This is a genomic window from Stenotrophomonas sp. 1L-E-5-B-C3 (assembly GCF_057292075.1).
Window position 1 is genome coordinate 1 of record NZ_JBXAWS010000011.1, and the last position, 55,731, is coordinate 55,731.

49 protein-coding genes, 1 tRNA gene and 1 pseudogene (1 of these 51 only partly in view) are annotated in these 55,731 nt (G+C 67.6%); 24 read left to right on the forward strand and 27 right to left on the reverse strand.

The annotated features are described in order from the left end of the window. Positions 1-100 (forward strand): annotated as a pseudogene (locus AC0Z6F_RS14420) (IS481 family transposase); the annotation flags it as partial. A 46-nt stretch (positions 101-146) separates the two neighbouring features. Here the strand turns inward: AC0Z6F_RS14420 and AC0Z6F_RS14425 are convergent. The 3 genes from AC0Z6F_RS14425 to AC0Z6F_RS14435 all read right to left on the reverse strand — a co-directional run bounded on the left by AC0Z6F_RS14425 (position 147) and on the right by AC0Z6F_RS14435 (position 3,773). Then, positions 147-662: a cytochrome c oxidase assembly factor Coa1 family protein gene (locus tag AC0Z6F_RS14425; protein ID WP_485617483.1), complete on the reverse strand. Its 516-nt coding sequence runs from the start codon at positions 660-662 to the stop codon at positions 147-149. Positions 663-687: 25 nt separating this feature from the next. Beyond that, on the reverse strand, positions 688-2,913 hold the full coding sequence (locus AC0Z6F_RS14430; protein ID WP_006400853.1) for a S9 family peptidase: 2,226 nt from the start codon (positions 2,911-2,913) through the stop codon (positions 688-690). Positions 2,914-3,083: 170 nt separating this feature from the next. Beyond that, positions 3,084-3,773: a glutathione binding-like protein gene (locus tag AC0Z6F_RS14435; RefSeq protein WP_012512428.1), complete on the reverse strand. Its 690-nt coding sequence runs from the start codon at positions 3,771-3,773 to the stop codon at positions 3,084-3,086. 112 nt (positions 3,774-3,885) lie between these two features. Between AC0Z6F_RS14435 and AC0Z6F_RS14440 the strand changes: the two genes are divergently transcribed. Then, on the forward strand, positions 3,886-4,506 hold the full coding sequence (locus AC0Z6F_RS14440; protein WP_006400856.1) for a TIGR00645 family protein: 621 nt from the start codon (positions 3,886-3,888) through the stop codon (positions 4,504-4,506). A gap of 200 nt (positions 4,507-4,706) precedes the next feature. After that, a complete protein-coding gene (locus AC0Z6F_RS14445; protein ID WP_012512429.1) occupies positions 4,707-5,711 on the forward strand; it encodes an energy transducer TonB in 1,005 nt (334 codons plus the stop codon). A gap of 83 nt (positions 5,712-5,794) precedes the next feature. Here AC0Z6F_RS14445 and AC0Z6F_RS14450 read toward each other — a convergent pair whose 3' ends face one another. Beyond that, positions 5,795-6,049, reverse strand: a complete 255-nt coding sequence (locus AC0Z6F_RS14450) for a hypothetical protein (protein ID WP_012512430.1) — start codon at positions 6,047-6,049, stop codon at positions 5,795-5,797. Positions 6,050-6,126: 77 nt separating this feature from the next. Between AC0Z6F_RS14450 and AC0Z6F_RS14455 the strand changes: the two genes are divergently transcribed. Both AC0Z6F_RS14455 and AC0Z6F_RS14460 read left to right on the forward strand, forming a co-directional pair. After that, positions 6,127-6,924, forward strand: a complete 798-nt coding sequence (locus AC0Z6F_RS14455; RefSeq protein ID WP_012512431.1) for an AraC family transcriptional regulator — start codon at positions 6,127-6,129, stop codon at positions 6,922-6,924. A 100-nt stretch (positions 6,925-7,024) separates the two neighbouring features. Continuing rightward, positions 7,025-7,735, forward strand: coding sequence for a transposase (locus AC0Z6F_RS14460; RefSeq protein ID WP_485617486.1), 711 nt, complete (start codon positions 7,025-7,027; stop codon positions 7,733-7,735). Between the two features lie 23 nt (positions 7,736-7,758). Here the strand turns inward: AC0Z6F_RS14460 and AC0Z6F_RS14465 are convergent, their stop codons facing one another. The 4 genes from AC0Z6F_RS14465 to AC0Z6F_RS14480 all read right to left on the reverse strand — a co-directional run bounded on the left by AC0Z6F_RS14465 (position 7,759) and on the right by AC0Z6F_RS14480 (position 12,480). After that, a complete protein-coding gene (locus tag AC0Z6F_RS14465; protein WP_180889707.1) occupies positions 7,759-8,943 on the reverse strand; it encodes an ABC transporter permease in 1,185 nt (394 codons plus the stop codon). Next, positions 8,940-9,686 (reverse strand): ABC transporter ATP-binding protein, encoded by a 747-nt coding sequence (locus tag AC0Z6F_RS14470; protein WP_100435431.1) that lies wholly within the window; start codon positions 9,684-9,686, stop codon positions 8,940-8,942. Before AC0Z6F_RS14470 ends, AC0Z6F_RS14465 begins: the two co-directional genes overlap by 4 nt. Continuing rightward, positions 9,683-11,209, reverse strand: coding sequence for an alpha/beta hydrolase (locus tag AC0Z6F_RS14475; RefSeq protein ID WP_485617488.1), 1,527 nt, complete (start codon positions 11,207-11,209; stop codon positions 9,683-9,685). Before AC0Z6F_RS14475 ends, AC0Z6F_RS14470 begins: the two co-directional genes overlap by 4 nt. A 68-nt stretch (positions 11,210-11,277) precedes the next feature. Beyond that, positions 11,278-12,480: a GGDEF domain-containing protein gene (locus AC0Z6F_RS14480; protein ID WP_012512435.1), complete on the reverse strand. Its 1,203-nt coding sequence runs from the start codon at positions 12,478-12,480 to the stop codon at positions 11,278-11,280. A 155-nt stretch (positions 12,481-12,635) separates the two neighbouring features. Between AC0Z6F_RS14480 and AC0Z6F_RS14485 the strand changes: the two genes are divergently transcribed. The 3 genes from AC0Z6F_RS14485 to AC0Z6F_RS14495 all read left to right on the forward strand — a co-directional run bounded on the left by AC0Z6F_RS14485 (position 12,636) and on the right by AC0Z6F_RS14495 (position 15,881). Continuing rightward, complete coding sequence (locus AC0Z6F_RS14485; RefSeq protein WP_012512436.1) at positions 12,636-13,163, forward strand: DUF1203 domain-containing protein; 528 nt, start codon at positions 12,636-12,638, stop codon at positions 13,161-13,163. A 191-nt stretch (positions 13,164-13,354) separates the two neighbouring features. Continuing rightward, positions 13,355-14,527, forward strand: a complete 1,173-nt coding sequence (locus AC0Z6F_RS14490; RefSeq protein ID WP_012512437.1) for a lytic polysaccharide monooxygenase — start codon at positions 13,355-13,357, stop codon at positions 14,525-14,527. 178 nt (positions 14,528-14,705) lie between these two features. After that, positions 14,706-15,881, forward strand: coding sequence for a lytic polysaccharide monooxygenase (locus tag AC0Z6F_RS14495; protein WP_006401059.1), 1,176 nt, complete (start codon positions 14,706-14,708; stop codon positions 15,879-15,881). Between the two features lie 90 nt (positions 15,882-15,971). Here the strand turns inward: AC0Z6F_RS14495 and AC0Z6F_RS14500 are convergent, their stop codons facing one another. Further along, positions 15,972-16,721 (reverse strand): ferredoxin--NADP reductase, encoded by a 750-nt coding sequence (locus AC0Z6F_RS14500; protein ID WP_006401061.1) that lies wholly within the window; start codon positions 16,719-16,721, stop codon positions 15,972-15,974. Between the two features lie 84 nt (positions 16,722-16,805). On the opposite strand from AC0Z6F_RS14500, the gene AC0Z6F_RS14505 reads away from it, so the two are divergent. From AC0Z6F_RS14505 to AC0Z6F_RS14525, 5 genes are all read left to right on the forward strand, one after another. Continuing rightward, positions 16,806-17,774 (forward strand): ABC transporter ATP-binding protein, encoded by a 969-nt coding sequence (locus AC0Z6F_RS14505; protein WP_006401063.1) that lies wholly within the window; start codon positions 16,806-16,808, stop codon positions 17,772-17,774. Further along, positions 17,771-18,562 (forward strand): ABC transporter permease, encoded by a 792-nt coding sequence (locus tag AC0Z6F_RS14510; protein WP_006401065.1) that lies wholly within the window; start codon positions 17,771-17,773, stop codon positions 18,560-18,562. The genes AC0Z6F_RS14505 and AC0Z6F_RS14510 overlap by 4 nt, the downstream gene beginning before the upstream one ends. 359 nt (positions 18,563-18,921) lie before the next feature. Next, positions 18,922-19,689, forward strand: a complete 768-nt coding sequence (locus tag AC0Z6F_RS14515) for a hypothetical protein (protein ID WP_154354870.1) — start codon at positions 18,922-18,924, stop codon at positions 19,687-19,689. 292 nt (positions 19,690-19,981) lie between these two features. Beyond that, a complete protein-coding gene (gene panE / locus AC0Z6F_RS14520; protein ID WP_012512439.1) occupies positions 19,982-20,920 on the forward strand; it encodes a 2-dehydropantoate 2-reductase in 939 nt (312 codons plus the stop codon). Positions 20,921-20,955: 35 nt separating this feature from the next. Beyond that, the gene (locus tag AC0Z6F_RS14525) at positions 20,956-21,819 is read left to right on the forward strand and encodes an NAD-dependent epimerase/dehydratase family protein (RefSeq protein ID WP_198283160.1); all 864 of its coding nucleotides are present in this window, start codon (positions 20,956-20,958) and stop codon (positions 21,817-21,819) included. Positions 21,820-21,885: 66 nt separating this feature from the next. Here AC0Z6F_RS14525 and AC0Z6F_RS14530 read toward each other — a convergent pair whose 3' ends face one another. After that, positions 21,886-22,683 (reverse strand): TatD family hydrolase, encoded by a 798-nt coding sequence (locus tag AC0Z6F_RS14530; RefSeq protein WP_032973737.1) that lies wholly within the window; start codon positions 22,681-22,683, stop codon positions 21,886-21,888. Between the two features lie 67 nt (positions 22,684-22,750). Between AC0Z6F_RS14530 and hrpB the strand changes: the two genes are divergently transcribed. Further along, positions 22,751-25,255, forward strand: coding sequence for an ATP-dependent helicase HrpB (hrpB, locus tag AC0Z6F_RS14535; protein WP_485617493.1), 2,505 nt, complete (start codon positions 22,751-22,753; stop codon positions 25,253-25,255). 201 nt (positions 25,256-25,456) lie between these two features. Next, positions 25,457-25,831, forward strand: coding sequence for a hypothetical protein (locus tag AC0Z6F_RS14540; RefSeq protein ID WP_006401326.1), 375 nt, complete (start codon positions 25,457-25,459; stop codon positions 25,829-25,831). 148 nt (positions 25,832-25,979) lie between these two features. Here the strand turns inward: AC0Z6F_RS14540 and AC0Z6F_RS14545 are convergent, their stop codons facing one another. The 3 genes from AC0Z6F_RS14545 to AC0Z6F_RS14555 all read right to left on the reverse strand — a co-directional run bounded on the left by AC0Z6F_RS14545 (position 25,980) and on the right by AC0Z6F_RS14555 (position 27,808). Then, on the reverse strand, positions 25,980-26,519 hold the full coding sequence (locus AC0Z6F_RS14545; RefSeq protein WP_485617567.1) for a pseudouridine synthase: 540 nt from the start codon (positions 26,517-26,519) through the stop codon (positions 25,980-25,982). A 68-nt stretch (positions 26,520-26,587) separates the two neighbouring features. Further along, positions 26,588-26,839, reverse strand: a complete 252-nt coding sequence (locus AC0Z6F_RS14550) for a hypothetical protein (RefSeq protein WP_229298234.1) — start codon at positions 26,837-26,839, stop codon at positions 26,588-26,590. Positions 26,840-26,950: 111 nt separating this feature from the next. After that, the gene (locus AC0Z6F_RS14555; RefSeq protein WP_448123561.1) at positions 26,951-27,808 is read right to left on the reverse strand and encodes a class I SAM-dependent methyltransferase; all 858 of its coding nucleotides are present in this window, start codon (positions 27,806-27,808) and stop codon (positions 26,951-26,953) included. Positions 27,809-27,977: 169 nt separating this feature from the next. Between AC0Z6F_RS14555 and AC0Z6F_RS14560 the strand changes: the two genes are divergently transcribed. The 4 genes from AC0Z6F_RS14560 (at position 27,978) to AC0Z6F_RS14575 (ending at position 32,410) form a co-directional block, all read left to right on the forward strand. After that, positions 27,978-28,934 (forward strand): aldo/keto reductase, encoded by a 957-nt coding sequence (locus AC0Z6F_RS14560; RefSeq protein WP_485617496.1) that lies wholly within the window; start codon positions 27,978-27,980, stop codon positions 28,932-28,934. 644 nt (positions 28,935-29,578) lie between these two features. Further along, positions 29,579-29,652 (forward strand) — tRNA-Arg (locus AC0Z6F_RS14565). A gap of 357 nt (positions 29,653-30,009) precedes the next feature. Beyond that, positions 30,010-31,134 carry a slipin family protein gene (locus tag AC0Z6F_RS14570; protein ID WP_197585277.1) on the forward strand — a complete coding sequence of 375 codons (1,125 nt, stop codon included), beginning with the start codon at positions 30,010-30,012 and terminating at the stop codon, positions 31,132-31,134. 55 nt (positions 31,135-31,189) lie between these two features. Beyond that, entirely contained in the window at positions 31,190-32,410 is a 1,221-nt protein-coding gene (locus AC0Z6F_RS14575; RefSeq protein WP_012512447.1) for an RtcB family protein, read from the forward strand. A gap of 151 nt (positions 32,411-32,561) precedes the next feature. Here the strand turns inward: AC0Z6F_RS14575 and AC0Z6F_RS14580 are convergent, their stop codons facing one another. Together AC0Z6F_RS14580 and AC0Z6F_RS14585 are read right to left on the reverse strand one after the other, a co-directional pair. Further along, positions 32,562-33,467 (reverse strand): NAD(P)/FAD-dependent oxidoreductase, encoded by a 906-nt coding sequence (locus AC0Z6F_RS14580; RefSeq protein ID WP_100469904.1) that lies wholly within the window; start codon positions 33,465-33,467, stop codon positions 32,562-32,564. Beyond that, a complete protein-coding gene (locus AC0Z6F_RS14585; RefSeq protein WP_100469907.1) occupies positions 33,457-33,912 on the reverse strand; it encodes an Rrf2 family transcriptional regulator in 456 nt (151 codons plus the stop codon). The genes AC0Z6F_RS14580 and AC0Z6F_RS14585 overlap by 11 nt, the downstream gene beginning before the upstream one ends. Positions 33,913-34,095: 183 nt before the next feature. Between AC0Z6F_RS14585 and AC0Z6F_RS14590 the strand changes: the two genes are divergently transcribed. Further along, a complete protein-coding gene (locus AC0Z6F_RS14590; protein WP_485617499.1) occupies positions 34,096-36,216 on the forward strand; it encodes a methyl-accepting chemotaxis protein in 2,121 nt (706 codons plus the stop codon). A gap of 197 nt (positions 36,217-36,413) precedes the next feature. Here the strand turns inward: AC0Z6F_RS14590 and AC0Z6F_RS14595 are convergent, their stop codons facing one another. Then, positions 36,414-37,316 (reverse strand): LysR family transcriptional regulator, encoded by a 903-nt coding sequence (locus AC0Z6F_RS14595; protein ID WP_065723699.1) that lies wholly within the window; start codon positions 37,314-37,316, stop codon positions 36,414-36,416. Positions 37,317-37,423: 107 nt separating this feature from the next. Between AC0Z6F_RS14595 and AC0Z6F_RS14600 the strand changes: the two genes are divergently transcribed. Next, positions 37,424-38,638 (forward strand): MFS transporter, encoded by a 1,215-nt coding sequence (locus AC0Z6F_RS14600; RefSeq protein ID WP_012512451.1) that lies wholly within the window; start codon positions 37,424-37,426, stop codon positions 38,636-38,638. A gap of 88 nt (positions 38,639-38,726) precedes the next feature. Further along, a complete protein-coding gene (gene dkgB / locus AC0Z6F_RS14605) occupies positions 38,727-39,536 on the forward strand; it encodes a 2,5-didehydrogluconate reductase DkgB (protein WP_100469916.1) in 810 nt (269 codons plus the stop codon). A gap of 114 nt (positions 39,537-39,650) precedes the next feature. Here the strand turns inward: dkgB and AC0Z6F_RS14610 are convergent, their stop codons facing one another. Continuing rightward, positions 39,651-40,358, reverse strand: coding sequence for an alpha/beta fold hydrolase (locus tag AC0Z6F_RS14610; RefSeq protein WP_012512453.1), 708 nt, complete (start codon positions 40,356-40,358; stop codon positions 39,651-39,653). A gap of 138 nt (positions 40,359-40,496) precedes the next feature. On the opposite strand from AC0Z6F_RS14610, the gene AC0Z6F_RS14615 reads away from it, so the two are divergent. Further along, positions 40,497-40,877 (forward strand): YbjQ family protein, encoded by a 381-nt coding sequence (locus AC0Z6F_RS14615; RefSeq protein WP_485617503.1) that lies wholly within the window; start codon positions 40,497-40,499, stop codon positions 40,875-40,877. A 48-nt stretch (positions 40,878-40,925) separates the two neighbouring features. On the opposite strand, the gene AC0Z6F_RS14620 is transcribed toward AC0Z6F_RS14615, so the two are convergent. Further along, complete coding sequence (locus AC0Z6F_RS14620) at positions 40,926-43,652, reverse strand: bifunctional acetate--CoA ligase family protein/GNAT family N-acetyltransferase (RefSeq protein WP_485617505.1); 2,727 nt, start codon at positions 43,650-43,652, stop codon at positions 40,926-40,928. Between the two features lie 84 nt (positions 43,653-43,736). After that, positions 43,737-45,107: a magnesium transporter gene (gene mgtE, locus AC0Z6F_RS14625; protein ID WP_012512456.1), complete on the reverse strand. Its 1,371-nt coding sequence runs from the start codon at positions 45,105-45,107 to the stop codon at positions 43,737-43,739. A 340-nt stretch (positions 45,108-45,447) separates the two neighbouring features. On the opposite strand from mgtE, the gene AC0Z6F_RS14630 reads away from it, so the two are divergent. Continuing rightward, positions 45,448-47,235 (forward strand): monovalent cation:proton antiporter-2 (CPA2) family protein, encoded by a 1,788-nt coding sequence (locus tag AC0Z6F_RS14630; RefSeq protein WP_012512457.1) that lies wholly within the window; start codon positions 45,448-45,450, stop codon positions 47,233-47,235. A gap of 204 nt (positions 47,236-47,439) precedes the next feature. On the opposite strand, the gene AC0Z6F_RS14635 is transcribed toward AC0Z6F_RS14630, so the two are convergent. From AC0Z6F_RS14635 to AC0Z6F_RS14670, 8 genes are all read right to left on the reverse strand, one after another. Then, positions 47,440-50,778, reverse strand: a complete 3,339-nt coding sequence (locus tag AC0Z6F_RS14635; RefSeq protein WP_197581999.1) for an ankyrin repeat domain-containing protein — start codon at positions 50,776-50,778, stop codon at positions 47,440-47,442. Further along, the gene (locus AC0Z6F_RS14640) at positions 50,771-51,031 is read right to left on the reverse strand and encodes a YcgL domain-containing protein (RefSeq protein WP_010482302.1); all 261 of its coding nucleotides are present in this window, start codon (positions 51,029-51,031) and stop codon (positions 50,771-50,773) included. The genes AC0Z6F_RS14635 and AC0Z6F_RS14640 overlap by 8 nt, the downstream gene beginning before the upstream one ends. A gap of 160 nt (positions 51,032-51,191) precedes the next feature. Continuing rightward, positions 51,192-51,632, reverse strand: a complete 441-nt coding sequence (locus AC0Z6F_RS14645) for a hypothetical protein (RefSeq protein WP_010482305.1) — start codon at positions 51,630-51,632, stop codon at positions 51,192-51,194. Positions 51,633-51,694: 62 nt separating this feature from the next. Beyond that, a complete protein-coding gene (locus AC0Z6F_RS14650) occupies positions 51,695-52,933 on the reverse strand; it encodes a beta-ketoacyl-ACP synthase (RefSeq protein ID WP_485617508.1) in 1,239 nt (412 codons plus the stop codon). Beyond that, positions 52,933-53,664, reverse strand: coding sequence for a 3-ketoacyl-ACP reductase FabG2 (locus AC0Z6F_RS14655; RefSeq protein ID WP_057497835.1), 732 nt, complete (start codon positions 53,662-53,664; stop codon positions 52,933-52,935). Before AC0Z6F_RS14655 ends, AC0Z6F_RS14650 begins: the two co-directional genes overlap by 1 nt. Further along, positions 53,661-54,116, reverse strand: coding sequence for a hotdog family protein (locus AC0Z6F_RS14660; protein ID WP_032129169.1), 456 nt, complete (start codon positions 54,114-54,116; stop codon positions 53,661-53,663). The genes AC0Z6F_RS14655 and AC0Z6F_RS14660 overlap by 4 nt, the downstream gene beginning before the upstream one ends. Continuing rightward, on the reverse strand, positions 54,113-55,297 hold the full coding sequence (locus AC0Z6F_RS14665) for a beta-ketoacyl-ACP synthase (protein WP_012512463.1): 1,185 nt from the start codon (positions 55,295-55,297) through the stop codon (positions 54,113-54,115). The genes AC0Z6F_RS14660 and AC0Z6F_RS14665 overlap by 4 nt, the downstream gene beginning before the upstream one ends. After that, positions 55,294-55,731 carry the 3' portion of a DUF3261 domain-containing protein gene (locus AC0Z6F_RS14670; protein ID WP_012512464.1) on the reverse strand. It continues 120 nt past the right edge of the window, so 438 of the gene's 558 nt are visible here — the last part of the coding sequence; the start codon falls outside the window, past its right edge — the gene reads right to left on this strand; its stop codon occupies positions 55,294-55,296. The genes AC0Z6F_RS14665 and AC0Z6F_RS14670 overlap by 4 nt, the downstream gene beginning before the upstream one ends.

Below are 55,731 nucleotides of genomic sequence, written 5' to 3' on the forward strand. Positions count from 1 at the left end.
GCTGCACCACTACAACTGGCACCGTCCCCATATGGCGATCGGCGGCCAGCCACCTATCTCAAGAGTACGGCTGAACAACGTAGTGGGTTTACACAACTAACAGTCGACTCTACATGGTCGCCCTTACCCGGTCGCGTGACCGAAGGTCACAGCACGGCAGTGAGTGGGCAGTCGCCACGCTCGCGGCAGGCCTGCAGTTCGCACTCCTGTGCGGCCTCGTCGTCATCAAGCGCGGTCAGGTCGAAGGTCTGCTTGTCTTCCCCCAGCACGTACATCACCGGGTAATCCCATACGTCATCGCTGCGGGTGCCCTTCACGAACAACCGACCATGCGCATGCGGTCCTTCAAGGGCCACGGTCAGGCCAACATCACGCTGGCCGTTGATCGCGGTCTGCATGCTGCCCAGTGGCATCGATCCGGTGCGCAGCGGCTCGCCGAAGGCTTCCACCAGTTCGATGCTGCAACCGGCGCGGCGCAGTGCTTCGCGCATCGGTGGGCTCTCGCGTGCCGCCTCGCTCCAGCGCAGCACGCTCCAGGTCACCACGCCCCCCACCGCGCCCAGCACCAGCACCACCATCAACGGCATCGCCCAGCGCCAGTGTCGGCACCACCAGCTGGCAGGCCTCTGGCCATGGGCGGGAATCGGCGGTGGCAGGGTCATCGGCGGGCTCCTTCCCGGCTGGCAATCAAGGCTTCAGGCAACGTCCCAGGAAGGCTTCGGCGACGCGGTAGCGATGCAGCGCATCGGCACCGGACAGGCCATGCTTGGCGCCCGGATAGGTCATCAGTTCGAACGGCTGTGCACGCTTCTGCAGCGCACTCATCAGGCTGGTCGAGTTGGTGAACAGTACGTTGTCATCGGCCATGCCGTGGATCAGCAGCAGCGGCGAGCGCAGGCCTTCGATATGGGTCAGCACGCGCGCTTCGCGGTAACCCGCTTCGTTGCGCGCCGGCAGGTCCATGTAGCGTTCGGTGTAGTGGCTGTCGTACAGGCCCCAGTCGGTCACCGGCGCACCGGCCACGCCACAGGCGTACTGGTTCGAGGCCTTGGCCAGCAGCATCAGGGTCATGTAGCCACCGTTGGACCAACCCTGCACGCCGATGCGCGCCGGGTCCACCCACGATTGCTGCTTCAGCCAGGTCACGCCGCGCAGCTGGTCGGTCACTTCCACCGTGCCCTGCTTGCCGTACAACGCGCCCCCGAAGTCACGGCCACGGCGCGGGGTGCCGCGGTTGTCCAGCGAGAACACCACGTAGCCCTGCTGGGCCAGGTACTGGTTGAACAGGTGGTCACCACGGCCGGGCCAGCTGTCGGTGACGGTCTGGCTGGCCGGGCCACCGTAGACGTACACCGCCACCGGGTAGCGCTTGTTCGGATCGAAGCCGGCCGGCTTGATCAGGCTGTAGTTGAGCGGGGTCTTGCCGTCGGCCGCGGTCAGCGTGCCGAACTCGATCGGGCGCTGTGCATCGCGGTAACGCGCATAGGGATGCTTCGGGTCCGCCAGATCGTTCTCGAGCAGGGTGGCTATCTTCTCGCCATTGGCGCGGAACAGCTCGATCTGCGGCGGCGTGGTGCTGTTGGACCAGCTGTCGACATAGACGCTGGCATTGCGGGCGAAGCTGGCGCTGTGCATGCCCGGCGCCTTGGACAGGCGCTGCGGCTCACCGCCCTGCAGCGACACCGCATAGATCTGGCTTTCGCGCGAGGTCTCGATGCCGGCGCGGAAGTAGGCCTTGCCGGCCTTCTCATCGACCGCCAGCAGTTCGTCCACCGGCCAGTTGCCGTGGGTCAGCGCAGTGGCCTTGCCCTTGCTGTCGATGCGGTACAGATGCTGGAAACCGGTGCGCTCGGACGACCACAGCACGCTGCCGTCATCGAGGAAACGCAGGCTGTTGTGCAGCGGCACCCAGGTCGGGCTGGTCTCGTGGGCGAGCACGCGCTGGCGGTTGGAATCGAGCGCCACTTCCACCAGGTCCAGCTGCCTCTGGTCGCGCGACTGGCGCTGGAAGCTCAGGTGCTGCGCATCGCGCCAATCGACACGAGCCAGATAGATGTCCTGTTCCTTGCCCAGGTCGACCCAGCGCGGCTGCGCATCGGCGGCCGGTGCGATCACGCCCAGCTGCACGCGCACGTTGGCGTCGCCCGCGGCCGGGTAACGCTGCTCGATCACGTCGGTGCGGTCGGCGTAGACCTCGTAGCGCTTCTGCACCGGCACCGGTGCCTCGTCGATGCGGGCGAAGGCGATGGCCGAATCGTCCGGCGCCCACCAGTAACCGGTGTGGCGGTCCATCTCCTCGTCGGCGACGAACTCGGCCACGCCGTTGCCGATGGTGGTGCTGCCGTCGCGGGTCAGCTGCAGCTGCTTGCCACTGGCCAGGTCGATCACCCACAGGTTGCGGCCGCGGATGAAGCTGACGAAACCGCCCTTGGGCGACAGCTTGGCGTCGGTGGCGAAACCTTCACCGTGGGTCAGCTGACGTACCGCCGCCTGGCCCTGCTGCTTGAGGTCGTACAGGTACAGCTCGCCGCCGAGCGGAAACAGCAGGCGCTGCGCGTCGGGCGACCACTGGTAATCGACGATGCCGGTCATCGCGGCGATGCGCTGGCGCTCGCGGCGGGCCTTTTCCTCGTCGCTGAGGGTCTCGGTGCCGGGCAACACCACCTTCGAATCCACCAGCAGGCGGGTCTGGCCGCTGCCGATGTCGTAGGTCCACAGGTCCAGCTGGTTGCGGTCGCTGTCCTTGCCGCGCAGGAAGCTGACCTGCGAACCGTCGGGAGCGACCTTCGGCTTCATCAGGGTCGGGCCGGACAACGGCAGCGGGCCGGTGATGGCTTCCAGGGTCAGCTTTTCAGCGTGGGCGGCAGTACTGGTGGCGAGCATGAGGGCGAGCGAAGCGAACAGGTGGCGCATGAAGGGTCCCGGCAAACGGCAGGTCCGCCCCCGGTGGGTGCAGGGCGGTCGTCCCCCATCCTAACCAAGCCCGTGCGGGAAGACAGCATGACCTTCTGCCCATGCTGCGGTGCTGGGGTCAGAGCCCTTTGCGCTGCAAAGGGATCCGACCCCTGGACCACCGTCCTGGGTCAACGCTGGCCGAACAGGTGCTTGCGCTCTTCGTCGCTGAGCGGCTTGCCGGCGTTGGGGTTCACCTGCTCACGCAGGGCATAGGCGCGCTGGGTCGCCGGGCGTGCGGCAATCGCTTCATGCCAGCGCTTGAGGTTCGGGAACGCGGCGAAATCCACCGGCAGCTTGTCGTAGGCGCCGATCCACGGGTAGCTGGCCATGTCGGCAATGGTGTACTCGTCGCCGGCCAGGAAGGCGTGCTGGGCCAGGCGCTTGTCCATCACCCCGTGCAGGCGGCGTACTTCGTTGTCGTAGCGCTCGACCGCGTAGGGGATCTTTTCCGGCGCGTACACATTGAAGTGGCCCATCTGGCCGCTCATCGGGCCCAGGCCAGCCATCTGCCAGAACAGCCATTCCAGGGTGGTGACGCGGCCGCGCGGGTCGCTGGGCAGGAACCGGCCGGTCTTCTCGGCCAGGTACAGCAGGATCGCGCCGGACTCGAACACGCTCTGCGGGGTGCCGCCATCGGCCGGGGCATGGTCGACGATGGCCGGCATCTTGTTGTTGGGCGAGATGGCGAGGAATTCCGGCTTGAACTGGTCGCCCGAGCCGATGTTGACCGGGTGGATGCGGTATTCCAGGCCGGCTTCTTCCAGCAGCAGGGTCACTTTGTGGCCGTTCGGGGTGGGCCAGTAATACAGGTCGATCATGGCGGCGGCTCGGGGTGCGGAAAGGAACCCGAAGTCTAGTGCGAGAGTTGGGTTGGCACCGTCACGGCGGGCCGGTAACCTCGCCTCTCCCCCGCAACGCAGCATCCTCCGCATGAGTGCAAACCGCCCGCCGCTCTCCCCGCTGTCCACGCTGATCTTCGCCTCGCGCTGGCTGCAGCTGCCGCTGTACCTGGGCCTGATCGTGGCGCAGTGCGTCTATGTGTTCCTGTTCGGCAAGGAACTGTGGCACCTGATCTCGCATTCGGCCTCCATGGGTGAACAGCAGATCATGCTGATCGTGCTGGGCCTGATCGACGTGGTGATGATCTCCAACCTGCTGGTGATGGTGATCGTGGGTGGCTACGAGACCTTCGTCTCGCGCCTGCGCCTGGAAGGCCACCCGGACCAGCCGGAATGGCTGAGCCACGTCAACGCCAGCGTGCTGAAGGTGAAGCTGGCGATGGCGATCATCGGCATCTCCTCGATCCACCTGTTGAAGACCTTCATCGCCAGTGGTGCGCTGGGTGGCATTCCGCTGTGCACGCCGGAGCAGATGAGCGTGGCCGCCGCCAACATCGGTGTCGCCCGCTGCTCGATGCTGACCCCGGACGGCGTGCTGTGGCAGACCATCATCCACTGCGTGTTCATCCTGTCGGCGATCGGCATCGCCTGGACCGACAAGCTGATGTCCAACAGCCACAGCAAGGCGCACGACAAGGCGCACGACCACTGATGTAACGGCCACCAGCGACGCATTGCCGCTGCCCTGTTCCGGCCATCGCCCTTGTACGCGGCGGTGGCCGGGATGCTAGATTGCTCCCTCGCCGTTGCCGGCGGTGGCGTCGGGAAACGTCACCCTGCCGCGCCCGGACCGCTGGTCCCGGCCATGCATATCAATGATTTACGTCACGTCGTCTTCTAGAGGGGAGCAGGATGTCGCACGTCTCAACGATCACCGCCGCGCGCCGGTGGCTGCCGGTTGCCCTGGCACTGGCACTGGCCGCCTGCTCGGGCAAGGAAGAAACCCCGGCGCCCGCACCCGCCACGACGCCCGCCGCGGCTACATCGACAGCACCGGTGGTCGCCGCCAAGGTGCAGTCGATGGGCACCGAACAGCTGCGCGAATCGGCCAGCCAGGCGCTGCGCGAGAACCGCATGTATGCACCGGCCGGCGACAACGCCATCGAGTACTACCTGGCGCTGCGCGACAAGACGCCGGACGACGCCTCGGTGAAGAGCGCGCTGACCGATCTGCTGCCCTACACCCTGATCGCCGCCGAGCAGCACCTCGGCCGTGAGGACTACCCCGAAGCGCAGCGCCTGGTGGCGCTGATCGAAAAGGTGGACGCCTCCGCCCCCGCCCTGCCGCGCCTGAAGGAAGGCCTGGCCAAGGGCGTGGAGAACGCGGCCAAGCGCACCGAGACTGAAGCCGAGAAGGCAAAGAAGGACGCCGAAGACCGGACCAAGCAGCAGGCCGAACAGCAGCGCCTGACCGAGCAACGCGCCAAGGAAGCCGATGCGGCCAAGCAGATCGCCGCGCAACAGGACGCCGCGCGCCGCGACAGCGAGCGCCAGGAAGCCGAGCGCCAGGCCACCGCCCGCCGCGAGGCCGAGCAGAAGCAGCAGCAAGCGGCCGCCCAGCAGGCCAGTGCCGCACGCCAGGCCACGGCAGCGGCGGCACCGAGCCTGCGCCCGGTCAGTACGCCGGCACCGCGCTATCCGGCCGAGGCGCTGCGCGCAGGCACTTCCGGCGAAGTGCTGGTGGAGATCACCGTCGGCACCGACGGCTCGGTAGTCAACGCCCGAGTGCTGCGCGCGACACCCGGCCGCGTCTTCGACCGCGAAGCCCTGAACGCGGTCAAGCGCTGGCGCTTCGAGCCGGTCAACGCACCGGTCACCACCCGCCGCACCCTGGTGTTCGCACCGGGCGGCGGCTGACCGCCAAAAGGGGACGGAGGGGATTAAGTCGTTTCCGCCCCCTCCATGACGCCAAGGCCCGGTCCGTCCGGGCCTTGTCCGTTTCAGCAGACGCTGTCGATCAGGCGTTGCAGCGCCGGATCACGCGCGGCCAGCACCTGGAACAGGCCCAGCGCATGCAGACCCGGCAACAGTGCGCGCAGGTCGGCCTCGGCGGTGGTGCGGAGGGTGGGATCACTGGCCGGGTCCTGCCAGTCGCGGACACTGGCCAGGAACGCGCCAACGCTGCCCTTGCGTACGGTGAGGCCGTTCACCTGCACGTCGTTCTGGTGATCGGGGAGGATGTCCTGTGGCTGCATAGGGAAGCGCTCCGTTGAAGTTGGCTTCAGTGTCGGGGCCCGGACGCGACGTTTCTGCCGTATAACTGCCAATCGATATGGCAGATCAGACAACCACCGTATTACTCGACCCCGCGTTGGCCGATGCCGCCGACGGACCGGTGGTGCTGGCGGCCCGGCTGCGCCAGCACGGTATGCGTCGCACGGCCCGCCACCAGCATGCACGCGGCCAGCTGCTGGGTGCACAGCAGGGGCTGCTGCGGATCGCCGCCGACGACCTACACTGGCTGCTGCCCGCAGGTCACGTCGCCTGGATACCGCCCTTGCTGCCTCACGCGCTGCTGAGCGCAGACGGGTTCGATGGCTGGAGCCTGTACTTCAACGCCGAGGCCTGCCTGGGTCTGCCCTCCACACCGCGCATTTTCCAGCCCAATGCACTGCTGCAGGCGGCGACAATACGTGCGCTGCGATGGCCCCATCGGCCGCTGGATGCTGCGCAGGCACGACTGGCCGGTGTGATCGCCGATGAGATTGCCGCCAGCACGCCTCTGCCGCTTGCCCTGCCACAACCACGTGACCGGCGACTGCAGAAGATCGCCGCCGCACTGGCGCGCGCACCGCACGACAACCGCAGCATCGAGGACTGGGCCACCCGCAGCGGTCTGTCCAGCCGCAGCCTGGCGCGCCATTGGCTGGCCGAGACCCACATGACGCTGAGTCAATGGCGGCAACGCCTGCGGGTGCTGCTGGCACTGCCACGCCTGCTGTCCGGCGAGCCGGTGATCAGCGTCGCGCTGTCCATGGGCTACGACACACCCAGTGCCTTCATCGCCGTGTTCAAGCGCGAGATGGGGGTGACGCCTGCAAGGTATGGAAAAGGGGACGGAGGGGATTAAGTCGCTTCTGCCCTACCCCACACCATCTCGCGGCATCGCCTGATGCCCTCCGCAGTTACAGCCGCGGCACGCTGGTTGCTCCTCGGACCCGTGAGCTCCCATGCCTCGACGAGCACGCCTGATGCTGGCCGGCCAGCCTTACCATGTAACCCAGCGCGGAGTGAACAAGGGGGCGATCTTCGTTGACGATATAGACCGCCAGTTGTTTCTGCATCTGTTGCACGGCGCCTTCCTGAAACACCATGTCGCGCTGCACGCATACGTACTGATGGGCAATCACGTCCATCTATTGGCCACACCCTCCACTCAGGTCGGCTTGGCCAACGCGATGCGGATGCAGGGCAACAACTATGTCCAGGCGTTCAATCAGCGGCATGAGCGCAGCGGACCTCTCTGGCAGGGCCGATTCCATTCTTCGATGGTGGACAGTGATGCCTACTTGCTCAGCGTCTATCGCTACATCGAACTCAATCCCGTTCGCGCAGGCATGGCAGCCCATGCGGAAGATCACCCATGGTCGAGCGTGCATGGAAACCTGCAGCGCCGCGATGATCCGATGCTGACGGAACATCCCGCCTTTCAGGCACTGGCCCCGACCAAGCGACAGCGGACGACGCTCTATGCGCAGTTCCTGCGGGATCTGAATGCGTCCGCCGACCTGCCTGCAATCCGCGCCCACAGTACTGCGCAACATCCATTGGGAAATGCGACGTACTTGCAAATGGTGGAAGAAACACTGGGGCGACCGGTGGTGCTGCGCAAGCGGGGACGCCCCCGAAAGGCGGGGATGGGAGAGGCAGAAACGACTTAATCCCCTCCGTCCCCTTTTTCCGGTCAGCCGGAGATCGCCAGGCGCTCGTTGTGGTAACGGCGCACGGCGGCGAACCACAGCAGTGCGGCCAGGCCGAGGCTGGCACCGAGATAGATGGCCCACACCGCCGGCGTGATCGTCTCATGGCGGATCACCTTCAACAGCATCTGGTTCTGCGACAGGAACGGCACGGCGTACTGCCACAGCTCGCTCTTCAGCGGGTACGCCACCAGTGCGTAGCCAGGCATCATCGGCAGCAGCATCAGCCAGGTCATATGGCTCTGCGCTTCCTTCATGCTCTTTGCCGCGGCCGACAGGAAGGTCAGCAGCGAGGTGCCGATCATCAGCATCGGCAGCATCACCAGCAGCATCTGCAGCATCGAGGCAACGTTCATGTTGAACTGGCGGCCGATGTTGCCAGGCGCGATCTGCGCGCTCACCTTGAACGCCACCAGGGTCAGCAGCAACGACACGAAGCCGACCACGCAGGCAGCCGCGATCTTGCCGCTGACGATCGCGCTGCGCGAGCCGGGCGTGGCCAGCAGCGGTTCCAGTGACTGCCGCTCGCGCTCGCCGGCGGTGGCATCCATCACCAGATAGGCGCCGCCGATGAACGAGGTCAGCGTGAGCAGCACCGGCAGCAGCATCGACAGGATCATGCCGCGCTTGGCCTCGGCACTGGCCAGGTCCTGGCGTGCCACGTCCAGCGGCCGCGCCACCTGCGCGTCGATGCCACGCGCCATCAGGCGCAGCGCGCCGACCTGGCCGTTGTAGGTGACCAGTGCCGCCTCCAGACGTGCGCTGGGCACTTCGGCGGCACGACGGGTACTGTCCTTGATCACCTCCACCAGCGCCGGCTTGCCATCGGCCCAGTCCTTGCCGAAGTCATCGCTGATGCGTAGCGCCACGTCGATCTCCTGGCTGCGGATGGCCTCGGCCAGGTCCTTCGGCGCCGGTGCGGTATTGAGCCCCTGCGCGGCGAGGAAACGCACCAGATTGGGGGCGTTGTCCGCACCGATGGTGGGAATCTGCAGCGGTTGCTCGATCTGGGTGCGTACCCGGCTCTCGGCCAGCTTGCCCATGCCCAGCAGCAGCACCGGGTACAGCAGCGGCCCAAACAGCAGGGTCAGCAGCAGCGTGCGGCGATCACGGGAAAGATCGCGCAGTTCCTTGCGCATCACCGTCATCAGGGTCGACATCATGCTCATGCGTGCAGGCCCTCTTCGCTGCCGATCAGTTTCACGAACGCGTCTTCCAGGTTGGGTTCGCCGGCCTGCGCGCGCAGTTCATCGGCGCTGCCGTCCGCCATCACCGTGCCTTTGGCGATGATCACGATGTGGTCGCACAGCGCGGCGACCTCCTGCATGATGTGGCTGGACAGGATCACGCAGCGGCCCTCTTCGCGCAGGCCCAGCAGGAAACGGCGCAGCGCGCGCGTGGTCATCACGTCCAGGCCGTTGGTGGGTTCATCAAGAATGACGTTGCGCGGGTCGTGCACCAGCGCGCGGGCGATCGCGGTCTTGGTACGCTGGCCCTGCGAGAAGCCATCGGTCTGGCGGTCGAGGATGTCACCCATGTCCAGTGCATGCGACAGCACTTCGATGCGTTCGCGGATGCGCTCGGCCGACAGGCCATGCAGCTCGCCGAAGTAGGCGATGTTCTCGCGCGCGGTCAGGCGCTTGTAGACGCCGCGCGCATCGGGCAGCACGCCAAGGTGGCGGCGTACTTCCACTGGATTGCGCGCCGCGTCGATGCCATCGACGCTGATGCTGCCCTGGTCGGGGGTCATCAGCGTGTACAGCATGCGCATGGTGGTGGTCTTGCCGGCACCATTGGGGCCCAGCAGGCCGGTGATGCGGCCATCCTCGGCGCGGAAGCCGACGTTGGACACCGCCTGGATGCGGCCGGTACGGGTGTCGAAGGCCTTGTGCAGGTTGTCGGCGACGATCATGGTTCCCATCCGTTGAACGAGGTGAACGCCGGCACATAGCTCAGCGTGTCCAGGCAGCCGGCATCCAGCGCCTTGGCATCGGTCTTGTCGATGAACTGGCCGAGCAGGCGCGGCATGCAGCCGGCACTCAGCGTGCCGTGGCCCTGGCCGCGGGCGACCAGTGCACGGCCATTGGGCAGGCCCTTGAGGACCTGCTCGGCGTAGCGCGGCGGTGTCACCGGGTCGAGTTCACCGGACAGCAGCAGCGCCGGTACGTCACTGCGCAGCGGCATGGCATTGGCGGCTGGCGCCGGCTGGTGCGGCCATACCGGGCAGGCCGCGAAGAAGGCACTGGCCACGTCGTTGCCGAACAGTCGCTCCGGGTCCTCGGCAGGCGCCTTATAGCGCGGCGCATCCTCGCTGCAGATCACCGACCACTGCATGCCACGATTGATCTGGAAATCCATGCTGCGGTTCGCACCGCGTGCCAGCGACGCCAGCGGTGCGTAGCGGCCGTGCGCGGCTTCATCGAGAACCAGCGGCAGCAGCGAGGAATACTGCGGCACATAGGAGAAGGCGAACGCCAGGCCGATCACGCTGTCCGGACTCAACACATCCTGTCGGGTCTGGTTGGTGCCGGGGTCGCGATACTCCACCGAGACCGGCGCACGGCGCAGGGTCTCGACCACGCTGCGCAGCTGCGCGCGGGTGTCGGTCGGGAAGCGTTTGCTGCAGGCGGCATCCTTGCGGCACTGCGCCGACTGCAGGGCGATCGCATCCTCGAACGTCGTGGCGAAGTCACCGCCCACCACCAGTTCATTGGGCACTACGCCATCGATGACGATGCTGCGGGTGTGTTGCGGGTAGGCGCCGGCATAGCGCTGGGCCACGCGGGTACCGTAGGAGCCGCCGACCAGGTTGAGCTGGTTCACACCGAGCGCCGCACGCACTGCATCCAGATCAGCAATCGCCTCGGTGGTGGTGTAGAAGCGCGCATCGGCGCGCCCCTGCAGCGAAGCGGCGCAGCGCTCGGCGTAGGCGCGCAGCGACGCTTCAGTGGGTGCGGCATCCTCGTCCATGGCCAGTTCCTTGCCATCCGCGCCAAGGCAGCTGAGGGGGTTGGAGCCGCCGGTGCCGCGCTGGTCGATCAGGAACACATCACGCTGCTTGCGCACCTGGCGCAGCGCGGTATCGACGATGACCGCCACTTCGCTGGCCGCCTGGCCGGGGCCACCGGCCAGGAAGAACACCGGGTCGGGCTGGCTGGAGCCGCTGCTGCCCGATTCCAGCCAGGCAATGCGCAGGCCGATACGTCGGCCATCGGGCTGGGCCCGGTCCTCCGGCACCTGCAGGGTGGCGCACTGCGCTTCCACGTTGGCGCTGGCGCCTTCTGTAGACAGCGTGCAGGGCTGGAAGTCGATCGTGCCGAAATGGCGGCTGGGTGCATCGCTGGCGCCTTCGGCGCCGGGTGATGGTGACTGGCTGCAACCGGCAAGCATCAGGCTGGCTAACGCTGCGGCCAACGCGAGGTGGTGTCTGTGCATCGTGCTCGTTTCCCCTGGAGGACGTTCCTGGCAACCACGACGGGCTGCCGCGGAAGATGTGACTCAACTTACACGGGCACGGCGTCGTCGGCGATGGGCAGACGCGAAATCTCCGCCGGCGTGGCGCAGACCAGGCGATCGCGGCCCGCGGCCTTGGCCCGGTACAACGCGGCATCAGCCGCTGCCAGCAACGTCGACAGGTCACCCTGGCCCTCGTCCATGGCCAGGCCGATGCTGGCGGTGACGCTCACCGGCCCACTGGCCAGCAATGCAGGGTACTGCTGCAGGCGGGTGCGGATTGCCACTGCCCGCTCCATCGCAGCGCGTTGCGTGCGTCCCTGCAGTACCAGCACGAACTCTTCGCCTCCATAGCGGCCCAGCAGGTGATCGTGGCCCTGCACGCAGTGCTGCAGCAGGTCAGCGAAGTGGCGCAGTACCTGGTCTCCGGCCAGGTGGCCGCAGCGGTCATTGACCTGCTTGAAGTGGTCGACGTCGACCAGCAGCAGGGCCAGCGGACGGCCCTGCCGGCGCGACCGCTGCAACTGCACCTGGCCATCGGCCAGCACCGCGCTGCGGTTGAGCAGGCCGGTCAGGCCATCGGTGCGCGCGGCATGCCGCAGATCGACCAGCATGCGCTCGACCAGCAGCAGCACCATCGCGAAGCAGCGCGCCAGTTCCAGCATCACCCCGGCAATGTAGGTGACGAACATCGGCGAGCCGGTACGCATGATGTCCTCGCCCGCATCGGGTGCCACCGGCAGGAACAGGCGCACGGCGTACAGCGCAGCCTCGGCCAGGAACACCGCCGCCGCGAGCCGGCAGCTGGTGCGCTGCTGCGCCGGTGCATGTCGCAGCAGCAGCCATGCGATCCAGCCATCGACGATCAGCGCGAACACACTGAACACCTGCAGGCGCAGGTGCAGGTTCGGCCAGAGCACCAGGAAGGCGAAGATGCAGGCCATGAACGCAGCTGCCATCAACAACGGCCGCCACAGCGGCAGCGGCTGTTCCAGATGCAGCGCCACGCCGCGCAGCATCAACACCGCGCAACCGGCCATCGCCGCATTCCCGGCCAGTATGGCCGGCGCCAACGGCAGGTAGGGTCGCAGCGCCAGCAGGGTCACGCCCAGGGTCAGCAGCCATAGACTTGCGGTCCACAGGCGCAGCACTGGTTGCCCGCGCAGCACCACCAGCAGCAATGAGAACCCCACGGCGATGCCGATGCAGAGCAGGAAGCCAAGCACGGTGATGGTGGGGAAATCCAGGGACATGCGGCGCTCGTCGACCGGGGCGGCGCGCGCATCTTAGCGCCTTGTGGTGCAGTCCCCATGGCGCTGTCCGGTCCGGGGGTGATGCGGGGTCGGAGAACGGCGAGCAGGTCCGGCGACGCATGCGCAGACTCCGTAGGAAATCCAAGGAGACCTCCATGCACACCTGGTACCTCGGTGGCCTCGACCACCGCCCCTTCCAGCACCTGTTCGAGAAAAGTGAGCGCGAACTCGCAGCGCTGGGCATCCAGCGTCGCTGGGCCGGCGAGAGCGGCGGCCATCCCTGCCGGATCAGCCTGAGCGATCCACCCAGTGGCAGCGAACTGCTGCTGTTGTCGCATGTCCATCTGCCCCTGCACTCTCCCTATCACGCCTCCGGTCCGATCTTCGTGCAGCGCGGGGTGACCCGTTGCGTGCTGCCAGCGGGCGAGGTACCTCCCTATGTGCAACGGCGGATGATCTCGCTGCGCGCCTATGACCACGCTGCGCTGATGCTGGCTGCGCAGGTCTGCGCCGGCACCGACGTCGCCACGCAGCTGGACACCCTGTTCGCCGACCCAGCGGTGGCCTTCGTCCAGTTGCACAACGCGGCACATGGCTGCTTTTCATGCCAGGCCGATCGGATCGACCGCGAGATTGCCCAGCAGGTTCTCCACGACGTGATCGATGCCACGCCTGTCGCGTGACCGCCAACGCATACGTTCAGCCCCACGTGAAGCTGGCGGGAAGGGCTTCACACCCACAGTCACGGATCGGCGCTTCCGTGGTTCCTCAGCCTGCATCGCGACTCGATACTCGCCGTGGTGCCGCCGAAAGTCCGCCGTGCAGCGCAGCTCCTGCGGTCACCGTTCTCTTTCGACGACCACAAGGAAGCGCCATGTCATTCCGATCCACACCGCTGTTGCTGGCCACCTCGTTCGCCGCTGCGGGCCTCTGCCTGGCAGGCAGCGCGTTCGCCCACGGTACCATGACCACGCCGATCAGCCGCGTCTATGCCTGTTTCCAGGGCAACCCGGAGAATCCGACCAACCCCGCGTGCGCCGCCGCCAAGGCCGTCGGTGGTTCGCAGGCGTTCTACGACTGGAACGGCATCAATCAGGCCAACGCCAACGGCAACCACCAGGCCGTAGTGCCCGACGGCAAGCTGTGCAGCGGCAACAACCCGACCTTCCGCGGGCTGGATGTGAACCGCAGCGACTGGCAGACCACTCCGATCCAGGCAGACGCCAACGGCAAGTTCACCTTCGTATTCAAGGCAACCGCACCACATGCCACGCGCGACTGGCGCTTCTTCGTCACCCGCGACGGCTGGCAACCGGGCAGCCCATTGCGTTGGGCCGACCTGCAGGAATTCTGCACGCTGGGCAACACGCCGCTGTCGGCCGATGGCACCTACAAGCTGCAGTGCACGCTGCCGCAGCGCAGTGGCCAGCATGTGATCTACAACACGTGGCAGCGCTCGGATTCGACCGAAGCGTTCTACACCTGCATGGACGTGCGCTTTGAAGGAAGCGGCGGCAGCACCCCGCCGGCAGCGCAGTGGCAGGACGCCGGCCCGGTCACCGCGCGCGGCGAGCTGCCGGTTGGCACGACCCTGGCGCTGCGCGTGTTCAATGCCAACGGCAATGATGTCGAACGCGTGGAAGCGATCCTGGCCAACGGCCAGACCGCGGCCGCGCAATGGCCGTTGGCGCTGGCCCGCAAGGTCAATGCCAGTGCCCAGCATGCGCGCGTGGGCGTGCTCAACAACGGCGTGATCACGCCCTCCGCTTCGGCCACCGACAATCGCGTGTACCTGAAGAACGGCAACCGCTTCCAGCTCGACACCAAGGTGCCGGACCCGGGCACGCCGTCACCGGGCGGCGATTTCGACCACGTATACCCCGCCGGCATCGGCAGTTACGTGCCGGGCCAGACCGTGGTGAAGGGCAGCGATGGCAAGCTGTACGCCTGCCGCCCGTTCCCGGAAGGTGCATGGTGCAACGTCAACGCCGAAGCCTATCGGCCGGGTGCAGGCGCGGCCTGGCGTGATGCGTGGATCGCGTACTGAGGCAGTGATGCGGGAGGCGGTGCACAGTGCACCGCCTTTCGCCCGGATGGCGGCACAGTGAGCACCGTGTTGCAGATCGATCACGGCCTTCATCGATTTCAAACTTGTCCGATGTTGCCGACGGCCCTGCATGTGAAGACTGCGCGAGGTTTCCAACACTTCGCAAAGGAGTTCCTGCATGCACCTGTCCCACCGGGCAGTCCTCGCTCTGTCCGTCGTTGCCGGCCTGGCCTTGTCCGGCAGCGCCCTCGCCCACGGCACCATGTCCAAGCCGCTCAGCCGCGTGAAGCAGTGCCACGAAGGCAATCCGGAAAACCCGACCAACCCGGCCTGTGCCGCGGCCAAGGCCATCGGCGGCGCGCAGCCGTTCTATGACTGGAGCGCGATCGCGCATGGCAACGCCAATGGCAACCACCGCGACCTGGTGCGCGATGGCGAGCTGTGCAGCGCCAGCATCCCCAAGTACCGCGGCCTCGATCTGAATCGCAGCGACTGGCCGACCACGCCGGTGCGCGCCGATTCGCGTGGCCGCTACACCTTCGAGTTCCTGGCGCCGGCGCCGCACGCCACCCGAGAGTGGAAGTTCTACGTGACCCGTGACGGCTGGCAGCCGGGCAGCCCGCTGCGCTGGGCCGACCTGCAGGAATTCTGCACCCTGGGCAACGTGCCGCTGTCCGAAGGCGGTGTCTACAAGCTGGACTGCCCGCTGCCCAAGCGCAGTGGCCAGCACATCATCTACAACACCTGGCAGCGCTCGGATTCGCAGGAAGCGTTCTACACCTGCATGGACGTGCGCTTCGAAGGTGGCGGTGGCGTGGTTCCGCCGCCGCAGTGGCAGGATGCCGGCGCGGTGACCGCCAATGGCGCACTGGACGTGGACAGCACCGTGACCCTGCGTGTGTTCAATGCCAACGGCAACGACCTGGAGCGCGTGGAAACCAAGCTGGCCGCTGGCCAGACCAGCCCGACGCAGTGGCCGCTGGCCCTGGCCCGCAAGGTCAACGCCAGCGCACAGCACGCGCGCGTGGGTGTGATGAAGAACGGCGTGATCACGCCGGTCGCCTCGGCCACCGACAACCGCGTGTACCTGAAGCCGGGCAACCGCTTCCAGCTGGAAACCCAGGTACCCGGTCCGGGCCCGATCGATCCGGTCGATCCGCCGGGCGGCGACTTCGACTTCGTGTATCCGGCCGGCCTCGGCAGCTACAAGCCGGGCGAGACCGTGGTGAAGGGCACCGACGGCAAGCTGTATGCCTGCCGCCCGTTCCCGGAAGGTGCATGGTGCAACATCAACGCCGATGCCTACCGCCCGGGTACCGGCTTTGCCTGGCGCGACGCCTGGATCGCGTACTGAGGCAGGGCACCGGGGGCGGCGTGATGCCGCCTCCGGTGAGCATTTCAAGGCGCCATGGGGTTGCCGGCCAGCGGCCGGCACTACCCTGGCTTACTTGCTGCTGACGTACTTCTCGCGGCGGATCTGCGGGTTGCCCAGGCCCGCGGCCTTGAGCAGCTCGGCACAGGCATCGACCATGTCCGGGTTGCCGCACAGATAGGCGATGTCAGTGGCCGGGTCCGGGGTGAAGCCGGACAGCGCCTGCTGGACGTAGCCGTGCTGCACGTCCGGGTGCGGATCGGCCGGCAGTTCGCGCGACAGGCACGGCACATAGCGGAAGTTCGGATGCTTTTCGGCGAAGCTGTAGAAGTCTTCGCTGTACAGCAGCTCACCCGGGCTGCGCGCGCCCTGCAGCAGCACGATCTGCACACCGCGCTCGGCCATGGCCTTTTCCAGCAGCGGTAGCATGGAGCGGTACGGGGTGACGCCGGTACCGGTGGCAATCAGCAGGTAACGGGCGTTGTGGTCACCGGGATTCAGGCAGAAGCGGCCGTAGGGGCCGGACGCGCTGATCTGGCCGCCCTGCTGCAGTGCCTCGAACAGGGCCGTGGCGGCGCCGCCGGGTACGAAACTGACCGCGATATCCACCGCCTCGCCCGGGCCCAGCGCGTGGTCGTGGATGGTCGCCAGCGAGTAGCTGCGCTTGGTTTCGGTGCCGTCGGCGTAGCTGAAATGGACCTGGATGAACTGGCCGGGCTGGAAATCCAGCGGCTGCCCATCGTCACGCACGAACTGGTAGTGGCCGACGGTCGGGGCCAGCATGCGGCAGCCGACCAGCTTGAGGGGGAATTGAACAGGCACGACTTTTCGGGACAGTGTGTAGCCGGGGCAAGCCCTCGGGGTCTTCTATAATAGCCCCTCCCCGCCCCTCTCCAGCGCCAGCCCATGGGCGCGAAGGCTTCGAGCTTGGCTTCCCTGAACGATACGGCGCCCGCCCTGCGCGTGCGCGACCTGCGCAAGACCTATGACAACGGCACCCAGGCCCTGAAGGGGGTTTCCCTGGAAGTGGCCCCGGGCGACTTCTTCGCCCTGCTCGGCCCCAACGGTGCCGGCAAGTCCACCCTGATCGGCATCATCAGCTCCCTGGTCAACCTCAGCGAGGGCCAGGTGGAAGTGTTCGGCAGCGACCTGGTGCGCAACCGCAGCGCCACCATGCGCCTGATCGGGCTGGTGCCGCAGGAAATCAACTTCAACCTGTTCGAAAAGCCCTTCGACATCCTGGTGAACTACGCCGGTTTCTATGGCGTGCCGCGCGAGGAAGCCGAGCAGCGTGCCGAAGAGGAACTCAAGCGCGCCCACCTGTGGGAAAAGGCGCAGGTGATGAGCCGCACGCTGTCCGGCGGCATGAAGCGCCGGCTGATGATCGCCCGCGCGATGATGACCCGCCCGCGCCTGCTGATCCTGGACGAGCCGACCGCCGGCGTGGACATCGAGATCCGCCGCGACATGTGGCGCGTGCTGAAGGAGATCAATGCCGCCGGCACCACGATCATCCTCACCACGCACTATCTGGAAGAAGCCGAGTACCTGTGCCGCCACCTGGCGATCATCAACCACGGCCAGATCGTCGAGCAGGGGCCGATGCGCACCCTGCTGGCCAAGCTGGACGTGGAAGGCTTCCTGCTGGACATCGACGGTGACCTGCCGGCGCAGCTGCCGGTGATCGAGGGCGCGACGCTGACCGCGCCGGACCCGCACACGCTGGACATCGACATGCCGCGCGCGATGGACCTCAACCGCGTGTTCGCCACGCTCAACGAGGCCGGTATCCGCGTGCGTTCGATGCGTACCAAGAGCAACCGCCTGGAGGAGCTGTTCGTGCGCCTCACCGGCAACCTGGAGAAACCCGCATGAGCACCACCGAGCTGACCGACGGCCAGCGCAACCGCGTCGCACTGATGACCATCGTGCGCCGCGAAGTCGCCCGCATCATGCGCATCTGGGGCCAGACCCTGGTACCGCCTGCGATCACCATGACCCTGTACTTCCTGATCTTCGGCGGCCTGATCGGCTCGCGCGTGGGTGACATGGGCGGCTACAGCTACATGCAGTTCATCGTGCCGGGCCTGGTGATGATGAGCGTGATCCAGAACAGCTACGGCAACATCAGCTCCTCGTTCTTCGGCGCCAAGTTCGGCCGCCACGTGGAAGAGCTGCTGGTCAGCCCGATGCCGAACTGGGTGATCCTGTGGGGCTATGTGGCCGGTGCGGTGCTGCGAGGCCTGATGGTGGGCGTGATCGTGCTGATCATCGCGATGTTCTTCACCCCGGTGCGCATTCCGCATCCGCTGGTGACGCTGACCACGGTGATCCTGGGTGCGACGATCTTCTCGCTGGCCGGCTTCATCAATGCGGTGTACGCGAAGAAGTTCGATGACGTGGCGATCGTGCCGACCTTCATCCTGACCCCGCTGACCTATCTGGGTGGCGTGTTCTATTCGGTGAAGCTGCTGCCGGGCTGGGCCGAGGCGGCGACGCATGCGAATCCGATCTTCTACATGGTCAATGCGTTCCGCTATGGCCTGCTGGGCAGCAGCGATGTGCCGGTGGTGGTGGCGTATGCGCTGATGATCGGCTTCGTGGTGGTGCTGACGGCGCTGGCGCTGTGGCTGCTGCGTCGCGGCGTGGGCATGCGCAGCTGAGGGTTGCCTGCAGGGCCTGCGGCCCTGCACCCGCCGAATCAACGTCAACGTCAACTTCTACGGCAACGTCAAAAGCTGGCATTCCGTGGGTTGGCGGGGTGGATCCGGTTGCGGGGGACGCTGCAAGTACGTCCATGTAAGCTCGGTCGCCGCATCCATGCGGCTCACGCCCCCGCAACCGGACCCACCCCGCCTTCGACAGGTTTCTGCGATCTGTCGGGACAGCGTTCTCCGCTGCTGCTGGTAGGTGTCGACCTTGGTCGACACGGTAGATCCACGCCATGCGTGGATGAAGCGTTCCTGTAGAGCCAAGCCGATGCTTGGCTCTTTTCGTTTCGGATTACGGCTAGGCTGTGGCGATGAAGATCACTTCCATTCCGTTGGACAAGGCCGTGTCGGATGGTCCGATCGATGCGTTCAGCCACGTCCTGCTGAGCGATTCGCCTACGCTGGATGAGGTGCTCGGTTGCCTGGCCTCGCTGCAGGCGGCTGATCCCCTTCATCGTTATCTATGCACGCTCGACGATGTCGGCCAGTGCCGCTACACCAGCATGCACGCGTCCGATGACGAACGCATCGCGCTGTACGAGGACGAAGACCCGGCGACGCCGGAAGATGCGTTGGCGGCACGCGGGCGGTTGCTGGCGCACGTCGTCGCGCAGCTTGAGCATTCCACGCATCGGCTGCAGTGGACAGCGCTGGCGGGTACGTTGATGTGCAGCGACGAAGACATCGAGGCGCTGGTCGCCGCCAATGCGAAGCCGGATCTCATCATCGATGACGTGGTCTGCGTGCAGCAGGTACCCGTGGCCCGCGATGACCTGCTGATTGCCGCCCTGCCCAACGGCTACTTCAGCGCGGACTGGGACCTCTTCCAGAACCACGCCCTGATCCGGCACCTTCAGCAGCGATACGGCTACCGCCTGTTCGGACTCGGTGCGTCGTGGCTCGGCTTCCAGCGCGACCGCGCACCGTCGCCTGCAGAGGCGAGCGCGTTGGTCGCGGACCTGCAGCGCGTCTACGCGGCCGGAACGCACGACACGTGGTCACAACTGGCTGCAACGCTGGCCAACCGCACCACACTGCTATTGGGCTACACCGAAGACTTCAGCGAACAACTGCCCTGAGCACCGCTCCACACGAGCGAGCGCAGCGAGCGACCCGCTTTCGCTCCTGATCTGTCTTCCGTGGTGGCCGCACCCGGAAACTGTCAGGGGTCGGGCGGTCCGGGTGCGCGGGGGTGTCCGCCGCATGGATACGGCGGCCAAGCCTACACGGACGTACTTGCGGCGTCCCCCGCGCACCCGGACCGCCCGACCAGGCACGGCTTGTGCTTCTTCCACCACGAGGGGCTCCGCCGTTGGCCGCAATCTCCGGCACAATCGCACTCCTGATTCCCCAGAAAACGGTGAACGTGCAATGCGCATCCTGATCCTCGGCGCCGGCGGTACCGGCGGTTACTTCGGCGGTCGCCTGGCTCAGGCTGGCGTGGACGTGACCTTCCTGGTGCGCCCCGCACGCGCCGCCCAGCTGGACCGCGACGGCCTGGTCATCCGCAGTCCGCTCGGCGACGCCAGCTTCCCGGTGCAGCACGTCACCGCCGACGCCCTGCCCGCGCTTGCCGCACAGAAGCCGTTCGATCTGGTCATCCTCAGCTGCAAGGCCTACGACCTGGACAGCTCGATCGATGCCATCGCGCCGGCAGTCGGTGCGAACACCACCGTGCTGCCGATCCTCAACGGCCTGCATCACTACAACGCGCTGGACCTGCGCTTCGGCCGCGACGCCGTGCTCGGCGGCCTGTGCTTCATCAGTGCCACCAAGGCCCCCGACGGCGCCGTGCTGCACTTGGGCAAGCCGGCCAAGCTCACCTTCGGCGAACGCGATGGCGGTGCGATCTCCACGCGCGTGCGTGCCTTCGCCGCCGCCTGTGCGCAGGCCAACCTCGATCACCTGGCCAGCGAGCATATCGGCCAGGAACAGTGGATCAAGTACACCTTCCTGACCGCGCTGGCCGCCGCCACCTGCCTGCTGCGCGCGGATATCGGCAGCATCGTCGCCACCGATGATGGCGAGGCGATCGTGCGTGGCCTGTACGACGAGTGCCTGGCCGTGGCCGAAGCCGCCGGTGAGCCGATTCCCGATGCCGCGCAGGACACCGCCCGCGGCACCCTGACCCAGGCCGGTTCGGCGTTGAAGGCCTCGATGCTGCGTGATCTGGAAGCCGGCCAGCAGGTGGAAGCCGCGCAGATCGTCGGCGACATGCTGGCGCGCGCGCGCAAGGCCGACCAGGAAGGCCTGTTGCTGCAGGTCGCCTACAGCAGCCTGCAGGCCTACCAGGCACTGCGCGCCGCGTGAGCGACACGATGCAGGCCAGCGCCCTGCCCACACGGATGTTGATCCTCGGCATGGGCTGGAGCGGATGCGTGCTGGCCACGCATCTGCAGGCGTTGGGCGTACGTGTGGTCGGCACGGTGCGCGACCCCGCGTCGGCACCGCACGATGGGCTGCTGCGCCATCAGCTACGCGCCGACGCCACGCCATCGACGGCCCTGCTTGATGAGATCGCGCAGGCCGAGGCCGTGCTGTGCAGCGTGCCGCCCGACGCCGAGGGTGACCCGGCGCTGAGTCTGCTGCTGCCGGCACTGCAGGAAAGTCCGGCACTTCGCTGGGTGGGCTATCTGTCATCCACGTCGGTCTATGCCGATCGGGCCGGCGGCTGGATCAACGAAACCAGCGTGGCCGATGCCACTGAAACGACCGGCATGCAACGCAGACGCGCCGAGGACCAGTGGCGTGCGCTGGCGGAGCAGCGCGGTATCGCCTCGGCAGTATTCCGCCTGCCCGGACTGTATGGACCGGGGCGCAATGCGCTGCTGCAGCTGGCGCAGGGACGTGCGCGCCACGTAGTGCGTCCTGGGCTGGTATTCAACCGCCTGCACGTGCAGGATCTGGCGGCGGTGATCATCGCCGCGATGCGGCGACCCGCCTTGAATGGCCTGTACCTGCCCAGCGACGACGAACCCGCACCGCCGCAGGATGTGCTCGCATATGCCGCGCAGCTGGGCGGCTTCGCGATGCCGCCTGCAATGGCGTGGGATGACCCGGCAGTAAGCCCGACGCTGCGGCGCTTCTACGAGAGCAGCAAGCGCATCGACAGCACCGGTACGCGCGGGGCACTGGGCTGGGAGCCGAGCTTCCCGACGTATCGGGAAGGGCTGCGGGCGCTGGCCGCTTCGCAACCTTGCGGCATCTGATGCGGTAGTGCCGGCCGCTGGCCGGCAATCAAGATGTGCTGCCGGCCAGCGGCCGGCACTACCCGATCAACCCGCGTCGGGCAGGTGGAAGAACGTACGCGTCGCCGCAGTCGCATTGGCTGCGGTTACCGCCACGTCTTCGCCCCGATCGCGCGCCAGTTCCTCGACGATGTGCGAGAGGAACATCGGTTCGTTGCGGCGGTCCTTCGGCATCGGCTTCAACGTGCGCGGCAGCAGGTACGGTGCGTCGGTCTCGATCATCAACCTGTTGGCCGGGATGTTCTTCACCAGTTCGCGCAGGTGCGCGCCACGGCGTTCGTCGCACAACCAGCCGGTGATACCGATGTACCAATCCTGGTCCAGGTAGTCGAACAGCTCGTCGCGTTCGCCGGTGAAGCAGTGCACCACCGCAGGGCCGATGCGACCCTCGAAGTTCTTCATCTGTGCCATGAAGTCGGCATGCGCGTCTCGCTGGTGCAGGAACAGGGGCTTGCCATTGTCCGCGGCCAGCTGCAGCTGGCGCTCGAACGCACGGTGCTGGGCCGGGCGCGGCGAGAAGTCACGGAAGTAGTCCAGCCCGCACTCGCCCACCGCCACCACTTCCGGGTGCGCATGCAGCGCGCGCATCTCGGCATCGCATTCCTCGGTGTATTCCACAGCGTGGTGCGGGTGCACGCCGGCGGTGGCATACAGGAAACCCGGGTGCTGCTGCGCCAGCTGCACGGCCAGCGGCGAGTGCTCGCGGCTGGCGCCGGTAATGACCATCTGCACCACGCCGGCCTGCCGTGCGCGGTCCAGCACGGCGTCGCGGTCACGGTCGAAGGAGTCGTGGGTCAGGTTGGCGCCGATATCGATCAGGTGCATGGTCATCGCGGGGGAAAAGTGCCCGCGCATTGTACCTGCGGCTGCCGTGGCCCTTTATCCTTTGCACATGAACGCCCCGCTCTTCCCGATTTCCCCGCTGTTGCCGCAGATCCAGCAGCACCTGGCCACGCAGCCGCGGCTGGTGCTGGAGGCCCCGCCCGGCGCCGGCAAGACCACCCAGGTGCCACTGGCGCTGCTCGATGCGCCGTGGCTGCAGGACCGGAGGATCATCATGCTGGAACCGCGCCGGGTGGCAGCGCGCAGCGCCGCACTGTTCATGGCGCGGCAGCTGGGCGAAGAGGTGGGCGGCACCGTCGGTTACCGCATCCGCTTCGAGAACAAGGTCTCCGCGCGTACGCGGATTGAAGTCGTCACCGAGGGCATCCTGACCCGCATGCTGCAGGACGACCCGATGCTGGAAACGGTCGGCGCGATCCTGTTCGATGAATTCCACGAGCGCCACCTCAGTGGCGACCTCGGCCTGGCCCTGGCGCTGGACGTGCAGGCGCAGCTACGCGAGGACCTGCGCCTGGTGGTGATGTCGGCCACGCTGGATGGCGAGCGACTTGCCCGCTTCCTTGATGCGCCGCGCCTGAGCAGCGAAGGCCGCAGCTACCCGGTGGCGGTCAGTCACTTCCCGGCGCGCCGCGATGAAGCGCTGGAACTGCAGGTGCGCCGCGCGGTGCAGCAGGCATTGGCCGAGCACCCGGGTGACCTGCTGGTATTCCTGCCCGGCCAGCGCGAGATCGCGCGGGTGCAAGCCGGGCTGCAGGAATCGCTGGATGCCGGCGTGGAAGTGCTGGCTCTGCACGGTGAGCTGCCAGTGGAACAGCAGGCGCGGGTATTGCAGGCGTCCAGTGATGGCCGCCGCCGCGTGGTACTGGCCACCAACGTCGCCGAGTCCTCGGTGACGCTGCCCGGCGTGCGCGTGGTGATCGACAGCGGCCAGGCACGCGAGCCGCGCTACGACCCCAACAGCGGCTTCACCCGGCTGGACGTGGTGGCCATCGCGCAGGCATCGGCCGACCAGCGCGCGGGCCGCGCCGGCCGTGTCGCCGAGGGCGTGGCGTGGCGGCTGTGGCCGCAGTCGCAGCGGCTGGAGCCGCAGCGCCGCGCCGAAATCGATCAGGTCGAGCTGGCCGGACTGGCGCTGGAACTGGCCGCCTGGGGCAGCAGCGACCTGCGCTTCCTCGATCCGCCACCGGCCGGCCCGATGGGTGCCGCCCGCGAACTGCTGCAGCGGCTCGGCGCGCTGTCCAGCAGCGGCGCGATCACCGCACTCGGCCGCCGCGTGCTGGCGTTGGGTACGCATCCGCGGATGGCGGCGATGCTGCTGGCCGCGCCCGATGCACGTGCGCAAGCCCTGGCCGCTGACCTGGCCGCCTTGCTGGAGGCGCGCGACCCGCTGCGCCAGGGCGGTGACGCGCTGGCGGCACGTTGGCGTGCGCTGGCGGCGTTCCGCAATGGCCGCGCACCGGGCGACGCCAACCGCAGCGGCCTGGCCGCGATTGATGCCGCCGCCAAACAGTGGCGACGTCGCCTGCGCTGCGATACCGCACCGCCGGCCAGCATCGAAGCCCATGAACTCGGTGACCTGCTCGCACACGCCTTCCCCGACCGCATCGGTGTCCAGCACCCCAGCGACCCACTGCGCTACCTGCTGGCCAATGGCCGCAGCACGCGCCTGCACGAATTGAGTGACCTGCGCGGCGAACCGTGGCTGGTGGCCAGCGAGCTTCGCTTTGAGGCACGCGATGCGCTGCTGCTGCGTGCCGCACCGGTGGATGAAGGCCAGCTGCGCAAGGCGTGGCCGGAGCGCTTCGTCACAGAAGACGTGGTGCGCTGGGACAGCGAGCGCCGCGCCCTGGTGGCACTGCGCGAGACCCGTTTCGACCGCATCGTGCTGGACAGCCGCTCGGCCGGCCGGGTCGATCCGCAGCACGCCGCACAGGCCCTGACCGATGCGGTCGCCGAACTTGGCCTGCAGGCGCTGCCGTGGACCGAGGGCCTGCGCCAGTGGCAGGCACGGGTGGAATCGCTGCGGCGCTGGATGCCCGAGCTCGGCCTGCCCGATTGCAGCGACGACGCCCTGCTGGCCACGCGCGCGCAATGGCTGCAGCCTGCGTTCGCCGGCAAAACGCGACTGGATGCGCTGGATGAATCCAGCTTCGGCGAAGCGCTGAAGTCGCCGCTGGAATGGTCGCAGCGGCAGCTGGTCGAACGTCATGCGCCCACCCGCATCACCGTGCCGTCCGGGCTGGAGCGGCCAATTACCTATGCGCTGGACAGCGAGAGCGGCGAACCGCTGCCTCCGGTGCTGGCGGTGAAGCTGCAGGAACTGTTCGGCCTGGCCGACACGCCGCGCATCGCCGACGGCCGCGTGCCGCTCACCCTGCACCTGCTCTCGCCCGGTGGTCGCCCGCTGCAGGTCACCCAGGACCTGCGCAACTTCTGGGAAAACACCTACGCCGAGGTGAAGAAGGAAATGAAGGGCCGCTACCCGCGCCATCCGTGGCCGGATGATCCGTGGACGGCGACGGCCACGCACCGGGCCAAGCCGCGCGGCACCTGACCGGTAGTGCCGGCCGCTGGCCGGCAATGCTCTCCACATGGTGCTCCGAGGTTGCCGGCCAGCGGCCGGCACTACCGGCTGTGGACCCTGCCTGATCCTGAATGGCTGCGGTAGAGTCACACCACGTGCGACCCCGACTGACATACCGTTTACGGGCAACGCGCGACACTGGACTTCGACCCGAGGCAAAGGACCCCCCGCATGAGCAAGCTGACCGTAATCACCGACCGCGCTCTGGAGCGCGCCCTGGAGCTGGCCCACACCGCCGGCGACGGCCTCAAGAGCGCCGGTGGCAGCCTGCGCAGTGCCGACTGGATCAAGACCGGTGCCGCCATTGGCGCGGTGAAGACTGGCGGCAAGGCCGCGACCAGGTTCGCGCGCCGCAACCCGGCAGTCGCCGTGGCTGCCGCAGCCGTTGGCGTCGGCCTGCTTGGCTATGCGCTGTACCGCAAGCAGCAGAAGAAGAAGGCCGCGCAGGGCCATGTGGTGAACGGCCAGGCCCAGCGCATCAATGCGCGCGACCGCCGCAACGACACCGTGGTCGACGAGCACAGCGACATCGGCAGCGACGCCTGAGTCTGCCGGGGTCAGAGCCCTTCCTGCGGAAGGGATCTGACCCTTGAAGCTGCAGGTCCACCGGGGTCGGATCCCTTCCGCAGGAAGGGCTCTGACCCCATCAGCTACATGAGGGCCGGACACCGCAAGGTATCCGGCCCTTTCTGTTTCAACCGATCTGCCGCCACTGCCCCGGCTGCAGGTCGTCCAGCCGGTACGGCCCCATCGACACGCGTACCAGCCGCAGCGTCGGCAGGTTCACCCCTGCGGTCATCCGCCGCACTTGCCGGTTGCGGCCCTCCCGGATCGTGATCGCCAGCCAGCTGTCGGGTACGGTCTTGCGGAAGCGAACCGGCGGATCACGCGTCCACAGCGACGGCGCCGGATCGAGGCGCTCGATCTTCGCCGGCAGGGTCGGCCCGTCATTGAGCACCACGCCCGTACGCAACTGCTGCAGCTGTTCGTCGCTGGGCATGCCTTCCACCTGCACCCAGTAGGTCTTATCCGCCTTGTGCTTCGGGTCGGTCAGCTTGTGCGCCAGCGTACCGTTGTCGGTCAACAGCAGCAGGCCCTCGCTGTCATGGTCCAGGCGCCCGGCGGCATACACGCGCGGCGGCAGGCCGAACCCGGCCAGCGTCGGCCGCGGCGGCACGCTGCGGTCGGTGAACTGGCAGAGCACGTTGAAGGGCTTGTTGAAGGCAATCAGCATTGCGGGCACGGCAGTCGGCAGGTGGGGCATTGTCCCATTCCCGCATCGCCGCCGCGATCACCGGCTACTCAGCCGAAGACCTTCCTTTCCATCAACAGCGCAACGAGCACCAGCACGACGCCGCACGTGGCGGCAGCGTTGGCGCGGTACCGCAGCCGCGCTACCGGTGGGCAGGTCCTGCGCGCGCGTTCGTCCAGCAGGCAACCAACCAGCAGCACCGCAAAACCTGCCGCCGCCACGAGGTCATGCACGTGACCAGCATGGAAGACGAAGTCGTACAACCGCGGCAGCGCCATCAATGCGAAGGCGAAGTACAGCACTTTCTTCAACAGGACACTCCATTGACGGCAGCGCCGGGCATTGCCCGGCAGCCACCCATTCCGTCCAACTCCGCGCTGCGTGCTCACCGGGCTGCGGCCCAGCCCCCCCCCTTACGGCTTGATGAAGCGCAGGGTCATGCGGTCGCTTTCGCCAATGGCCTGGTACTTCGCATCATCGGCCTTGTCATGCTGGTTGGTCGGCGGCAGCGTCCACACACCGTTCGGGTGGTCCTTGGTATCACGCGGGTTGGCGTTGACCTCGCTGCGTGCGTCCAGCCTGAAGCCGGCGGCTTCGGCCATCGCGATCACCTGCTGCTGGCCGACGTAGCCGGTGTCATCGTCGGCGGCCACGTCGGCCTTGGCGCGATGCTCGACCACGCCCAGCACGCCGCCCGGCTTGAGCACGTTGAAGAAGCCCTGGAACATGCCCTGCGCCTGGCCGGCCTTGCGCCAGTTGTGCACGTTGCGGAAGGTAAGCACCACATCGGCTGAACCGGCCGGGCCAAACACTGGCTTTGCCGGGTCGTATGCGACCACGGCGGTCTTGTCGAACTGCGCCGGGGTGCCGGCGTACTTCTTTTCCAGGCTGTCGCGGCTGCGCTGCTGGTAGTCACGGCCGCGGCCTTCGGCAACAGCCATCGGGTCGACCACGGCAGCGACGTAATGGCCCTTGTCGCGCAGCAGCGGCGCCAGGATCTCCGAGTACCAGCCGTTGCCGGGGGTGATCTCGATGACGGTCTTCTCCGGTGCGACTCTGAAGAACGACAGCGTCTGCGCCGGATGACGATAGCCATCGCGCTTGACGTTGTTGGCATCACGGGTCGACGCCTTCACCGCCGCATCGATGGCCGGTGACACCTGGATCTTCGCCGGCGCTACCGTGGCCGGTGCGGCGAACGCGGGAACAGCGGCAAGCAGGGCCGAAGCAAGCAGCAGGCGGCAACCACGCAGGGACGAAGCAGGCATCATCGGAGCGACTCCAGCGGAAGATGCGGCGAGACTAGCAGCCGCGGCGTCCCAGGTGTTCACAAAACGTTAGCTGCGTGCGCATCGCGGAACACTGTTTTGTGGTCGCCGCCGCAGCGCGGTCACACAACGCGTTCTATTCTGGAGCACTTCCCCCAAGGAGTCCGTGCCCATGACGGCAACCCGCGAACTGGGCCGTTCCGGCCTGCATGTACGTCCGCTCGCCTTCGGTGGCAACGTGTTCGGCTGGAGCGCCGATGAAAAGGCCAGCTTCGCCCTGCTCGATGCCTTCGTCGACGCCGGCTTCAACCTGGTCGACACCGCCGATGTGTATTCGGCCTGGGTGCCGGGCAATGCCGGCGGCGAATCGGAAACGCTGATCGGCAAGTGGTTCGCCCGCAGCGGCAAGCGCGACAAGGTGGTGCTGGCGACCAAGGTGGCCAAGTGGGCCGAGCGCCCCGGCCTGACCCCGGACAACATCAACGCCGCGGTGGAAGATTCGCTGCGCCGCCTGCAGACCGACGTGATCGATCTGTACCAGGCCCACGAGGATGACGAGTCAACGCCGCTGGAAGCGACCCTGGCCGCATTCGGCCGGCTGATCGAAGCCGGCAAGGTGCGTGCGATCGGTGCGTCCAACTACAGCGCCACGCGCCTGGCCGATGCGCTGAAGGTGTCCACCGACTATAAGCTGCCGCGTTACGAAACCCTTCAGCCCGAATACAACCTGTACGACCGCGCCGGCTACGAGACCGAACTGGAACCGCTGGTGCAGCGCGAACAGATCGGCGTGATCGGCTACTACGCACTGGCCAGCGGCTTCCTCAGCGGCAAATACCGCACGCCGGCCGATGCGGCCAAGAGCCCGGCACGTGGCGAGACGGTGGTGAAGCGCTATCTGAACCCGCGTGGCCTGCGCATCCTGCAGGCACTGGATGACGTGGCCAGCAAGCACAACGCCAGCGCTGCGCAGATCGCACTGGCGTGGCAGATCGCGCGACCATCGATCACCGCGCCGATCGTCAGCGCCACCAGCGTCGAGCAGCTGCACGATCTGTTGGCCGCAGCCAACGTGTCGCTGAGCGTGCAGGATGTCGCACAGCTGGATGCCGCCAGCGCGGAAGGCTGAGTTGTAGTGCCGGCTGCTGGCCGGCATTGCACAACAGCGAAGAAAATAATTGAACAAAATGGTTGCACGCGACTAAATCGTGGTTTATCGTGCGCACCTCGTTTCAACAACCACTGGAAACTTTCCTTGAACGCGCATTCCGTCGCCATCGCCAAACTGCTGCCATGCCTGCGCATGGACGTGCTGGCGCGCGCGTTCGGCAAGGAAGACCAGCTGACAACGGCCTGATACCCGCCCTGCGGAGATCGGCCACCCCGATCTCCGAGGCTTGACGACGCCCTCGGAACGCAAGTCCCGGGGGCGTTTTCGTTTGCGTCGGCACAAGGACCCGCGATGCCAGAACTGCACCCCGCGCGGCAACCCGCCGCTCACTGAGCCAGGTTTTTCCTGCCCCGTCGAAGGATTTACTTCGCGCGATCGGCAGCGCCTGGACATTATCTGCATCGCACCCAAACATTATCGCTCGCGATAATGTCGGTGGCCTGCACCCTCGATTTTCCAACGGTCCCGTTTCCACCACGGGCTGGTGCGCGCGGCGTTGCCGTGGCGTATGCCGGAGGTCGCGGACATGCCATCGCCTGGATCGCCTGCTGGAAGCAGGCGCCGGTTCGCCGGTACGCGGTTCGATTCCGCGCGATCCCCAACTGGATAGCTCAGCTTGGTCAGAGCAACGGATCCCTAATCCGTCTGTCGTGGGTTCGATTCCCACTCCAAACCACATGACCTGTCACGTCATGACTTGAAGCAACACCCGGGGCGCAAGCCCCAGCGGCCATCGTCGCCGTCCACGGACGTCGCCTGCGGGCAGGAACGTGGAAGGCAACGGACCGCACGCCGGGCCCCGGCCCGCCGCCACTGCCAGCCACGTTCCGCACCGGTGCTGCCTGCCGGGAACGACGATGGCAGCAGTGCCGGTGCGCCGAAGGCTCCGCGCGCGGACCGTCCGCCGATGGCCGCCCTCTTCCGCTGGCTGCACGTGGTGTGCAGGCGGCCTCGCCACGACCTGATCGACCCGGGTCATGGCGATCCATTCGCAACGGGTCGAACCACCAGAGCCATACAAGGAGAGACTCCCATGTTCTGGACCATCAAGGTCGTGATCGGCGACGGCGAGCGCGGCCTGGTGTATCGCAACCGTCGTTTCCAGCAGATCCTGCTGCCGGGCGTGCACCGCCTGTCGCCGTTCGGCGGCCGCCCGCACGTGGACATCCACACTGCATCGAAGGGCGCGGCCTACACCGGCAACGACCAGGACAGCCTGATCGAGGCGCTGGGCGCACGACTGGACACGCACTTCGTGCTGGCCAACGTCGGCGCCAGCGAGGTCGGCCTGTTGCTGCGCAACGGCCGCATCGATGAAGTCCTGCCGCCGGGCAGCCGCCGTCTGTACTGGCGGGGTTCGGTCGACACCCAGGTGCGCGTGATGGCGCTGGGTGACGAGCCGCGCATTGCGGCGGACGTGCAGCAACGCCTGGGCCAGCTGGGCGTGCTGCCGCGTGTGGCGGTGATCAGCACCGTGCCGAGCGAGTCGGTCGGCCTGCTGTTCATCGATGGCACGCTGCGGCAGACGCTGGACGCCGGCCTGCACGCGTTCTGGAACTTCAACGGCAACGTGTCGGTGGAGCGTGTGGAGCTGCGTGCGCGTTCGCTGGACGTGTCCGGCCAGGAACTGCTCAGCCGCGACAAGGTGACCCTGCGGGTGAACCTGGCCGCGACTGTGCAGGTGGTCGACCCGGTGCGTGCACACCGCACGCTCAGCAATGCCGACGAGTTCGTCTACCGGCAGCTGCAGTTCGGCCTGCGCCAGGCGATTGCCGCGCGCAGCCTGGACGAGCTGCTGGGCGACAAGGCCGCACTGGACGGCGAGATCGCCGCGCATGTGCAGGCCGCGATCGAGGGCCACGGCGTGCGCTTGCTCGGCGTCGGCATCAAGGACGTGATCCTGCCGGGTGAGATGAAGGAGATCCTCAACGGTGTGGTGCTGGCCGAGAAGCAGGCCCAGGCCAGCGTGATCCGCCGTCGTGAGGAGGCCAACGCCACGCGTTCGCAGCTCAACACCGCAAAGCTGATCGAGGACAACCCGGTGCTGATGCGCTTGAAGGAGCTGGAGGCACTGGAGAAGGTCACCGAGAAGATCGACAAGCTCACCGTGTTCGGCGGCCTGGATGGCGTGCTGAAGCAGTTGGTGACGATCAGGTAGGGGTCGCGGTGGCGCAGGGACGCGCCGCCGGCCCATCAAGGACAAACACAAAGACATGGACACTCAACACAACTATCAATGGCTGCACGCCGAGGGCACCACGCCGATCAAGGGCTGGGTCAACGGTGTGCCGCTGGAGGCGCAGGCGCATGAGCAGCTGCGCAACATCGCCGCGATCCCGTTCGTCGGGCCGTGGGTGGCCGTGATGCCGGACGTGCACCTGGGCAAGGGCGCGACCGTGGGCTCGGTGATCCCGACCCGCGGTGCGATCATCCCGGCCGCGGTCGGCGTCGACATCGGCTGCGGCATGGCCGCCGTGCGTACCACGCTGCGTGCCAATGACCTGCCCGATGACCTGCGGCAGCTGCGCAACAGCATCGAGCGCAGCATCCCGGTCGGCAATGGGCGCGGCGGCGAGCACCACCGCATGCCCGACAGCATCCATACCCGGTTGGTGCAATCCGGGCTGGCCGCCGGCCTGGAGAACATCAAGGACAAGCACCGGAAGATCCGTACCGACAAGCTGGATCGCCAGCTGGGTACGCTGGGCGGCGGCAACCACTTCATCGAACTGTGCCTGGACGAGACGGACACGGTGTGGGTGATGCTGCACAGCGGTTCTCGCGGTACCGGCAACCTGATCGGCACCTACTTCATCGAGAGGGCGCGCGAAGAACTTGCGCGCCGTGTGCTCGGCTTCCACCTGCCGGACAAGGACCTGGCGTTCTTCATGGAAGGCGAGCCGCTGTTCGATGACTACGTCGAAGCAGTGTCGTGGGCGCAGGATTACGCCAGGCAGAACCGCGAGGCAATGATGTCGCGGGTGCTGGCCGAGATGCGCCACCGGCTGCCGAAGTTCCAGCTGGCGGCGATGGCGGTGAACTGCCACCACAACTACGTGCAGAAGGAGACGCACCACGGCCAGGAGCTGCTGGTGACGCGCAAGGGCGCGGTCAGTGCCCGCGAGGGCGAGCTGGGCATCATTCCCGGCAGCATGGGCACGCGCAGCTACATCGTGCGTGGCAAGGGCAACGCGGACAGCTTCCACAGCTGCAGCCACGGTGCCGGCCGGGTAATGAGCCGTGGCGCTGCGCGCCAGCAGATCACGCTGGCCCAGCACCGCGAGGCCACCGCACACGTGGAATGCCGCAAGGACAGCGGCGTGCTGGACGAGTCGCCGGCGGCGTACAAGTCGATCGACGATGTGATGGCCGCGCAGCTCGACCTGGTCGACGTGGTGCACACCCTGCGCCAGGTGCTGTGCGTGAAGGGGTGATGGAACGGTGCCGGCCTCGGCCGGCACCTGCTCGACGGGCACGGGCGAATGGATGCCCGGGATCCGTAGCGTCGAGCTTGCTCGACTGCTCTTCCACGCCATGCGTGGATGCAAAGGCGCCGACCAAGGTCGGCGGCTATCAGTGCTGCGGTCAGCGCGGCACGCTGTCCTCGGCCACCAGCGCATGATGCACGCCGATCCCCGCGCGCACGCCTTCGGCGGCGGCCAGGGTGATGTTGCCTACTGTGGTCGCATCGCCTGCGGCATACACGTTCGGCACCGAGGTCTGCTTCATCATGTCGACCTCGATCAGCACGCCCAGCGGGCTCTCGACCAATGTGCACCCCAGCTGCTGCACCAGCGGCGTGGCCATCGCCTGGGTGGCCGGCACGAACAGCGCACGCTGTGCGATGCGGCGGCCGTCGGCCAGCTCCACTTCCAGCCAGGTCGGCTGGTCGCCCTGCACACCCAGCACGGGTGACGTCTCGATGTGCACGCCACGCTGCTGCATGGCGGCGCGTTCCTCATCGGTGATCTCCAGACCCATGCTGAAGAACGTGACGTTGCCCCAGTCGGCGAACAGCGGCGCCTTGCTGGCGGACATCGGATGGCCGCCGAGCAGGCCGATGGCACCACCACCGACTTCATAGCCGTGGCAGTAGGGGCAGTGCAGCACAGTGCTGCCCCAGCGCTCGGCCAGTCCGGGCAGTTCCGGCAGCTGGTCGGCGATGCCGCTTGCCAGCAGCAGCTTGCGCGCGGCCAGCACCTGGCCATCGGCGGTACGCACTTCCACGCCTTCGGCGGTGGTGCGGGCGTGCTCCACTTCGGCATGCACCCAACGCACCGTGGGGTAATCCAGCAATTGCTGGCGCGCGGCTTTCAGCAGCTCGGCGCCGCTGATGCCATCCAGCCCCAGCACTCCGTGCGAATGACTGGCGAAACGATTGCGCGGTGAACCGGCATCGATGACGGTGACCGGGCGACGGGCACGGGCCAGGATCAGGCCGGCGGCAATGCCGGCATAGCTGCCGCCGACGATGAGCACATCAGGATTCATGGTGACCTTCCAGGGAACGGTGATGGGCAAGATGGCGGGCGAAGTCGGCGCCGAGCTGGTCCAGCGTGGTCGCCTGCAGGCGCTGCTCAAGCAGCCGCTGCGCCTCGCGCGCGCCTTCGAGCAGGGCACTGTTGACCAGTTGCTGGATCGGGCAGCCGCCACCGGAATCGCGAGCGCCGACCTGGACCAGCGGCGGTGCTCCCACCCCCAGATAGATGTCATGCAGGGTGATCGCCGCGGCGTCGCGGGCCAGCACGCTGCCGCCACCATGGCCGCGCGTGCTGCGCACCAAGCCAGCCCTGTGCAGCTGCGCCAGCAGGCGGCGGATCACTACCGGATGGGTCGGCAGGCACGACGCCAGCTGTTCGGACGTACGCGGTGCGGCATGGCCGACCAGGTGCGCCATCACATGCAGAGCGTCGGAAAGCGGGCTCGCGGATTTCATGTAACAACAATAGTTACATTTAATTCCTCTGTCGAGGGTCTGCTTTCGTTCCATATGGACACATCTGTCCTATGAAATAGTTTCTTCACATCACTAAACGAAACGCGAATGTGATGTGCATCCCACTTCAGGGTGTGCGCATCGGGTCGATACCGCATTGCCCCTTCCCGAGAGTCCTTCCACATGAATGCGTCTGTCCGTGCTCCGCGCCTGCAGTCCAAGCTGCTCGGCGCGGTTTCCGTTGGTCTGGCCGTGGTCCTGCTGTGTGCTCTGGCCGGCCTCGCCTCCGCCTGGTTGAAACTGTCCACCGAGGTTCCGCCCGAAGTCGCCCACAGCCGCGACGCCGAGCGCCTGCAGCGCGAGTTCCGCGGGCAGGTGCAGGAATGGAAGAACGTACTGCTGCGTGGCCACGACGACGCGTTGCGCCAGCGCCACCTGGACGCCTTCGACAGCGAGGGCCGTCTGGTCGAACAGCTGGCCAAGGGCCTGGTCAGCAGCCCGGATGCACGAACGCGCGAACTGGCGCAAGCGTTCATCGGCCTGCACGCGCAGCTGCAGCAGGACTATCACGCGGCGCTGCAGGCATTCGCCGAGGCCAGCTACGATCCCGCCGCCGGCGACAATCTCGTGCGCGGCAAGGACCGCCCGGTGGCAACCGCGCTGGATGCGTTGAGTACGCACGCCACGCAGGTGGCCGAAGCGGCGGTAGCGGCCCGTTCGCAGCAGGCGCGGCAGACGCTGCTGCTGTGCGCGGCGCTGACCGTGCTGGCCGCCGTGTTGCTGCTGATGGGGCTGGGCTGGTGGCTGCGGCGTGCGGTGGTGCAGCCGGTGCTGGCGGTGGAGGCCGCTGCGCGCGCAGTGGCCGCCGGTGATCTGGAGCATGTTGTGCAGGTGCGCAGCCGCGATGAGATCGGTCGGCTCGCGCAGGCCATGCAGGCGGTGCAGTCCACACTGCGCGGCGTGCTCGATGCGCAGGCCACGATGGCACAGGCGCATGAAGCCGGCACCATCAGCCACCGCATGGACGCCAGTGCCTTCCCCGGCGCATTCGGCGAAATGGTCGCCGACAGCAACGCGCTGGTCGATGCGCACATCCAGGTAAAGCTGCGCGCGATTGCGATCATGGGCCGTTACGCCATCGGTGACCTCAGCCAGGACATGGAGCGGCTGCCGGGCGAGAAGGCCGTGATCACCGACGCGCTGGATACCGCCAAGGTCAATCTCGGCATGATCAATGGCGAGATCCGCCGCCTGGCCGAAGCCGCTGCCGCCGGTGACTTCAGCCAGCGTGGCGACAGCGCGCGCTTCGAGCATGACTTCCGCGCGATGGTCGATGGCTTGAACCGGTTGATGCAGACCACCGAGCAGAACCTCGGCGAGGTCTCCAGCATGCTGCGTGCGATCGCCGATGGTCGCCTCGGCGCGCGCATGCACGGCGATTTCCAGGGCGTGTTCGCGCGCATCGCCGGCGATGCCAACGCCACTGCCGCGCAGCTGGCGACCATCGTCACCGACATCAAGCACGCCTCCGGCAACATCCACACTGCGGCTGCAGAGATCGCCGCCGGCAACAATGATCTGTCGCGCCGTACCGAGCAGCAGGCGGCCAATCTGGAAGAGACTGCAGCATCGATGGAAGAACTGACCTCCACCGTGCGCCAAAACGCCGAGCATGCACGCCAGGCCAACCAGCTGGCGATCGGCGCGCACACGGTCGCCTCGCAGGGCGGCAGCGTGGTCGGCCAAGTGGTGGCGACGATGGGTGCGATCGAGACCTCGTCACGGCAGATCGCCGAGATCATCAGCGTGATCGATGGCATCGCATTCCAGACCAACATCCTGGCGCTGAACGCGGCAGTGGAAGCCGCGCGGGCCGGCGAACAGGGCCGCGGCTTCGCGGTGGTCGCCAGTGAAGTGCGCACGCTGGCGCAGCGCTCGGCGGCGGCCGCGAAGGAGATCAAGGCGTTGATCGAAGCCTCGGTTGAGCAGGTCGGCCACGGCGCGCAGCGCGTGCGCGAGGCCGGTGACACCATGGCCGAGATCGTGGCATCGGTGCAGCGCGTGACCGACATCATGGCCGAGATTTCGGCGGCCTCGCAGGAGCAGAGCGCGGGTATCGAGCAGGTCAGCCAGACCGTGATCCAGATGGATGGCACCACCCAGCAGAACGCCGCGCTGGTGGAGGAAGCCAGTGCCGCCGCACGCAGCCTGGAACAACAGGCGAACCGGTTGATCGATGCGGTGGATGTGTTCGATCTGTCGACCACGGCGGCAGCGAAGGACGCGTTGGCGCGCGCAGCCTGATTGATCCGGTTGCCGGCCAGCGGCCGGCACTACCCGTGCGATGTGCCGGCCGCTGGCCGGCAGCGTCCGCCGCCACATGGGTAGCGCCCGACCGTTGGTCGGGCGACGGCAGGATCAGTGCGGACCAACGGTCCGCACCCACCAGAGCAGCCGCGCCCACCGGCGCGTGCGGTAGTGCCGGCCGCTGGCCGGCAACTTCAGCGCACGTAGTCGCTCTGCGCCATCGCGTCGGCCAGGTAATCCACGAACGAGCTGATCCGCGACGACACGGCGGTGTTGCGGTAGTACACCGCATGGATCGGCTGGTACACATCCAGCGTCTGCCCCGCCAGCACCTGCACCAGGGTGCCGGCGCTGCGGTCGCGATCGGTGACGAAGTCAGACAGGCAGGTGATGCCCACACCTTCCACCGCCAGCCGGCGCAACGTCTCGCCACTGGATACGGCAATATCCGGGCGCACCAGCAGCAGCCCATCCGACTCTCCGGGCAGCGGCCAACGGTTGAGTGATTCCGGCTCGTTGAAGCTGAGCAGCGTGTGCTGGCCCAGTGCGGCGACGTTGGCCGGTTCGCCGTGCCTGGCCAGGTAGGCCGGGCTGGCCACCAGCCGCAGCTGGCAGCGGCCCAGCAGCCGCGCATGCAGGGTGGAGTCGGCCAGCGGGCCGATCCGGATCGCCAGATCGGTGCGCCGTTCGAGCAGGTCGATGTAGCGGTCGGAACTGTTCAACTCCAGCTGCACTTCCGGGTAACGCGCGCGATAGCCGGCCACCAGCGGCGCGATCACGTGCAGCACGAACGGCATCGCCGCATCCACGCGCAGGCGCCCCGCCGGGCGCTCGCGGCGCGCCGCCATCTGTTCCTCGGCCGATTCCACCGCATCGATGATCGCGCGCGCATGGCGCAGGAACGCCTCGCCCTCGGCGGTCAGGTGCAGGCGGCGTGTGGTACGGGTCAGCAGGGTGATCCCCAGCTTGTCCTCCAGCCGCCCCAGGGCGCGGCTCACGCCCGAGGGCGTCTGCCCCAGCTGCTCGGCGGCGGCACTGATCGAGCCGCTGTCGATCACCGAAAGGAACGCCTGCATTTCATCGAGAGTGGTCTTCATGTCCCTATTATTGACTGCACGGCAATAGTGATTGGCGTGAAGGCCGGTTTTTCGGCAAAGGTCGGCGGCGCAGACTGCGCAGCCTCTTCCTCCCGCTGGACCCTGTCATGACCCGTGGCATTCCCCTCGCCCTGCTGGCGTTGACCCTCGGTGCCTTCGCCATCGGCACCACCGAATTCGTCATCGTCGGCCTGATCCCGACCATCGCCGGAGACCTGCAGGTCAGCCTGCCCTCGGCCGGCCTGCTGGTCTCGCTGTACGCGCTGGGCGTGGCCATCGGCGCGCCGGTGCTGACTGCGCTGACCGGACGCGTACCGCGCAAGCAACTGCTGGTGGCGCTGATGGTGTTGTTCACGCTCGGCAATGTCGTCGCCTGGATGGCACCCGGGTATACCTCGCTGATCATCGCCCGCATCCTGACCGGCCTGGCGCACGGCGTGTTCTTCTCGATCGGCGCGATCATCGCCACCGCCGTGGTACCGAAGGAGAAGGCGGCCAGCGCGATCGCCATCATGTTCACCGGCCTGACCGTGGCGCTGGTGACCGGCGTGCCGCTGGGCACCTTCATCGGCCAGCATCTGGGCTGGCGCGCGACGTTCCTGGCGGTGGCCGGCCTCGGCGTCGTCGCCCTGATCGGCGCGCTGTTGTTCGTTCCGCGCAACCTGCCACAGAGTGCGCCGGCCAGCCTCCGCCAACAGCTGGCCGTGCTCGGCCAGCCACGCCTGCTGCTGGTCTATGCGATGACCGCGCTGGGCTACGGTGGCACCTTCCTGGCCTTCACCTATCTGGCGCCGATCCTGCAGGACGTCACCGGCCTTCCGGCCAACGCCGTGAGCCTGGTGCTGCTGGTGTACGGCGTGTCGGTGGCGATCGGCAACCTGTGGGGCGGGCGCATGGCCGACCGCTTGGGTCCGGTGCCCGCGCTGAAGCGCATCTTCGGACTGCTGGCATTGGTGCTGTTCGTGCTCACGTTCACTGCCTACAACACCTGGTTGATGCTGCTGACGGTGCTGGCGCTGGGTGCGGTAGCGTTCGGCAACGTGCCCGGCCTGCAGGTCTACGTGGTCAAGCAGGCGCAGCGCTATGCACCGCAGGCCACCGACGTGGCCTCAGGCCTGAACATCGCCGCGTTCAACGTCGGCATCGCCATGGGCGCCTCGCTGGGCGGCCTGGTGGTGGAGCACATCGGCCTGATGCATACCCCATGGCTGGGCGCGCTGGTGGTCGTGCTGGCCTACGCGCTGACCGTGCTCAGTGGCCGCCTCGACCGCCGCGATGGCGTCGACCACCGCGCCGACGGCATTGCCGCCACCGCGCATTGATCCATGCAATGCACCGTTGCCGGCATGCATACGGTGCCTGTCCTACCCTCTTCCCTCTGCTACTCCCTTCCCCCCGTTGGAGCTTCCCATGACTGTCCCCGCTTTTGGTCTCGGCACCTTCCGCCTGAAGGACCAGACCGTGATCGACTCGGTGCGCAATGCGCTGGAGGTCGGCTACCGCGCCATCGATACCGCGCAGATCTACGGCAACGAAGCCGAAGTCGGCCAGGCCATCGCCGAGTCCGGCGTGTCGCGTGATGATCTGTACCTGACCACCAAGGTGTGGATCACCGAGTTCAAGCGCGATGCGCTGCTGGCCAGCCTGCGTACCAGCCTGGAGAAGCTGCGCACCGACCGCGTCGACCTGGCGCTGATCCACTGGCCGTCACCGAATGGCAAGGTCGATGTGCCGATGGAGGAATACCTGCCGGCACTGGCCGAAGCCAAGGCGAAGGGGCTGACCAAGGCGATCGGCATCTCCAATTTCACCATCGCGCAGACCCGCAAGGCGATCGAGATCCTCGGTGCCGAAGCCATCGCCACCAACCAGATCGAGATCCACCCGTACCTGCAGAACCGCCTGCTGGTGAAGTTCCTGCAGGACAACGGCATCCACATCACCGCCTACATGAGCCTGGCTTATGGCGAAGTGCTGAAGGACCCGGTGATCCAGGCCATTGCCGGCCGTCACCAGGCCACCCCGGCGCAGGTTGCGCTGGCCTGGGCGCTGCAGCAGGGCTTCTCGGTGATCCCGTCGTCGACGAAGCGCGAGAACCTGGCAGCCAACCTGGAAGCAGCGGCCGTGCGATTGACCGACGAAGACATGGCACAGATCGCCAAGCTGGATCGTGGCCATCGCCTGGCGAATCCGGAAGGGATTGCCCCGGCCTGGGATTGATCCCAACCGCGGTTACGTATCGGAATCGGTGGGTGCCGGCCTTGGTCGGTACCGACCTCTGGTCAGTCGATGACACATCGTGCCGACCAAGGTCGGCACCTACCAAAGGCAGAGCTATCCCTCGCCTTGCAGCAACCACCCACGCATCGCCGCACTGACCTCGTCCGGCTTTTCCATCGGTGCCAGGTGCCCGCAATCGGGCACCACCACCAGCTGCGAATGCGGCACCAGGGCGTGCACCTCCTCGCTCACCGCCAGCGGCGTGATGCGGTCGTTTGCGCCGCAGACGATCAGCAGCGGATCGCGGTACCCGGCCAGCACATCGTGGCCATCGCGGCGCTCCAGCGCGCTCTGGCGCAGGAACACTTCGGCGCCCAACCGCGCGGTCATGTCGCGCACACGCTGCACCAGCACGTAGTCGTCCAGCCGCGAGGCATCGATGTAGCTGCGCATCAACGCGTCACCGAAGCCGTGGAATTTTCCCGGCAGGCGCACGCTGGCACGTTGGCTGCGGCGCTGCTCGGCACGTTCCGGCGAATCGGCATGGATCGAGGTATCGATCAACGCCAGCTGTAGCACGCGCTCGGGCGCGATGCGCAGGATCTGCTGAGCGACGAAGCCGCCGAGCGAGAAACCTGCCAGCGCAAAGCGCTCCGGCGCCTGAGCCAGTACATCCTGGGCCACGGCCTGCAGGGTTTCACCGCGGGTCTGGTCGCCCACCGTGCAATCGGCGATGTCGGCAAGATCAGCCAACTGTGAGCGCCACAGCTCGGCATCGTTGAGCAGGCCGGGCAGTAGCAACAGGGGAATACGGTCGGTCATGGGGCTATTGTCGCGCCATCACGGTGACGGAGCCATGCTGCAGCGGGCGGTTGCATTGTAGAGTCGAGCTTGCTCGACTGCTCCACAGCCAGTCGAGCATGGCTCGACTCTACAGAAGGCAACGATACGGACGCGACCATGGCAGACCCCTACAACAGCGGCTCCCCTTCCCCGCCCACACTGCGCTTCGACAATGCGCTGGTCACCACCGCCTTCGAGCTGCCCGGCCATCGCATCGTGCGCAATCTGGGTGTGGTACGCGGCATCACCGTGCGCTCGCGCTCGATCGTCGGCAATTTCCTTGGCGGTATACAGACGATCTTCGGCGGCAACATCACCATCTACACCGAACTGTGCGAACAGGCTCGCGAGGAAACCTACCGCGACATGGTCAAGCACGCGCGGCAGCTGGGCGCCAACGCGATCGTCGGCATGCGCTACGACGCCACCGATGTGATGACCGGGCTGACCGAGGTGCTGTGCTATGGCACGGCGGTGGTGGTGGAGCCGCTGCGTTGAATCCGACGTTCCGCCGGGCATGGCCCGGCGCTACCGATGTGGTAACGATCACGCCGCCGGCGGGGGTTCGGGCACCTCTACCTGCTGCACCGGCAGGGTCACCATCATCACCGTCGGGTCGTCCGGGTCCAGCCGGGTCTTGAAGCCCAGGCTCTGGCACATCGCCAGCATGGTGCTGTTCTCGCGCAGCACCTGGCCTTCAACCACGTCCAGGCCCAGCCACTTGGCGTACTCGATCATGATCGCCATCAATCGCCAGCCGATCCCGTGGCCCTTCAGGTCCGAGCGGATCAGGATGCCGTACTCGCCGCGATGGTAGTCGGCGTCGGCATGCAGGCGCACCGCGCCCAGCATTTCGCCACTGCGTGGCTCGATCGCCACCAGCGCGATCGAGCGTGCGTAGTCGAGCTGGGTCAGGCGCGCGATGAATTCGTGGCTGAAGTGCTTCACCGACTGGAAGAAACGCAGGCGCAGGTCCTCGTCGCTGACGCGGGCGAAGAACGCACGGAACAGCGCGTCGTCTTCCGGTCGCACCGGGCGCACGAAGGCGCGGCCGCCGTCGGACAGTTCGATGGTACGCTCCCACTCCTTCGGGTACGGGAACACCGAGAAGCGCGGATGGCCACGGCCCTTGTGCAGGATGCGCGACGGTGCCACCGCCACGCGGGCGTCGAGGGCGAGGATGCCCTTGCTGTCGACCAGCAGCGGGTTGATGTCCAACGTACGCACTTCGGGGATATCGGCGGCCAGCTGCGCCAGCTTCACCAGCGCCAGCGCCAGTGCGCGCTCGTCGGCGGCGGGCACATCGCCGTAGGCCTTGAGGATGCGCGAGGCGCGGGTCTGGCCGATCAGTTCATGGGCCAGGCGCAGGTCCAATGGCGGCAGCGCCAGTGCCTTGTCGTTGATCACTTCGACCGCAGTACCACCACGGCCGACCACGATCACCGGGCCGAACGTCGCGTCATCAGCGATACCGACGATGATCTCGCGCGCCTTCGGGCGAATGATGGTCGGCTGCACCAGCAGGCCATCGATGCGGGCGTCGGGACGCAGTTGGCGCGCGCGCGACAGGATCGCATGGGCCGCGCTCTGCACCGCCGGCAGCGTCGCCAGGTTCAGTCGCACACCATCCACTTCGGATTTGTGCGGAATATCCGGCGACAGGATCTTCAGTGCGACCGTAGCACCGCGTTCCAGCAGCGGCTGCGCCAGGTCCATGGCCTCGTGCGCATCGCGCGCATGCATCACCGGCGCGGACGGAATGCCATAGGCCTTGAGCAGTTCATGCGTGGCCAGCGGGTCCAGCCACTGCTGGCCGTTGGCCAGCGCGGCGTCGACCAGTGCACGCGCGGCCGCCGCGTCCACGCTGAAGTCCTGCGGCAGGCTGGGCGGCGTTTCCATCAGCGCGTTCTGCGCTTCGCGGTAGCGCACCAGATGCTGGAAGCCGCGTACCGCCTCGGCTTCGGTCGGATAGGTCGGCACGCGTGCCGCATTGAGCGTCGCGGTGGCCTGATCGTCGTTGCCCAGCCACACCGCGAACACCGGCTTGTCGCGGTGATGGCGCGGCCGCAGGCCGAGCGTGCGGGTCAGCGCTTGTGCGGCATCAGCGGACGAGGTGAACGCGGTCGGCACATTGACTACCATCACCGCATCATTCTCGTTATCGGCCAGCAGTGCTTCGATGGCCGATGCGTAGCGCTCACCATCGGCGTCGACCACGATGTCGACCGGATTGCTGCGCGACCAGCCCTGCGGCAGCACCGCGTCAAGCTTCTCCACCGTGCTGTCGGACAGGTTGGCCAGCGTGCCACGCAATGCGATCAGCTGGTCCACCGCAAGGCGGCCAACGCCGCCACCGTTGCTGAGGATGGCCAGGCGTCGGCCGGGGAACGTCCCCAGCCGTCCCAGCGACTCGGCGGCGGTGAACAGCTCATCCAGCGCGCTCACGCGCAGCAGGCCGGCACGGTTGAACGCCGCACCGTAGACATCGTCGGCGCGGGCCAGCGCCTGCACATGGGTATCGCGGCTGCCCGGCTGCACGCGCTCGGCGCGACCGGACTTCACCACCACCACCGGCTTGGCGCGCGCGGCGGCACGCGCGGCCGACATGAACTTGCGCGCATCCTTGATCTGCTCGACGTAGAGCAGGATGGCGCGGGTGCGGTAGTCGGTGGCGAAGTAGTCGAGCAGGTCGCCGAAGTCGACATCCATCGTATCGCCCAGCGAGACCACGGCGGAGAAGCCAACCGAGCGCGCCACACCCCATTCCACCAGCGCCGCCGCAATCGCCGAAGATTCGGAGATCAGCGCGAGGTCACCGGCCTGCGGGAAGTGCGCGGCGATGCTGGCATTGAGCCGCGCATGCGGTGCGATCACGCCCAGGCAGTGCGGGCCAAGGATGCGCAGGCCATGCTTGCGCGCCACCGCTTCCACCTGCGCCGACAACGAGCCGGGGCCTTCGCCCAGGTGTGCGGTCAGGATGATCGCCGACTGCACGCCCCGCTCGGCGGCGGTGCGTACCACCTGTGGCACGATCGCCGCCGGGGCGGTGATCACCACCAGCTCGGGCACCCAGTCCAGGTCCTTCAACCGCTTGACCGTGCGGATGCCATCGATCTCGGCGTGTCGCGGGTTGATCCACGCCACCTTGCCGGGGAAGCCGGTGCCGCGCAGGTTGCGCATCACCGCGCGGCCGGCCGAGCGTTCACGCGGGCTGCCGCCGATCACCGCGACCGACTGCGGACGAAACACGGACTGCAGGTGGTAGGTACTCATGCGCCTACGGTACCCAAAAAAGGGGACGGAGGGGATTAAGTCGTTTGTGGCACAAACGACTTAATCCCCTCCGTCCCCTTTTTGTTACAGCAGCGTGCCGTGCAGGATCATCGCGGCGATGCTGAAATAGATCACCAGCCCGGTCACGTCCACCAGGGTGGCCACGAACGGGGCCGAGGCACTTGCGGGATCGAAGCCCAGCCGCTTGAGGATGAAGGGCAGCATCGAGCCGGACAGCGAGCCGAAGGTGACGATGCCGACCAGCGCCGCACCGATGGTGATCGCCAGCAGGATCCAGTGCTCGCCGTAGTCGTGCAGGCCACCCAGCTGCCAGATCACGATGCGTACGATGGCCAGGCAGCCGAGGATGGCGCCCAGCACCATGCCGGTCGGAACCTCGCGCAGAGCCACTTTCCACCAGTCGCGCAGGCGCAGCTCGCGCAATGCCAGGCTGCGGATCAGCAGCGAGGTGGCCTGCGAACCGGAGTTGCCGCCCGAACTCATGATCAGCGGAATGAACAGGGTCAGCACCACCGCGCGCGCCAGTTCATCCTCGTAATGCTGCATCGCGCTGGCGGTCAGCATTTCGCCCAGGAACAGCACGCTCAGCCAGCCGGCGCGCTTGCGCAGCATCTCGAAGAAGCCGATCTGCATGTACGGCTTGTCCAGTGCTTCCATACCGCCGAACTTGTGCGCGTCTTCGGTGGACTCTTCGATCAGCGCATCGAGCACGTCGTCGACGGTGACGATGCCAAGCATCTGCTGCTGCGCGTCGACCACCGGAATCGCCAGCAGATCGTGGCGGCGGATCAGCCGCGCCACTTCCTCCTGGTCCATCAGTGCATCCACGGTCACCGGCGGATTGACCTGGGCCACGTCCAGGATCGACTCCTCGGGCAGGCCGGTGATCAGCCGGCGCATGGTCACCACCTGCTGCAGTTGCTGGCTGGCCGGGTCCAGCACGTAGATCGCGTACACCGTCTCGCGGGTACGCTCGACCTGGCGGATGTGCTGCAGGGTCTGCGCAACGGTCCAGCTGGCGGGTACCGCCACGTACTCGGTGGTCATCAGCGCGCCGGCGGTGTTCGGCGGGTAGCTGAGCAGCTTCTGGATGGCCTGGCGGGCATCGGTGCCGAGCAGCGGGATCAGCCGCGCGCGTTCTTCTTCGTCCAGCTCGTGGACGATGTCGGTGGCACGGTCGTCGGCCATCAGCCCCAGCAGGGCCGCGGCGCGTGCCGGCGGCAGCGCGGCCACCAGCTCGCCGCTGCGGTGCAGCTCCGGTGCTTCGAGCATCTTCACCGCGCGCGGCAATGACAGCGCCGCCAGCGTTTCCGCGGCGCGCGTCAGTTCCAGCGTATTGAGGAATTCCACCGCGTCGGCGGTGTTGTAGTTCGCCAGGGGTGCGGCCAGTGTGGCGGCATCGGCCACCGGGCGCAGCAATTGCTTCTGGTTCATCGGATTGCCTTGTGGGGGTGCGACCTCGCGCAACGCCAACGCAGGCAAACCGTCCCGATGTCAGGCGGTGGCCATCGCTGGCGTCGAACGAGGTCGACTTCTACTGTCGCTGGACATGGGTTGGGGACTCCGGGATGCGTGTGCTGGCGGACGCGCCGCCAGCGGCGGGCAGTCTGGACCCGGCGACATTGCAGGTCAACCCGCGCCGCGCGGCGTGGCCCGGCCCCGCAGGTCGTTCTCGTGCCTGCACGGAGCGGCGCGCATAATGGCCGGGTGGCGCTCGCCACGCTTTTCCTACCCGAACGGACGCGCAGCGGCTTCCCGATGACCAGGTATTCCCATGCATAGCGGCGGTCTGGAACTGGCCCTGGTGCTGCTGCTGGCGGCGGTCATCGCCGTGCCGGTGTTCAAGAAATTCGGCTTCGGCGCGGTGCTGGGCTACCTGGCGGCCGGCGTGGTACTGGGCCCGGACGGGTTGGGCTTCGTGCAGGACGCCGATCGCATCCTCGGCGCCGCCGAGATCGGCGTGGTGATGCTGCTGTTCGTGATCGGGCTGGAGCTGTCGCCCGCGCGCCTGAAGGTAATGCGACGCTCGGTATTCGGTGCCGGTGCGGCGCAGGTGGCGCTGTCCGGGCTGGTGCTGGGCGGCCTGCTGCTGCTCGACCACTTCCAATGGAAAAGTGCGCTGGTGGTGGGCGTGGCGCTGGCGCTGTCATCCACTGCGGTGGGCCTGCAGCTGCTGTCAGAACACAAGGCGATCAACAGCGACCATGGCCGGCTCGGGTTCGCCATCCTGCTGTTCCAGGACCTGATCGCGATTCCACTGCTGGCGGCCATCCCGCTGCTGGGCGGGGTGAAGAACGAGACGCTGCGCTGGGAAGATGCGGCCGTGGCGCTGGGTGCGCTGGCGGTGGTGATCCTGTGCGGGCGGCCGGTACTGCGCAGGGTGTTCAGCATCATCGCGCGCACCCGCAGCCCGGAAGTTTTCACTGCCACTGCCCTGCTGGTGGTGCTCGGCACCGCTTGGTTCATGCAGGAAGCCGGCCTCAGCCCCAGCCTGGGCGCGTTCCTGGCCGGCGTACTGCTGTCCGACTCGGAGTTCCGGCACGAACTGGAAGCGCAGATCGAGCCGTTCAAGGGGCTGCTGCTGGGCCTGTTCTTCATTGCGGTGGGCATGGGCATCGACCTCGACCGCATCGTTGCCGAGCCGTGGCTCATCGCCGCCGGCGTGGCGATCCTGCTGGTGGTCAAATTCAGCCTGCTGTACGTGATCGGGCGCATCGCAAAGCTCAGTTCACGGCACTCGCTGCTACTGGGCAGCGTGCTGTGGCTGGGCGGCGAGTTCGCCTTCGTGGTGTTCAACGAAGCGCAGCGCGCGCACCTGCTGGGCAGCGCCAACCATGACCGTCTGGTGGCGATCGTCGGCCTGTCGATGGCGATCACGCCACTGCTGATGATCGCGCTGCTCAAGCTGCTCGGCCAGGAGAAGGCAACGCCGCGCGAGGCAGCCGAGGCCGACAAGGTGGCGCCGGACAACCGGCCGAAAGTGCTGATTGCCGGCATGGGCCGCTTCGGCCAGGTCATCGCGCGCCTGTTGACCGCGCAGAAGGTGCCGTTCGTGGCACTGGAAGCGAATCCGGACACCGTGGCCGACCTGCGCCGCTTCGGCAACCAGCTGTATTACGGCGACCCGACCCGGCCGGAGATGCTGCGCGCTGCGGGCGGCGAACACATCGATGTGTTCGTGATCACCGTGGACGACCCGGAGACCAACCTGCGTGCAGTGCGCATGGTGCGCCGGCTGTACCCGGACGCGAAGGTGCTGGCGCGTGCACGCAACCGCCAGCATGCGTGGCGCCTGATGGACATGTCGGCCGAACCGTTCCGCGAAGTGTTCGGCACCAGCCTGGAAATGAGCGGGCGCGTGCTGACTGCATTGGGTGTTGCACCTGAAGTGGCCGAACGCCACGTACAGCGCTTCCGTGAGCACGACGAGCAGCTGCTGCGCGACCAGTATCTGGTGTACGACGACGAGGCTGCGGTGATCCAGACCTCGCGCGATGCACGCAATGACCTGATGCACCTGTTTGAAGCCGACGCGGAAAGTGACGGCGACAAGGAGCGGTGACAGCCAGCCGGTGTGCCGACCAACGGTCGGCACCCACCCGATGGATGGTGGACCCGGTAGCGCCGGCCGCTGGCCGGCAGCCTCGGGATCCCGGAGGTTTCATGAGGTTGCCGGCCAGCGGCCGGCACTACCCACTACAGATTCCCGCAGCGCGGTGTTGGGGTCAGAGCCCTTTCCGCTGGAAAGGGATCCGACCCCGGCCTGTCAGCCGTTGTCGCGCAGGAACCGCGCCATCGACGAGACGCCAGGCACGCGCGGCTCGAACTCGCCGGCCACGTCGATGAAGCCCCGCATCACCGCGATCTCGCGCGGGCTGCGGTTGAGGCTGTCGCGCACTTCCGGATCGGCACCGGCGCGCAGCAGGCGCTGCACCAGCAGCGGCAGACCATGCAGCGCGGCCAGGTGCAGCGGGCCGAAACCGCGCGGATCACGCACGTCCAGGCTCACGTCCTCATCCAGCAGGCGTTCCACCGCCGCCATCACCACCTGCTCGTCGCAGGCGGTACCCGGCTCGGCACGCGCACCCAGCAGCAGCAGCAGCGGCGTGACCGAACCGGCAGCGGCCTGGTCCGGTTCGGCACCGGCCAGCAGCAGGGTGTCGAGCAGGGCCAGCAGGCGCGAGCGGTCGCGGGCACTGAAACCGTACAGCGCGGCACAGTGCAGCGGGCCCAGCTGCTGCGCGTCACCGGCATGCACGTCGGCACCGGCAGTGAGCAGGCGCGCAACGATGTCCGGCAGGCCCAGCGCTGAAGCCAGCATCAGCACGGTCACGCCGCCCGGCAGGCGGTGTTCCAGCTTGGCACCGGCGTCGAGCAAGGCCGAAACGATGTCCACCTGGCGCATGCTGACCGCCGCCGACAGCGGCGTCGCGCCACTGGCAGCGGCGTGCTGCGGATCGGCGCCGCGTGCCAGCAGCAGGTCGGTTACTGCCAGATGGCCACCACCGGCCGCACGCAGCAGCGCGGTGCAGCCCTGTGCGTCGACTGCGTCGACGGCAAATCCCAGATCGATCAGGCGGCGCACCGCATCGACGTCACCGGCCATCGCAGCGGCCGGCAGATCGGCCTCGCGCAGGGTGCGGCGCGGCAACGGCCACACCCGCCAGTCGAGCCAGTCGGCCAGGTCACGGCGACCGATCGACAGCGCCACGCCCAGCGGCGTCTGGCCGTCGGCGGCACGTGCTTCCGGCGAGGCACCGTGCTGCACCAGCAGCTTCAGCGCGCCTTCGCGGGCCAATGCGGTGGCCAGATGCAATGCGGTCATGCCATGGCTGTCACGCGCTTCACGATCGACACCGGCCTTGAGCAGGGCCTGCTGCAGGCGCAGCCAGCCCAGGCGCACTGCCAGCGACAACGGCGGGTCACCCGCCGGCGAGGCCGCGAACGGATCGGCACCACGTTCCAGCAGTTCCAGCGCCAGCTGTTCCAGGCCACGGGCGGCCTGGTCGTGCTGCGCGCAGGCGGCAAGGAAGCGCGCCAGGCCACCGCGGCCGGCCGGTGACAGGCCACGCTGCAGCATCACCTGCAGCGCAGGCACTGCATCGATGCCGCGCGACAGCAGCGCGAACATCGGCGTATCGGAGCAGGCGTCGCGCACATAGGGATCCGCACCGTGGGCCAGCAGCCAATCGACCGCGGCCGGCTCCAGCGCCAGTTCGGGGTCGAGCAGCAGCCCGCCCAGCTCTTCCGGCTGGCACAGCTTGGCCAGCGCGGCCATGCCATCGGTGTTGCCGAAGCCCAGCGCTTCGCGCAGCAGGGTCAGCGGCGGACGGTCCGGCAGCAGGCCACTGGCGCTGGCGGCTTCGCCGCGCTCGGCCAGGCCATCACTGACGGCGGCCGGCAACGGATAGGACGGGTCCAGCAGGGCCACAATCGCCCAGCGACCGGCTTCGGCGGCGTAGTCCACCGCACGGCGGCCAACCGGATCGGTGGCATCGGCGGCGATGCCCAGCTCGACCAGGCGCTTGATCAGCAATGGCGAGACATCCTCGGCCATCGCCGCCAGCTGCACCGCATTGCGGCCTTCGCCGTCCACCGCAACCAGATCCGGCTTGTGCGGCAGCAGATGCTCGACCACGGCAGCGCGGCCGGCACGGGCCGCTTCCAGCCACGGCGTACGGCCCAGCGCATCGCGCGCTTCCAGATTGGCACCGGCACCCAGCAGCACGCCGATGATCTCGACGTGGCCAGCCAGTGCGGCCTCATGCAGCGCGCTGCGGCGCTGGCGATCACGCGCGTCAGCCCGCGCCTTGTGCTTGAGCAGCAGCTGCACGCCGGCCGGATCGTCGTCTTCGGTGGCGGCCGCGGCCAGCAACACCGGGGTGCCTTCGGCCGGTTCGCTGCGCGCACCGCGTTCGAGCAGGAAGCGGGCCAGGCGCCAGTTGCCGACCTGGCAGGCCACGGCCAGCGGCGACCAGCCCTCGTTGTTCAGCGCGTCGACTTCGGCGGCGGCATCGCGCAGCAGCGCGGCCACGCCCGGGTCGGAACTGCGCGCCGCATGGTGCAGCGGGGTGTTGCCATCGCTGTCGATGGCACGCGAATCGGCACCGTTGGCGAGCAGGGTCATCACCGCTTCGGGGCGGCCGTGCCAGCTGTCGCGGGTGGCGGCCAGCAGCGGGGTCATGCCCCGGTGCGGCGCATTCACATCGACGCCGCGGGCGATCAGTTCGCGCAGCAGGCGCAGGTCCGGCAGCACCGCCGCCAGCACCGCCAGGCTGCGCTGGTCGCGCCAGTTCGGGTCCGGCAGCGCATACGGATCGGCACCGGCCTGCAGCAACTGCAGGCCCCGGTCGATGCGGCCATGGCGGGCGGCTTCATACAGGGCCGGGGTCAGCTCCTGCGGCGCCATCGCCTCCAGCGGCGCGGTTTCGGCCGCAGCTGCGAACATCGGTTCGTGCTCGTTGCCGGCGCTGGCCAACGGGCTCGCGCGCAGCGACACCAAGGGTGCCGGCGCCACCCGCTGCAGCAGCAGGTGCAGCACGGGAGACAGCAGCACCACCGCCAGCGCGGCGGGCCAGCGCGCGCCTTCCGGCAACAGGCCCGGCCAGGCCGGCAGCACCACCAGCGCGGCCAGCGCGATCACCAGCGCGGCGACACCGAGACCGCGCCAGGCGGTCAGATCGCGTCCGGCCAGCGCCTGCCAATGCTGGGCGAGATTGCCATCCAGGCGTTCGACATCGTTCCACAGCGGCCAGGTGCGCCAGGCCGCCAGCAGGCCGGCACTGACCAGCACGCTCAGGCCCAGCACCGCGGCCAGGCTGCCGCTGTCACGCAGCGCCGCCAGCGGCCAGGCCAGCAGCAGCGCCAGCAACAGCGGCGCCGCCGTCCACAACGCCAGCAGCGCCGGCAGGTCCTGGCGCGCGACGATCTTCAGCGGCAGCAGCGCTCGGCTGCGACGCCACCACGACACACCCAGCGCGAACGCCGGCTGCGCCAGTGCCGCAAGGATGGCGCCTGGAACGCCGCCCACGGCGGCGCCAAGCGCCAGCACGGCGCCTACGGCGAAGGCGATCGACAGGGCGCGCGGACGGGACGTGTCAGTCATAGTGGCGCGGCATCAGGCTGGCCACCGATGGCGGCACCTGCAGGTAGAACCCGCGCTCGCTCATTTCGCTGCGGACCTTTTCCGGATCGGCCTGGGCCAGGCGGCGCTGGGCATCCAGGGCCACGTCCAGGACGAAGGCGAGCGTCCCCAGCGAGGTGAGCAGCGGCGCAGGCAGCGCGCTGAAATCATCGCGACGGGGAACGTAGACGTAGGTGTCCGGCTTGAGTTGGCTTTTATAGACGTAGGCGTGCATGTCCGCGGGACGATAACCCGGGAAGAGCCATGATTGTGTCGGAAAGCCGACACCGGGGAAAGCCGTCAGCCGACGATGGCGGCGTGATCGGCGGCGTTTCCCCGGCGGGATTCAGCAATGTGGCGGCGGCGTTCAGCCAACGCCGCTGCCACACGGGCGCTTACTTGACCTTGGCGTAGGTGCCCTTCAGCGCGACACCGGCGAGGATCGCACCGGCATAGCATTCGTAGTTGGTGCTGCTCTTGAACTCGTTCTTCTTGTAGTAGCTGACGATGTCGACCACGGCGTTGGCGCCGCGCGACTTGGCACCGTCCTGCAGCGCGCGCAGCGCCGACAGCGCGACCCAGCGGCAGGCCTCGGCATCGCTCTTGTTGGCGGCGTTGGTCTTCTTGTTGGTCACGTCTTCGCCCAGGCGCTGCTGCACGCTGACCGGCTGGCCGGCCAGGTAAAAGCGGACGCTGCCGTCGATGCCGGCGTCCTTGGCAGCCTGCGAACTGACCAGTTCCTGCAGGGACTGCTCCACGCGGGTATCGCGGGCAGAAGCGGTGGAGGCCAGGGCCAGCAGTGCGGTGGCCGTGGCGATCATCAGGGTGCGGCGCATCGGAACATCTCCTTGTCGAGGGTGCGGGTAGGTTGCGGGAACAGCCGTGGTGGGGCGGTGGATCACTCGCGCCAGCGGCGGAACACCAGCGAGGTGTTGATGCCGCCGAAGGCGAAGTTGTTGCTCATCACGTACTCGGCCTGCAGTTCGCGGCCTTGGCCGGTGATGAAGTCGAGCTGGCCACAGCGTGGATCGACCTCGGCCAGGTTCAGAGTGGGGGCGAACCAGCCGGCGCGCATCATCTCGATGCTCATCCAGGCCTCGAACGCACCGCAGGCACCCAGCATGTGGCCGACGTAGCTCTTCAGCGAGCTGATCGGCATGCGGCTGCCGAACACCTGCGCGGTCGCCTGGGTCTCGGCGATGTCACCGTGGTCGGTGGCGGTGCCGTGGGCGTTGACGTAGTCGATCTGCGCCGCGTCCAGCCCGGCATCCTCCAGCGCCAGGCGCATGGCCTGGGCCATGGTGTCGGCACTGGGCTGGGTGACGTGCTGGCCATCGCTGTTGGTGCCGTAGCCGACCACCTCGGCAAGGATGGTGGCGCCACGTGCCTGCGCGTGCTCCAGGTCTTCCAGGATCAGCGTGCAGGCACCCTCGCCCAGCACCAGGCCATCACGGCCGGCATCGAACGGGCGCGGCGTGGTCTGCGGCGCATCGTTGCGCACGCTGGTGGCAAACAGAGTGTCGAACACCGCCGCGGCAGTGGCATCGAGCTGCTCTGCACCGCCGGCCACCATCACCGTCTGCTTGCCGCTGCGGATCGCCTCGTAGGCCGCGCCCACGCCCTGGCTGCCCGAGGTGCAGGCACTGGAGGTGGTGTAGACGCGCCCGGACAAACCAAAGAACACACCGATGTTGACCGGCGCGGTGTGGCTCATCATCTTCAGGTAGGTGGTGGCACTGATGCCGTCGGTGGTGAATTCGTTGAGCATGCGGCCGAATTCACCGGTGGCCTCGTGGCTGCCCGAGGACGAGCCGTAGGCCACGCCGGTGCGGCCACTGCGCAGCACCGGGTGTTCATGCAGGCCGGCCCCGCGCAGCGCCACCTCGGTGGCGCGCACCGACATGATCGCGACCTTGCCCATCGAGCGGGTGGTCTTGCGGTTGTAGTTCGGCGGCAGCTCGAAGTCCTGCGCCGGCGCGGCCAGCTTGGTGTTCAGGCCGGCATAGACATCCCATTCGGGCATCGTGCGCACGGCATTGCGGCAGCTGCGCAGGTGCGCTTCGATGGTGGGCCAGTCGTGGCCGAGCGGACTGATGGCAGCGGCACCGGTGACCACCACGCGACGATCGGCAGCCATCAGAGCATGCCTCCGTTCACCGAGATCACCTGGCGGGTGATGTAGCCGGCCGGCTCCGACAGCAGGAACGCCACCGTGGCCGCCACTTCGTCGGGACGACCGACGCGGCCGGCGGGAATCAGCTTGAGCGCGTGTTCGATCACTTCATCGTTGAGCATTTCGGTCTCGATCAGGCCCGGGGCCACGCAGTTGACGGTGATCTGGCGGCTGGCCAGTTCCAGCGCCAGCGCCTTGGTGGCACCGATGATGCCGGCCTTGGCGGCACTGTAATTGACCTGGCCGCGGTTGCCGGCCAGCCCGGACACCGACGACAGGGTGACGATGCGGCCCGGCTTGCGCCGCCGCACCATCGGCATGATCAGCGGATGCAGCACGTTGTAGAAGCCATCCAGGTTGGTGTGGATGACCTGGTCCCAATCCTCCGCCGACAGCGCCGGGAAGGCGCCATCACGGGCGATGCCGGCATTGCAGACCACGCCGTAGTACGCGCCGTGCGCTTCGACATCAGCCTCCAGCGCGGCGCGTGCGGCCTCGCGGTCGGCTACGTCGAACGCCAGCACGCGGGCCTGCTGGCCCAAGGCCTGGATCTCGGCCACCACGGCCTGTGCTTCTTCCAGGCGGCTGCGGCAATGCACCACCACGTCGAAGCCATCGCGCGCGATGCGCAGCGCGATGGCCCGGCCGATGCCCCGGCTGGCGCCGGTCACCAGCACGCTTCGATTCCCTGTCATGCCTGTCCACTCTCCAGATAGGCCATCGCGTCGGCCGGTTCGAACACCGACACGTTGGCTGTCGCCCATTCGTCCTCACCTGCCAGGATGCGGCAGGCGAACATCCCCAATCCATTGTCACCCAACAGCTCGCAGCGCGCCTGTACGCGCAGCCGCGAACCGCTGGGGAAGCTGCTGCGCGCGCTACTGTAGCGGCGGCTGCCGAGCAGGAAGCCCAGCTGCGGCGGCTTGCCGGCCGCACGCGCGCGGCAGCCGGCCCAGGCCGCGATGGCCTGCGCCATGTATTCGATGCCGACCCACGCCGGCACTTCGCCGTTCTCCACGAACAGGCCGGATTCGGGCACCACCAGTTCAGCCTCGAGGGTGTCCTGGTCCCACTGCGTGATGCGCTCCAGCAGGCACATGTCCTGGCGGTGCGGCACCACGTCCTCGATCGCGTACAGCGTGTTCATCGACGCTCCAGTGCCAGCACGGCATTGCTGCCGCCGAAGGCGAACGAATTGCTCAGCACCCGCCGCGGCGCCTGCGCCAGGCAGGAGCCCGGCGCGACCAGCGGCAGCACCGGCAGTGCGGGGTCGGGCACGCCGTCCCACCAGTGCGGCGGCAGCTGCTGCTGTGGGTTCTCGGCCAGCAGGATCCAGCACAGCGCCGCCTCGATCGCGCCCGAGGCACCCAGCGTATGGCCGGTCAGCGGCTTGGTCGAACTGGCCGGCACGCCATTGCCCAGCACCTGCGAGACCGCCAGGCTTTCCATCGCATCGTTGTGCCCGGTGGCGGTGCCATGCAGGTTCACGTAATCCACTTCGTCGGCACCCCAGCCGGCGCGCAGCAGCGCCTGCTGCAGGGCGTCGATGGCACCCATCCCCTGCGGATCGGGGGCGGACATGTGATGGGCATCGGCCGATTCGCCCCACCCGGCCAGGCACACCGGACCCGGCTCGCGGGTAAGCAGGAACAGCGCGGCGCCCTCGCCGATGTTGATGCCGGCGCGGTGCTGCGAGAACGGATTGCAGCGCAGTGCCGACACCGATTCCAACGCGCTGAAGCCGGCCACGGTGAAGCGGCACAGCGAATCGGCACCGCCGGCAATCACCGCATCGACGATGCCGGCGCGCAGCATGCGCGCGGCCGACATCAGCGCCTTGGCGCTGGACGAGCAGGCGGTGGACAGGGTCCATGCCGGCCCCTGTGCACCACTGCGCTGGCGCACGAACTGCGCGGCGGTGCCCATTTCCTGCTGGGCGTAATCGAAGCCCTGCGGCCACTGGCCCTGTTCGGCGTGGGTGCGCAGGGCCTGCTCGGATTCACCAATGCCCGAGGTGCTGGTGCCCAGCACCACCGCCACACGCTCGGCACCATGGCGGGCGATCGCGGCGGCCACCGCTGGTGCGATCTGCGCCAGTGCCACGTCCAGCAGGGCGTTGTTGCGCCCGCGCAGGGCCACCGGCAGGTCCTCCAGCGCCGGCAGCGGCGTGCGCACCTCTCCCAGCGCCAGGGTGCGCCCCGGCAGCAGGCTGTCGTTGTCGCTGAGCCCGCCCGGCACATCGGCGAACATCGCCGACGCGACCGCGGCGCGGCCATCGCCGAGCGCGCAGACTACGCCCAGGTCGTTCAGGTAGATCGGTGCACTCATCGGTCCTGCCCGGCCATGTCGATCGATTCGATGCGCAGCGCATAGCCTTCGGCGCGGTTGTCCAGCTGCACGCTGCCATCGTCCAGGCGCTGCAGCTGCAGCCACACCGTGCCGTCGCGCGACAGGCTGCGCTGTCGGCCGTCATCGCTGACCTGCCAGCCGGCCGGCAGCGCGGCGGCAATGGCCGCGGTCGGCCACAGCGCGAACTGCAGGTCATCCAGCACACGCTCGGCACGTACCTGCGGCGGCAGCCACGGTGCGCGCTGCTGGGTCAGCTGCTGGCCGTCCCACTGCAGGCGCACGCCGGTCTGGCCCATCGCCTGCACCGCCAGCTGCACCTGCTGCGCATCGGCTTCCAGCAGAGCATCCAGGTCGCGCTCATGCGTACCGAAACGGAAATGCAGCTGCTGCTGCAATGCCAGCGGCGCCGGCAG

Excerpts from the sequence above, each read along its gene's own strand:
- AC0Z6F_RS14425 (WP_485617483.1), bottom strand. The coding sequence starts at position 662 with ATGACCCTGCCACCGCCGATTCCCGCCCATGGCCAGAGGCCTGCCAGC.
- AC0Z6F_RS14430 (WP_006400853.1), bottom strand. The coding sequence starts at position 2,913 with ATGCGCCACCTGTTCGCTTCGCTCGCCCTCATGCTCGCCACCAGTACT.
- AC0Z6F_RS14435 (WP_012512428.1), bottom strand. The coding sequence starts at position 3,773 with ATGATCGACCTGTATTACTGGCCCACCCCGAACGGCCACAAAGTGACC.
- AC0Z6F_RS14440 (WP_006400856.1), top strand. The coding sequence starts at position 3,886 with ATGAGTGCAAACCGCCCGCCGCTCTCCCCGCTGTCCACGCTGATCTTC.
- AC0Z6F_RS14445 (WP_012512429.1), top strand. The coding sequence starts at position 4,707 with ATGTCGCACGTCTCAACGATCACCGCCGCGCGCCGGTGGCTGCCGGTT.
- AC0Z6F_RS14450 (WP_012512430.1), bottom strand. The coding sequence starts at position 6,049 with ATGCAGCCACAGGACATCCTCCCCGATCACCAGAACGACGTGCAGGTG.
- AC0Z6F_RS14455 (WP_012512431.1), top strand. The coding sequence starts at position 6,127 with ATGGCAGATCAGACAACCACCGTATTACTCGACCCCGCGTTGGCCGAT.
- AC0Z6F_RS14460 (WP_485617486.1), top strand. The coding sequence starts at position 7,025 with ATGCCTCGACGAGCACGCCTGATGCTGGCCGGCCAGCCTTACCATGTA.
- AC0Z6F_RS14465 (WP_180889707.1), bottom strand. The coding sequence starts at position 8,943 with ATGAGCATGATGTCGACCCTGATGACGGTGATGCGCAAGGAACTGCGC.
- AC0Z6F_RS14470 (WP_100435431.1), bottom strand. The coding sequence starts at position 9,686 with ATGATCGTCGCCGACAACCTGCACAAGGCCTTCGACACCCGTACCGGC.
- AC0Z6F_RS14475 (WP_485617488.1), bottom strand. The coding sequence starts at position 11,209 with ATGCACAGACACCACCTCGCGTTGGCCGCAGCGTTAGCCAGCCTGATG.
- AC0Z6F_RS14480 (WP_012512435.1), bottom strand. The coding sequence starts at position 12,480 with ATGTCCCTGGATTTCCCCACCATCACCGTGCTTGGCTTCCTGCTCTGC.
- AC0Z6F_RS14485 (WP_012512436.1), top strand. The coding sequence starts at position 12,636 with ATGCACACCTGGTACCTCGGTGGCCTCGACCACCGCCCCTTCCAGCAC.
- AC0Z6F_RS14490 (WP_012512437.1), top strand. The coding sequence starts at position 13,355 with ATGTCATTCCGATCCACACCGCTGTTGCTGGCCACCTCGTTCGCCGCT.
- AC0Z6F_RS14495 (WP_006401059.1), top strand. The coding sequence starts at position 14,706 with ATGCACCTGTCCCACCGGGCAGTCCTCGCTCTGTCCGTCGTTGCCGGC.
- AC0Z6F_RS14505 (WP_006401063.1), top strand. The coding sequence starts at position 16,806 with ATGGGCGCGAAGGCTTCGAGCTTGGCTTCCCTGAACGATACGGCGCCC.
- AC0Z6F_RS14510 (WP_006401065.1), top strand. The coding sequence starts at position 17,771 with ATGAGCACCACCGAGCTGACCGACGGCCAGCGCAACCGCGTCGCACTG.
- AC0Z6F_RS14515 (WP_154354870.1), top strand. The coding sequence starts at position 18,922 with ATGAAGATCACTTCCATTCCGTTGGACAAGGCCGTGTCGGATGGTCCG.
- panE (WP_012512439.1), top strand. The coding sequence starts at position 19,982 with ATGCGCATCCTGATCCTCGGCGCCGGCGGTACCGGCGGTTACTTCGGC.
- AC0Z6F_RS14525 (WP_198283160.1), top strand. The coding sequence starts at position 20,956 with ATGTTGATCCTCGGCATGGGCTGGAGCGGATGCGTGCTGGCCACGCAT.
- AC0Z6F_RS14530 (WP_032973737.1), bottom strand. The coding sequence starts at position 22,683 with ATGCACCTGATCGATATCGGCGCCAACCTGACCCACGACTCCTTCGAC.
- hrpB (WP_485617493.1), top strand. The coding sequence starts at position 22,751 with ATGAACGCCCCGCTCTTCCCGATTTCCCCGCTGTTGCCGCAGATCCAG.
- AC0Z6F_RS14540 (WP_006401326.1), top strand. The coding sequence starts at position 25,457 with ATGAGCAAGCTGACCGTAATCACCGACCGCGCTCTGGAGCGCGCCCTG.
- AC0Z6F_RS14545 (WP_485617567.1), bottom strand. The coding sequence starts at position 26,519 with ATGCTGATTGCCTTCAACAAGCCCTTCAACGTGCTCTGCCAGTTCACC.
- AC0Z6F_RS14555 (WP_448123561.1), bottom strand. The coding sequence starts at position 27,808 with ATGATGCCTGCTTCGTCCCTGCGTGGTTGCCGCCTGCTGCTTGCTTCG.
- AC0Z6F_RS14560 (WP_485617496.1), top strand. The coding sequence starts at position 27,978 with ATGACGGCAACCCGCGAACTGGGCCGTTCCGGCCTGCATGTACGTCCG.
- AC0Z6F_RS14570 (WP_197585277.1), top strand. The coding sequence starts at position 30,010 with ATGTTCTGGACCATCAAGGTCGTGATCGGCGACGGCGAGCGCGGCCTG.
- AC0Z6F_RS14575 (WP_012512447.1), top strand. The coding sequence starts at position 31,190 with ATGGACACTCAACACAACTATCAATGGCTGCACGCCGAGGGCACCACG.
- AC0Z6F_RS14580 (WP_100469904.1), bottom strand. The coding sequence starts at position 33,467 with ATGAATCCTGATGTGCTCATCGTCGGCGGCAGCTATGCCGGCATTGCC.
- AC0Z6F_RS14585 (WP_100469907.1), bottom strand. The coding sequence starts at position 33,912 with ATGAAATCCGCGAGCCCGCTTTCCGACGCTCTGCATGTGATGGCGCAC.
- AC0Z6F_RS14590 (WP_485617499.1), top strand. The coding sequence starts at position 34,096 with ATGAATGCGTCTGTCCGTGCTCCGCGCCTGCAGTCCAAGCTGCTCGGC.
- AC0Z6F_RS14595 (WP_065723699.1), bottom strand. The coding sequence starts at position 37,316 with ATGAAGACCACTCTCGATGAAATGCAGGCGTTCCTTTCGGTGATCGAC.
- AC0Z6F_RS14600 (WP_012512451.1), top strand. The coding sequence starts at position 37,424 with ATGACCCGTGGCATTCCCCTCGCCCTGCTGGCGTTGACCCTCGGTGCC.
- dkgB (WP_100469916.1), top strand. The coding sequence starts at position 38,727 with ATGACTGTCCCCGCTTTTGGTCTCGGCACCTTCCGCCTGAAGGACCAG.
- AC0Z6F_RS14610 (WP_012512453.1), bottom strand. The coding sequence starts at position 40,358 with ATGACCGACCGTATTCCCCTGTTGCTACTGCCCGGCCTGCTCAACGAT.
- AC0Z6F_RS14615 (WP_485617503.1), top strand. The coding sequence starts at position 40,497 with ATGGCAGACCCCTACAACAGCGGCTCCCCTTCCCCGCCCACACTGCGC.
- AC0Z6F_RS14620 (WP_485617505.1), bottom strand. The coding sequence starts at position 43,652 with ATGAGTACCTACCACCTGCAGTCCGTGTTTCGTCCGCAGTCGGTCGCG.
- mgtE (WP_012512456.1), bottom strand. The coding sequence starts at position 45,107 with ATGAACCAGAAGCAATTGCTGCGCCCGGTGGCCGATGCCGCCACACTG.
- AC0Z6F_RS14630 (WP_012512457.1), top strand. The coding sequence starts at position 45,448 with ATGCATAGCGGCGGTCTGGAACTGGCCCTGGTGCTGCTGCTGGCGGCG.
- AC0Z6F_RS14635 (WP_197581999.1), bottom strand. The coding sequence starts at position 50,778 with ATGACTGACACGTCCCGTCCGCGCGCCCTGTCGATCGCCTTCGCCGTA.
- AC0Z6F_RS14640 (WP_010482302.1), bottom strand. The coding sequence starts at position 51,031 with ATGCACGCCTACGTCTATAAAAGCCAACTCAAGCCGGACACCTACGTC.
- AC0Z6F_RS14645 (WP_010482305.1), bottom strand. The coding sequence starts at position 51,632 with ATGCGCCGCACCCTGATGATCGCCACGGCCACCGCACTGCTGGCCCTG.
- AC0Z6F_RS14650 (WP_485617508.1), bottom strand. The coding sequence starts at position 52,933 with ATGGCTGCCGATCGTCGCGTGGTGGTCACCGGTGCCGCTGCCATCAGT.
- AC0Z6F_RS14655 (WP_057497835.1), bottom strand. The coding sequence starts at position 53,664 with ATGACAGGGAATCGAAGCGTGCTGGTGACCGGCGCCAGCCGGGGCATC.
- AC0Z6F_RS14660 (WP_032129169.1), bottom strand. The coding sequence starts at position 54,116 with ATGAACACGCTGTACGCGATCGAGGACGTGGTGCCGCACCGCCAGGAC.
- AC0Z6F_RS14665 (WP_012512463.1), bottom strand. The coding sequence starts at position 55,297 with ATGAGTGCACCGATCTACCTGAACGACCTGGGCGTAGTCTGCGCGCTC.